General features: G+C 54.0%; 52 protein-coding genes and 3 pseudogenes (1 of these 55 running past the window's edge). 31 read left to right on the forward strand and 24 right to left on the reverse strand.

The window, feature by feature from the left end:
- On the reverse strand, positions 1-584 hold the 5' portion of the coding sequence (locus WH279_RS09000; RefSeq protein ID WP_339455944.1) for a DUF2076 domain-containing protein. The gene continues 103 nt to the left of window position 1, outside the view; 584 of the gene's 687 nt are visible here — the first part of the coding sequence; it begins with the start codon at positions 582-584; its stop codon lies beyond the left edge, outside the window.
- A 307-nt stretch (positions 585-891) separates the two neighbouring features.
- On the opposite strand from WH279_RS09000, the gene aroL reads away from it, so the two are divergent.
- From aroL to ppnP, 5 genes and pseudogenes are all read left to right on the forward strand, one after another.
- Complete coding sequence (gene aroL / locus WH279_RS09005) at positions 892-1416, forward strand: shikimate kinase AroL (RefSeq protein ID WP_339455947.1); 525 nt, start codon at positions 892-894, stop codon at positions 1414-1416.
- Between the two features lie 141 nt (positions 1417-1557).
- A complete protein-coding gene (locus WH279_RS09010) occupies positions 1558-1749 on the forward strand; it encodes a YaiA family protein (RefSeq protein ID WP_133846264.1) in 192 nt (63 codons plus the stop codon).
- Positions 1750-2063: 314 nt separating this feature from the next.
- Positions 2064-2858: pseudogene (locus WH279_RS09015) on the forward strand (IclR family transcriptional regulator); the annotation flags it as partial.
- A 372-nt stretch (positions 2859-3230) separates the two neighbouring features.
- Positions 3231-3908 (forward strand): AroM family protein, encoded by a 678-nt coding sequence (locus WH279_RS09020; RefSeq protein WP_339455950.1) that lies wholly within the window; start codon positions 3231-3233, stop codon positions 3906-3908.
- A gap of 100 nt (positions 3909-4008) precedes the next feature.
- Complete coding sequence (ppnP, locus tag WH279_RS09025) at positions 4009-4299, forward strand: pyrimidine/purine nucleoside phosphorylase (protein ID WP_133846267.1); 291 nt, start codon at positions 4009-4011, stop codon at positions 4297-4299.
- A gap of 67 nt (positions 4300-4366) precedes the next feature.
- Here the strand turns inward: ppnP and rdgC are convergent, their stop codons facing one another.
- Positions 4367-5278 carry a recombination-associated protein RdgC gene (gene rdgC, locus WH279_RS09030; protein ID WP_133846268.1) on the reverse strand — a complete coding sequence of 304 codons (912 nt, stop codon included), beginning with the start codon at positions 5276-5278 and terminating at the stop codon, positions 4367-4369.
- Between the two features lie 145 nt (positions 5279-5423).
- Here rdgC and mak point away from each other — a divergent pair, with 145 nt between their 5' ends.
- The gene (gene mak / locus WH279_RS09035) at positions 5424-6329 is read left to right on the forward strand and encodes a fructokinase (protein WP_133846269.1); all 906 of its coding nucleotides are present in this window, start codon (positions 5424-5426) and stop codon (positions 6327-6329) included.
- A gap of 63 nt (positions 6330-6392) precedes the next feature.
- Here mak and eat read toward each other — a convergent pair whose 3' ends face one another.
- On the reverse strand, positions 6393-7757 hold the full coding sequence (eat, locus tag WH279_RS09040; protein WP_339455953.1) for an ethanolamine permease: 1365 nt from the start codon (positions 7755-7757) through the stop codon (positions 6393-6395).
- Between the two features lie 284 nt (positions 7758-8041).
- Between eat and WH279_RS09045 the strand changes: the two genes are divergently transcribed.
- The 5 genes from WH279_RS09045 to WH279_RS09065 all read left to right on the forward strand — a co-directional run bounded on the left by WH279_RS09045 (position 8042) and on the right by WH279_RS09065 (position 12270).
- Entirely contained in the window at positions 8042-9046 is a 1005-nt protein-coding gene (locus WH279_RS09045) for a phosphotransferase enzyme family protein (protein WP_339455955.1), read from the forward strand.
- A 164-nt stretch (positions 9047-9210) separates the two neighbouring features.
- A complete protein-coding gene (qhpR, locus tag WH279_RS09050; RefSeq protein ID WP_339455957.1) occupies positions 9211-10278 on the forward strand; it encodes an AraC-like transcriptional regulator QhpR in 1068 nt (355 codons plus the stop codon).
- 301 nt (positions 10279-10579) lie between these two features.
- Positions 10580-11254 carry a CsgG/HfaB family protein gene (locus tag WH279_RS09055; protein ID WP_339455959.1) on the forward strand — a complete coding sequence of 225 codons (675 nt, stop codon included), beginning with the start codon at positions 10580-10582 and terminating at the stop codon, positions 11252-11254.
- Between the two features lie 63 nt (positions 11255-11317).
- Complete coding sequence (locus tag WH279_RS09060) at positions 11318-11623, forward strand: DUF4810 domain-containing protein (protein ID WP_234472240.1); 306 nt, start codon at positions 11318-11320, stop codon at positions 11621-11623.
- Entirely contained in the window at positions 11623-12270 is a 648-nt protein-coding gene (locus WH279_RS09065) for a DUF799 domain-containing protein (protein ID WP_339455961.1), read from the forward strand. Before WH279_RS09060 ends, WH279_RS09065 begins: the two co-directional genes overlap by 1 nt.
- Before the next feature lie 47 nt (positions 12271-12317).
- Here the strand turns inward: WH279_RS09065 and WH279_RS09070 are convergent, their stop codons facing one another.
- Together WH279_RS09070 and sbcD are read right to left on the reverse strand one after the other, a co-directional pair.
- Positions 12318-15677, reverse strand: a complete 3360-nt coding sequence (locus WH279_RS09070) for an AAA family ATPase (RefSeq protein WP_339455963.1) — start codon at positions 15675-15677, stop codon at positions 12318-12320.
- A complete protein-coding gene (gene sbcD / locus WH279_RS09075) occupies positions 15674-16897 on the reverse strand; it encodes an exonuclease subunit SbcD (RefSeq protein WP_339455965.1) in 1224 nt (407 codons plus the stop codon). Before sbcD ends, WH279_RS09070 begins: the two co-directional genes overlap by 4 nt.
- A gap of 212 nt (positions 16898-17109) precedes the next feature.
- On the opposite strand from sbcD, the gene phoB reads away from it, so the two are divergent.
- The 6 genes from phoB to proY all read left to right on the forward strand — a co-directional run bounded on the left by phoB (position 17110) and on the right by proY (position 24663).
- Positions 17110-17799, forward strand: coding sequence for a phosphate response regulator transcription factor PhoB (gene phoB / locus WH279_RS09080; protein WP_133846278.1), 690 nt, complete (start codon positions 17110-17112; stop codon positions 17797-17799).
- A gap of 23 nt (positions 17800-17822) precedes the next feature.
- Positions 17823-19136: a phosphate regulon sensor histidine kinase PhoR gene (phoR, locus tag WH279_RS09085; protein ID WP_339455967.1), complete on the forward strand. Its 1314-nt coding sequence runs from the start codon at positions 17823-17825 to the stop codon at positions 19134-19136.
- 19 nt (positions 19137-19155) lie between these two features.
- On the forward strand, positions 19156-20079 hold the full coding sequence (locus tag WH279_RS09090; protein WP_339455969.1) for a PstS family phosphate ABC transporter substrate-binding protein: 924 nt from the start codon (positions 19156-19158) through the stop codon (positions 20077-20079).
- A gap of 337 nt (positions 20080-20416) precedes the next feature.
- On the forward strand, positions 20417-21517 hold the full coding sequence (locus tag WH279_RS09095; protein WP_339455971.1) for a cobalamin-independent methionine synthase II family protein: 1101 nt from the start codon (positions 20417-20419) through the stop codon (positions 21515-21517).
- Positions 21518-21933: 416 nt separating this feature from the next.
- Positions 21934-23256: a branched-chain amino acid transporter carrier protein BrnQ gene (gene brnQ / locus WH279_RS09100; protein ID WP_339455973.1), complete on the forward strand. Its 1323-nt coding sequence runs from the start codon at positions 21934-21936 to the stop codon at positions 23254-23256.
- A gap of 54 nt (positions 23257-23310) precedes the next feature.
- Complete coding sequence (gene proY / locus WH279_RS09105; protein ID WP_200641343.1) at positions 23311-24663, forward strand: proline-specific permease ProY; 1353 nt, start codon at positions 23311-23313, stop codon at positions 24661-24663.
- A 48-nt stretch (positions 24664-24711) separates the two neighbouring features.
- Here proY and WH279_RS09110 read toward each other — a convergent pair whose 3' ends face one another.
- Positions 24712-26112, reverse strand: coding sequence for an MFS transporter (locus WH279_RS09110; protein ID WP_339455975.1), 1401 nt, complete (start codon positions 26110-26112; stop codon positions 24712-24714).
- 114 nt (positions 26113-26226) lie between these two features.
- Between WH279_RS09110 and WH279_RS09115 the strand changes: the two genes are divergently transcribed.
- Positions 26227-26883, forward strand: a complete 657-nt coding sequence (locus WH279_RS09115) for a helix-turn-helix transcriptional regulator (RefSeq protein WP_339455977.1) — start codon at positions 26227-26229, stop codon at positions 26881-26883.
- Positions 26884-26992: 109 nt separating this feature from the next.
- On the opposite strand, the gene WH279_RS09120 is transcribed toward WH279_RS09115, so the two are convergent.
- From WH279_RS09120 to WH279_RS09140, 5 genes are all read right to left on the reverse strand, one after another.
- Positions 26993-28273 (reverse strand): histidine-type phosphatase, encoded by a 1281-nt coding sequence (locus tag WH279_RS09120; RefSeq protein ID WP_339455979.1) that lies wholly within the window; start codon positions 28271-28273, stop codon positions 26993-26995.
- Between the two features lie 127 nt (positions 28274-28400).
- Positions 28401-29384, reverse strand: a complete 984-nt coding sequence (locus WH279_RS09125) for a LacI family DNA-binding transcriptional regulator (protein ID WP_339455981.1) — start codon at positions 29382-29384, stop codon at positions 28401-28403.
- Positions 29385-29447: 63 nt separating this feature from the next.
- Positions 29448-30746 carry a histidine-type phosphatase gene (locus tag WH279_RS09130; protein WP_445235240.1) on the reverse strand — a complete coding sequence of 433 codons (1299 nt, stop codon included), beginning with the start codon at positions 30744-30746 and terminating at the stop codon, positions 29448-29450.
- A gap of 135 nt (positions 30747-30881) precedes the next feature.
- Positions 30882-31484, reverse strand: a complete 603-nt coding sequence (locus WH279_RS09135; RefSeq protein ID WP_133846288.1) for a peroxiredoxin C — start codon at positions 31482-31484, stop codon at positions 30882-30884.
- Positions 31485-31680: 196 nt separating this feature from the next.
- The gene (locus tag WH279_RS09140; protein WP_339455985.1) at positions 31681-32262 is read right to left on the reverse strand and encodes an ACP phosphodiesterase; all 582 of its coding nucleotides are present in this window, start codon (positions 32260-32262) and stop codon (positions 31681-31683) included.
- A gap of 103 nt (positions 32263-32365) precedes the next feature.
- Between WH279_RS09140 and queA the strand changes: the two genes are divergently transcribed.
- From queA to secF, 5 genes are all read left to right on the forward strand, one after another.
- A complete protein-coding gene (queA, locus tag WH279_RS09145) occupies positions 32366-33436 on the forward strand; it encodes a tRNA preQ1(34) S-adenosylmethionine ribosyltransferase-isomerase QueA (RefSeq protein WP_339456268.1) in 1071 nt (356 codons plus the stop codon).
- Positions 33437-33510: 74 nt separating this feature from the next.
- Positions 33511-34641 (forward strand): tRNA guanosine(34) transglycosylase Tgt, encoded by a 1131-nt coding sequence (gene tgt / locus WH279_RS09150; protein WP_133846290.1) that lies wholly within the window; start codon positions 33511-33513, stop codon positions 34639-34641.
- A gap of 17 nt (positions 34642-34658) precedes the next feature.
- Entirely contained in the window at positions 34659-34988 is a 330-nt protein-coding gene (gene yajC, locus WH279_RS09155) for a preprotein translocase subunit YajC (protein WP_062747803.1), read from the forward strand.
- A 26-nt stretch (positions 34989-35014) separates the two neighbouring features.
- Positions 35015-36862, forward strand: coding sequence for a protein translocase subunit SecD (secD, locus tag WH279_RS09160; RefSeq protein WP_200641349.1), 1848 nt, complete (start codon positions 35015-35017; stop codon positions 36860-36862).
- 67 nt (positions 36863-36929) lie between these two features.
- Complete coding sequence (secF, locus tag WH279_RS09165) at positions 36930-37841, forward strand: protein translocase subunit SecF (protein ID WP_234472242.1); 912 nt, start codon at positions 36930-36932, stop codon at positions 37839-37841.
- A gap of 72 nt (positions 37842-37913) precedes the next feature.
- Here secF and WH279_RS09170 read toward each other — a convergent pair whose 3' ends face one another.
- Positions 37914-38480: a DUF3251 domain-containing protein gene (locus WH279_RS09170; RefSeq protein WP_339455988.1), complete on the reverse strand. Its 567-nt coding sequence runs from the start codon at positions 38478-38480 to the stop codon at positions 37914-37916.
- Between the two features lie 190 nt (positions 38481-38670).
- Here WH279_RS09170 and nrdR point away from each other — a divergent pair, with 190 nt between their 5' ends.
- The 6 genes and pseudogenes from nrdR (at position 38671) to pgpA (ending at position 42734) form a co-directional block, all read left to right on the forward strand.
- Positions 38671-39120, forward strand: a complete 450-nt coding sequence (gene nrdR, locus WH279_RS09175) for a transcriptional regulator NrdR (RefSeq protein ID WP_133846294.1) — start codon at positions 38671-38673, stop codon at positions 39118-39120.
- Between the two features lie 4 nt (positions 39121-39124).
- Positions 39125-40228 carry a bifunctional diaminohydroxyphosphoribosylaminopyrimidine deaminase/5-amino-6-(5-phosphoribosylamino)uracil reductase RibD gene (gene ribD / locus WH279_RS09180; protein ID WP_339455990.1) on the forward strand — a complete coding sequence of 368 codons (1104 nt, stop codon included), beginning with the start codon at positions 39125-39127 and terminating at the stop codon, positions 40226-40228.
- An 87-nt stretch (positions 40229-40315) separates the two neighbouring features.
- A pseudogene (gene ribH / locus WH279_RS09185) lies at positions 40316-40786 on the forward strand (6,7-dimethyl-8-ribityllumazine synthase).
- 16 nt (positions 40787-40802) lie between these two features.
- Positions 40803-41222, forward strand: a complete 420-nt coding sequence (gene nusB, locus WH279_RS09190) for a transcription antitermination factor NusB (protein WP_133846297.1) — start codon at positions 40803-40805, stop codon at positions 41220-41222.
- Between the two features lie 50 nt (positions 41223-41272).
- A complete protein-coding gene (gene thiL, locus WH279_RS09195) occupies positions 41273-42250 on the forward strand; it encodes a thiamine-phosphate kinase (RefSeq protein ID WP_200641352.1) in 978 nt (325 codons plus the stop codon).
- Complete coding sequence (gene pgpA / locus WH279_RS09200) at positions 42228-42734, forward strand: phosphatidylglycerophosphatase A (RefSeq protein ID WP_200641353.1); 507 nt, start codon at positions 42228-42230, stop codon at positions 42732-42734. The genes thiL and pgpA overlap by 23 nt, the downstream gene beginning before the upstream one ends.
- 84 nt (positions 42735-42818) lie before the next feature.
- Here the strand turns inward: pgpA and WH279_RS09205 are convergent, their stop codons facing one another.
- The 4 genes from WH279_RS09205 to xseB form a co-directional block, all read right to left on the reverse strand.
- Positions 42819-43793, reverse strand: coding sequence for an aldo/keto reductase (locus tag WH279_RS09205; protein ID WP_133846300.1), 975 nt, complete (start codon positions 43791-43793; stop codon positions 42819-42821).
- Between the two features lie 89 nt (positions 43794-43882).
- Positions 43883-45748: a 1-deoxy-D-xylulose-5-phosphate synthase gene (dxs, locus tag WH279_RS09210; RefSeq protein ID WP_339455994.1), complete on the reverse strand. Its 1866-nt coding sequence runs from the start codon at positions 45746-45748 to the stop codon at positions 43883-43885.
- Between the two features lie 17 nt (positions 45749-45765).
- Positions 45766-46665 (reverse strand): (2E,6E)-farnesyl diphosphate synthase, encoded by a 900-nt coding sequence (gene ispA, locus WH279_RS09215; protein WP_339455996.1) that lies wholly within the window; start codon positions 46663-46665, stop codon positions 45766-45768.
- On the reverse strand, positions 46665-46907 hold the full coding sequence (gene xseB / locus WH279_RS09220; RefSeq protein ID WP_133846303.1) for an exodeoxyribonuclease VII small subunit: 243 nt from the start codon (positions 46905-46907) through the stop codon (positions 46665-46667). Before xseB ends, ispA begins: the two co-directional genes overlap by 1 nt.
- 255 nt (positions 46908-47162) lie before the next feature.
- Here xseB and thiI point away from each other — a divergent pair.
- A pseudogene (gene thiI, locus WH279_RS09225) lies at positions 47163-48611 on the forward strand (tRNA uracil 4-sulfurtransferase ThiI).
- A 153-nt stretch (positions 48612-48764) separates the two neighbouring features.
- On the opposite strand, the gene yajL reads toward thiI, so the two are convergent.
- Both yajL and panE read right to left on the reverse strand, forming a co-directional pair.
- A complete protein-coding gene (gene yajL, locus WH279_RS09230; RefSeq protein ID WP_133846306.1) occupies positions 48765-49361 on the reverse strand; it encodes a protein deglycase YajL in 597 nt (198 codons plus the stop codon).
- Complete coding sequence (panE, locus tag WH279_RS09235) at positions 49315-50235, reverse strand: 2-dehydropantoate 2-reductase (protein WP_339455998.1); 921 nt, start codon at positions 50233-50235, stop codon at positions 49315-49317. Before panE ends, yajL begins: the two co-directional genes overlap by 47 nt.
- A gap of 127 nt (positions 50236-50362) precedes the next feature.
- Here panE and WH279_RS09240 point away from each other — a divergent pair, with 127 nt between their 5' ends.
- Positions 50363-50854, forward strand: coding sequence for a YajQ family cyclic di-GMP-binding protein (locus tag WH279_RS09240; protein WP_133846308.1), 492 nt, complete (start codon positions 50363-50365; stop codon positions 50852-50854).
- A gap of 134 nt (positions 50855-50988) precedes the next feature.
- Here the strand turns inward: WH279_RS09240 and WH279_RS09245 are convergent, their stop codons facing one another.
- From WH279_RS09245 to cyoA, 6 genes are all read right to left on the reverse strand, one after another.
- Positions 50989-52356: an MFS transporter gene (locus WH279_RS09245; protein WP_200641360.1), complete on the reverse strand. Its 1368-nt coding sequence runs from the start codon at positions 52354-52356 to the stop codon at positions 50989-50991.
- Positions 52357-52485: 129 nt separating this feature from the next.
- Positions 52486-53373, reverse strand: coding sequence for a heme o synthase (gene cyoE, locus WH279_RS09250; protein WP_133846310.1), 888 nt, complete (start codon positions 53371-53373; stop codon positions 52486-52488).
- A 13-nt stretch (positions 53374-53386) separates the two neighbouring features.
- The gene (locus tag WH279_RS09255) at positions 53387-53716 is read right to left on the reverse strand and encodes a cytochrome o ubiquinol oxidase subunit IV (RefSeq protein ID WP_133846311.1); all 330 of its coding nucleotides are present in this window, start codon (positions 53714-53716) and stop codon (positions 53387-53389) included.
- Positions 53716-54336 carry a cytochrome o ubiquinol oxidase subunit III gene (locus WH279_RS09260; RefSeq protein ID WP_133846312.1) on the reverse strand — a complete coding sequence of 207 codons (621 nt, stop codon included), beginning with the start codon at positions 54334-54336 and terminating at the stop codon, positions 53716-53718. The genes WH279_RS09255 and WH279_RS09260 overlap by 1 nt, the downstream gene beginning before the upstream one ends.
- Complete coding sequence (gene cyoB, locus WH279_RS09265; protein ID WP_200641361.1) at positions 54326-56317, reverse strand: cytochrome o ubiquinol oxidase subunit I; 1992 nt, start codon at positions 56315-56317, stop codon at positions 54326-54328. Before cyoB ends, WH279_RS09260 begins: the two co-directional genes overlap by 11 nt.
- A gap of 4 nt (positions 56318-56321) precedes the next feature.
- Positions 56322-57260, reverse strand: a complete 939-nt coding sequence (cyoA, locus tag WH279_RS09270) for a cytochrome o ubiquinol oxidase subunit II (protein WP_339456003.1) — start codon at positions 57258-57260, stop codon at positions 56322-56324.
- Positions 57261-57671 lie beyond the last annotated feature (411 nt).

Raw genomic sequence — 57671 nt, forward strand, 5'->3', positions numbered from 1 at the left:
GAGGTGTTGTCGCTGCCGTTATTAAACGTGTCGAGATTATTGCTGAGATCAGGGTCTGGTAGCGCCGGTTCGTTAATAATATTGACGATCTCTTCCGGCTGCTGGTGGTGGAACATACTGGTCAGCATCTCGGCCATGACGACGCCCCCGGCGACGCCAACAGCGGTCTGTAATGCACCGCCGAGGAAACCACGACCTGCAGCAGGCGCTGCGGCATAAGCCGGTTGCTGTGGCTGGGCTGGCGCATTATTCCAGGGCTGTGTGGCCGCGGGGGGCTGCTGTAGGGGTTGCGCACGGTTCCCCCCGCCAAACAGCCCGGAGAGGAAGCCTCCGCTGCTCTGCTGCGGTTGTTGCCGGGCCTGCGTCAGCTCGCTTTCCAGCTGAGTAACGCGTGCGTTTAGCTGCTTCATTGCCGCCTCCTGAATCAGAAGGGCTTGCGCCATGTAGTAAGGCGCTCCGGGTTGTTGCTGCACCTGCTGTTGGATCAGTTTCTCTGCCGCACTGTCACGGGGGCCGGACTGTGACTCCGCCTGTTTCAATCGGGTAAACAGGCTGTCAATTAACTGCTGTTCTTCGTTCTGCATAATGATTCTCCGGAAACGGGCGACAGCGTTTATAGTGGCAAGACCGTAGGGAAAGTAAATCATGCTGGCGTAAGGAAATGTTGCGGCAATAAAGGCGTGCATTTACTATGTGTAAATAAATAATTACACCTATAAGTTTTTATTAAACAATATCTTGATGGGTTATCGTGCATGCTGCGCTGTAAATAAAACGTTACTACTGGCCCGCTGGGAAAATGTCGGGTATTATGCGCTGCAACGTTAATCATTGGTTGGCCTGCTGCGTGCAATTAACGGCGTCGGCTGTTTGCTAAAGGAAGTGCCTGTTATGTCATTACCCATCTATCTGGTCGGCGCACGCGGCTGCGGAAAAACAACCGTTGGTCATGCCCTGGCGCTGGCATTAGGGTACGCCTTCTGTGACACCGACCATGCATTGCAGCAGTTTAGCGGGCAAACCGTTGCGGATATTGTGGCTGGTGAAGGATGGCCGGGCTTCCGTCTGCGTGAAACCGCATCGTTGAAAACCGTCACTGCACCTTCAACGGTGATCGCCACGGGTGGCGGCATGGTTTTATCCGAAGAAAATCGCCAGTTTATGCGTGAACATGGCCAGGTCATCTACCTGAATGCCGATGCCGCTGTGCTGGCAGACCGTCTTGAAGCCTATCCTGAAGCCGAACAGCGTCCGACATTGACCGGGCGGCCGATTGCGGAAGAGATGGTTGAAGTGCTGGCGGCGCGTGATGCGTTATATCGCCAGACTTCACACCATATTATTAACGCTATGCAGTCCCCTGACGGCGTCGTCAGCCAGATCCTCAGCGTGCTTTCTCTCGCCCGCGCCAGCTAAATTCTCTGTTGGTGCAGCGTTGCCTGCACCCCTCTTGCCTGCTTTCTCCCTTGTCCCGCAGATAAACCGTTTCGATTGTCTATACTCAGGTAAGGTCATCATACTGGCCGCGCACGTTTACTGACATCAAAAGGGGGCACTATGCCAGGCAGACCACCATATCCACGAGAAGCGAACATCATACCGGTCGAGAAAGGCGCGCCCGGCAAATCGGTGATCTGGTATGAACTCCGTGCCGACCATCCGAAACCTGATTCTTTGATCAGCGAGCATAAAACCGAGCAGGAAGCGCTGGATGCTAAAAAACGCTATGAAGACCAGTCGAAAGAATAAAGAATAGTGTGTACAGGCAAGGATGCCGACACCCGTTATTCCCCCGCAAGATTGTCGCAACTTCTTACGAATAATCTTACTTTTAATCTCTCCTCGTCACAGTATAATTGGCTATGGCTCGGCTATATATCGCCATAAATACCCGCAATTTCACCCTCTCTGGCATATTTAAGTATCGCCTTCTGTCCTGACAAAATGATCACATCGGTGACCTTCCTCCTGCACCCAAATTAATGCTTGACCCTGATTCCGCCCCGCCGTAGGTTTATCAAAACGGGAAAACAGGAACAGAAGTTCCTGATAGTGGAACAAAAGGTATGACCACCTTAGAGAATGCGACGGCGGTACTGAAACTTTTTAATCGAAGTGGAGTGAGCCAGGGCCAGCCAGGCCTGACGTTTACCGATATTGCCCAGGCGCTGGGGCTGCCGAAAAGCACCGTTTCGCGGCTGCTCTCTACCATGGAAAACCAGGGATTGCTGGAGCGCGATCCCGATACCCGCTGCTTTCATGTCGGCCATATGCTGCTGACGCTGGCCAGTAACTATCTCTCCACGCCGCTGGTGGATGGCGCGTCATCAATGATGGCGAGGCTGGCTGCGGAATCCAGCTGTACGGGCTATATCTCCGTGCTGGAAGGGCGTGAGATTATGGTGATGCGCATGTTTCAGGGCCGAATGTTCATTCAGGTTGTTACTCCGCCAGGGAGCCGTCTGCCAGCGGCAGAAACGTCGGTTGGTCGGGCGATCCTCTCCCGTTATAGCGATGATTATGTCCGAAAACTCTATGCCGGAAGCTGGCAGGTGAACTCCCCGAATTCTCCGCAGACGCTGGATGAATTGCTCACTGAACTGGCCAGTATTCGTCAACAAGGATGGGCGCTGGCACGCAATGAAACCTTACAGGGGATCAGTGCGGTATCCACCACGATTACCAATAAACATCGGGGGGAAACGGTCGCACTTTGCCTGTCGTTTCCGTCTGAGCATCATGCGTCACCTTATTCTTCCTCCGCACTGGACGCATTACAGATTGTGACGCGTGAGCTGGCGGGGAAATACGGTGACCGCGCAGGGCAGGGAGGCAATATGACCTCTGCCCTGCAGTAATTACCTCATCTCCTTTCGGATATGAAGTACGCCTCCACCAGGGCACCTGCAGTACCACGTAGTGACATGATTATCTGAAACAGCCCGTCAGAGGCAGGATGATCATCCCCAGAAGGGGTCCCCTGATACCTCAGGGGATCTCTCTTTTTTGCCTGAAACTGACGTTGTTCAATGTGATCTAACCCCTGTTTCTGTGTGGGGTCGCACATTGATGAGATCAGGTTCAAGGATAATCAAAGGGCGTCGGGGGGTTACTGCTATTATTCAGTAGAGAATACCAAAGGCCATTGCGCCCTCGCCCCAGGGGGAGAGGTTAAGCAGCCGCCAAAGATTAAGCAGGATGATAGCCTGTTGTCAGTGGAACTATGCACTATGAAGCCATCTCTGGTTACTCTCTCTTGTGGGCAGTCTCCACGCACCGACATTCTGCCGCTGCTGCTGGAGCATCTTCCTGAAGAGCAAATCGTTCATGTCGGGCTGCTTGATGACCTGACGCATGCGCAAATTGAGCGGCAATATGCGCCCGACAAAGGGGGCAAAATGCAGGTTATCCGGCTGAATGACGGTAGCCAGGTCTGCGTGTCGGCTGAGAAAATCACAACGGAATTGCAGCAGCGCATTCTGATGTTAGAAGAGTGCGGGTACGACACTATCCTGCTGTTGTGTTCGGGTGACTGCGGCCCCCTTTACGCCAGTACCGCGGTGCTGCTGGAGCCTGACCGTCTGGTCCCTCCGCTGGTGAAGGCCATTGTTGGCGGGCATCAGGTCGGGATCGTGGTATCGGTTGCCGGGCAAATTCATGCTCAGAAGAATAAATGGAAAAACCTGAAGCATCCCCCCTGTTTTGCCGTTGCCAGCCCGTATCATGCCAATGATGAGCCGCTTATTGAGGCCGCATTATCATTACAGGAGCAAGGTGCCGATGTGGTGGTGCTGGACTGCATGGGCTATCACCCGCGTCATCGCGATTTTTTACAGGCACTTCTCGGTATTCCGGTACTGTTGTCTAACATGCTGATTGCCCGTTTGGCGGCAGAACTGTTGGTATAAGTCACGATTGCAGTGCGTGGTACGCAATAGTGCGTGACAGCCTGTTAATTATCGCTCTACACTGCAAACTTACCTTTGTCTCTGATTTTAAGGAAATTATATGCTCAATGTTAGTGAGTATTTCGACGGTAAAGTGAAGTCGATTGGTTATGAGAGCGCCAGCACAGGTCGTGCCAGTGTGGGTGTGATGGCTGAAGGCGAGTACACTTTTGGTACGGCTCAGGCAGAAGAGATGACCGTGGTCAGTGGTTCCCTGAAAGTGTTACTTCCAGGGGAAGTTGAGTGGAAACTCTATCAGCCAGGCCAGATCTTTAACGTGCCGGGCCACAGTGAGTTCCATTTGCAGGTGGCTGAGCCTTCTGCGTATCTGTGCCGTTATCTGAAAGATTGATTTAAGCAGGGTCGGGCATGCCCGACCCCTACGTGTAGGGGCGACGCATGCGTCGCCCGCAACAGCATTAACGCTCTGCTTCGCCACCTAACGCTTCCACAGTATTGCTGATTAACGCAGCCAGCTCGCCCGTCATCAGAATAAAGTCAGCATCAAAACGTCCTGTCACATCTTCCCGATCAATATCGTCGTTCTGTTCGCGCAGGATGTCTGAGAATTTGAGGCGCTTGATCGAACCATCATCAGACAAGATCATCTGAATGCGTTCCTGCCAGTCGAGAGCCAGTTTCGTCACCAGTTTTCCGGCTTCGATATGGTTGGCGATCTCGTCGCACACCAGATCCTGTTTCTTGCAGCGGATCACGCCGCCATCTTCCAGAATCGCTTTCAGTTCAGCCTCATCCATCAGCGCAAATCCTGCCGGCAGTTCACCGGAACGCACCCATTCTGTCATCGTCAGTTCAATCGGGCTTTCCAGCGTCAGCGGCACCACCGGCAGTGAGCCGAGGCTTTTACGCAGCAGGGCGAGCGTATCTTCCGCTTTTTTCGCGCTGGCGCAGTCGACCATAATCAGGTTGTTAACGGTGTCTATCCACACATAGGTCTGGCTGTAACGGCTGAAGGCGCGTGGCAACAGGCTGTGCAGCACTTCATCTTTCAGAGAGTCTTTTTCTGTTTTTTTCAGCTTGCGCGATTGCTCAGCTTCCAGTTTACTGATTTTCGCTTCCAGTGCTTGCTTGATCACCGGCGATGGCAGCATTTTCTCTTCTTTGCGCGCACAAATCAGAATCTGACCGTTGGTGACGTGCGTCAGGTCGTCGCTACGTGGACCAATGGGAGAAACCCAACCGGTCTTGGCCATATCCTGGCTACCGCAGGGGGTGAAAGAGAAGGCATCGAGCTGTTTTTCCATCTCGTCTGCTACCAGCGGAATGTCGCGATTAAGACGATAAACCATCAAATTTTTAAACCACAGCATGCTGCATTCCCTCTCCGGACGCGCAAAAGGCGCGCGAGTTCAAAGTCAGCGCGCATGATAGCGAATCGGCGGCGGGGTTTCATTGCCTTTCCGCACCGCTCCTTCTAAGGTAATAATCTCACCGTCAAATCATGAGGAATAACAAGTGCGTATCGGTATCGATTTAGGTGGCACGAAAACAGAAGTGATTGCCTTATCCGACCAGGGGGAGGAACTGTTCCGCTATCGCGTCCCCACGCCGCGTGACGACTATGAAAAAACCCTGGAAAACATTATCGGGTTAGTACGCCGCGCAGAAGAAGTGACGGGCCAGCAGGGCACAGTGGGGCTGGGGATCCCCGGTACGCTATCGCCTTATACCCGGCGAGTAAAAAATGCTAACTCCACCTGGCTCAACGGTCAGCCGCTGGATAAAGATTTACAGCAGCGACTGGGCCGTGAGGTTCGTATCGCCAATGATGCCAACTGCCTGGCGGTGTCTGAAGCCGTGGACGGTGCGGCCGCAGGCAAACAAACGGTGTTCGCGGTGATTATTGGCACCGGGTGCGGTGCGGGAGTCGCGCTGAATGGCCAGGCACACAGTGGTGGCAACGGCAATGCGGGGGAGTGGGGCCATAACCCGCTGCCGTGGATGGATGAAGATGAGCTGCGCTACCGGGAAGAGGTTCCCTGCTACTGCGGTAAGGCAGGCTGCATTGAAACCTTTATCTCCGGGACCGGGTTTGCCACGGATTACCAGCGCCTGAGCGGCGTGTCATTAAAAGGCGCGGAGATTATGCAGCGGGTGGCACAACAGGACCCGGTGGCCGAATTGGCGATGAGCCGCTATGAACTGCGTCTGGCGAAGTCGCTGGCCCACGTGGTGAATATTCTTGATCCGGACATGATTGTGCTGGGTGGGGGAATGAGTAACGTCGAGCGGTTGTATCAGACGGTGCCGCTGCTGGTGAAAAACTGGGTGTTTGGCGGAGAGTTTGAAACGCCCATACGTCAGGCAGTTCACGGTGATTCCAGCGGCGTGCGCGGTGCGGCCTGGTTGTGGCCGTTGTAATGCGTAAAACAAGGGCCGATCGGAAAATGATCGGCCCCAACGGCGAGTTAATGCAATCTGACCTTATTCGCCATGCAGCATCGCATCATGTGGTGCGTTGTCACGCTGGCTTTTGGTCATCAGGAACCACAGGTAACCTGCCAGCATCAGCGCCACAAACAGCACACCGATAAGGGCGTTAAACCACAGCATCGCAATTAGACACACCAAAGCCAGTACCAGCGCAATCGCGGGAACGATCGGGTAACCTGGTGCGCGGAAGGTGCGATCCAGCTCCGGGGCAGTGCGGCGCAGACGGAACAGGCTCAGCATACTCATGATGTACATCACGATGGCACCAAATACCGCCATGGTGATCATCGCTGCGGTCAGTGACATGCCCTGCAGGTTGATCCAGCTGTCGCTAAAAATAGCGGCGATACCGATCACGCCACCCGCAATAATGGCACGGTGAGGGGTCTGGAAACGTGACAGTTTCGCCAGGCCCGCAGGCAGATAGCCAGCGCGAGACAGAGCAAAGAACTGGCGTGAGTAGCCGAGGATAATACCGTGGAAACTGGCAATCAGACCGAACAGACCGATCCACACCAGCATGTGCATCCAGTTGGAGTGCTCACCCACGATCATTTTCATTGCCTGCGGTAGCGGATCGTTAATGTTAGACAGTACGCGCCAGTCTCCGGCACCCCCGGCCATCAACATCACCCCGAGGGCCAGCACCACCAGCGTCAGGATCCCGGCAATATAGGCTCGCGGGATCGTACGTTTCGGATCTTTCGCTTCTTCTGCTGCCATCGCTGCGCCTTCAATGGCGAGGAAGAACCAGATAGCAAACGGGATCGCGGCAAAAATACCAGACAGTGCCGGCATGCCGAAGTGTTCACCGCCTGCCCAGCCGTTAGCGGCAAAGTTGGCAATACTGAAGCCCGGTGCGACCACGCCCATAAACACCAGCAGTTCGAACACCGCCAGTACGGTGACCACTAACTCAAACATCGCCGCGAGTTTCACCCCCAGAATATTCAACGTCATAAAGACAATATAGGCACCCACCGCCGCGTACTTCGGGTTGAGTTCCGGGTACTGAACGTTGAGATAGGCACCAATGGCCATCGCAATTGCCGGCGGAGCAAAGACGAATTCAATCAGCGTGGCCATACCGGCAATCAGGCCACCGGTCTCACCAAATGCACGACGGCTGTAGGCAAACGGGCCACCCGCATGTGGAATCGCGGTGGTCAGCTCGGTAAAGCTGAAGATAAAACAGGTATACATGGTGGCGATCATTAGCGTTGTCAGCAAAAAGCCGAGTGTTCCCGCCACGCCCCAGCCATAGCTCCAGCCAAAATATTCCCCTGAAATGACCAAACCGACTGCAATACCCCACAAATGAATGGTGCCCAGCGTGGGCTTTAATTTCGTTGTCATGTTGTTATCCCCGTGAGTGTGTTTCCTCTTCATCACCTACGCTGCAGATGTCTGTGGCGTAAAGGTGGCTGGAGAGCGTGACTCGATAATGCCGTTGCCCGTTGGGGGAAACTTGACGCGGGCATGATGATTTTTGTGCTCTCAGGTCAACTCACTCGCAAAAAAAGTGCCAGGTGTACGCTGTAGTCAAAACAGGGTCGTCTGCGGTCAAGCCGGAAGAGGGCAAGCGATAGGATGCTGTCAGGCAAAGAAGCACTGCCTGAAACTGACTCCGGAGCCAGACTATGACCGCAAAACAATATGACACCCTGAACAATGCAGCATTGCTGCGCCTCGCCGAAATGACCTTGTTGCGCTATCCGGCGGCGTTACAGGGCAAACTTAGCCTGCTGTGCCGTTCAGAAAACGCGACCTTTCTACTTGAAGCCGCTGGCAAACGGTATGCCTTGCGGCTGCACCGGGCGGATTACCACCAGCGTGCCGATATTGAAAGTGAGTTGCAGTGGCTGGATGCCCTGCGTGAAACCGGTATCGATGTGCCGCAGGCGGTCGTCGATCGCGAAGGGCAACGCGTACAAACCTTGATGCTGGAGGAGGGTTCGGTACGTCATGCCGTGCTGTTCCACTGGATCGAGGGGGAGATGCCGGGGACTGATGTTGATCCACGTGCCTTTCAGCAGTTGGGTAATATTACCGCTCGCCTGCATCAGCATAGCCGCAGTTGGCAGCGTCCTGCGAATTTCCAACGTATCACCTGGGATCATCACACCATGGTCAGCCCGCAAAGCCATTGGGGCGACTGGCGCGATGCGCCGAATTTGCACGTCCAGGATCACGGCATTGTGGAGGAGACGATCGCGCGAGTGGGATCGACGCTGGCTGAGTTCGGCAAGGAACCCCGCAACTACGGGCTGATCCACGCCGATCTGCGACTGACGAATCTGCTGCTGTATAAAGGGGAAACCCGGGTGATCGATTTTGATGACTGCGGTTTCGGCTGGTATCTGCACGATCTGGCGGCGGCGATCAGTTTTGTTGAGCATCATCCGCGTGCTGCAGAATGGGTTGATCACTGGATCCGGGGCTACGAGCAGGTCGCACATATCACCGATGCTGAGATGGAAAGGATACCCGCGCTACTGATCCAGCGCCGGATCCAACTGCTGGCCTGGGCGGGATCGCATGCGGAAACGGAGATGGCGCAAAGTCTCGGCCCACAGTGGGCGGATCATTCTGTGCGTTTGTGCCACCGTTACCTGGAGACGCGCGATCTGCCTGTTGGCGCATAATTATCACGTTACTGCACCGTGGACGGGCAACGCTGCGCCGCCACAGTGCTTATTCGCACGGGTCTGTAGGCTAACACGCTGATTTTGTCCGATGTTGCGGTTGGTACGCAATTTGCTGTGTAAAGAGGAGTAAAGAGCCCACACCGCAGCAGGAGGCAGTCATCATGTTATCAAACCCATTGGCCCGTTCAGAAACCAGCCATGTTCTGCACAGTGCCAGCGCCTGCAATCGTGGGGTCCTGGCTGCTGCTGCCAGTGGACTGAGCGAGTTTATCTGCCACAGCGGCGGTGACGTTGATCGTATTTTTGGCGTCAGCGGTATCGACCCGGAGCTGCTGGCACAACCCACGCTCAGTCTGGGCTTAATCAATTATTGCCGGGTGATGGAAGAAGCGGCACGGTATTCAGGTTGTGATAACTTCGGTTTACATTACGGCAGGCAGTTTAAACCGCAGTCATTAGGTCTGATTGGCTATATCGGTCTGTGCAGCGCCACGCTGGAACAGGCACTGCACAATGTGGCGAACGCGTTTCCCTGGCACCAGCACGATACGCTGACGCGGCTGGTGGATAAGGGGGACTGCTGGCGGCTGGACTATCAGGTACGCCACGGCGCTATCCTCTGCCGTCGTCAGGATGCAGAACTGACGCTGGGCATGTTCCTTAACCTGATCCGCCATGTCGCTGGAAAAAACTGGGCGCCGCGTGAGGTGCATTTCGAACACCCACGTCCTTCACAATGGCATGAGCACTGTAAAGTGTTCGATGCCCCTGTCTATTTCGATCAACCTTTTAACTCCTTACTGATCCCGAAACGCGATTTGCTCCGTGCGATGCCGGACAGTGATCCCTTATTACTGAGCGTGATGCAGGATGCTATCCAGCGTCTGAATAGCAGTACGCCGCAGCAGAATATCGTCGATCAGGCGCGGGCGCAGGTTCAACGGGTGATCCTGCAAGGTGAACCTGTACTGGATGATGTGGCGGAAAAAATGGGGCTGTCGAGCTGGTCATTACAGCGACGCCTGCGCGAGGAAGGGCTGAGTTTTACCACGCTGGTGGATAACGTACGCTGCGAAATGGCGAAACACTATTTGCAGCAGCGTCAGCTGCCGATTTCCGAAATGGCCCTGTTGTTGGGATATTCTGAGGTCAGTGCGTTCTCCCGTGCCTTTCGTCGCTGGTTTGGCATCAGCCCGCGTCAGTGGCGACAGGATGAGTTGGCAGGATAAGCCACCGTATGAGGTCGCGAGTAAGGTATCACTGAAGGCTCGGATAACCCTTGTCTTTGCATCAAGGAGAAGTGGCTTATTTTACTTAAATGACTATGATTCACATCCCCCATGTGATTTGTGACCGTGATAAATTAAAATAATTAAACATTTCAGTTTATTTTTATAATTTCTCTGTGGTAGTCTTCCGTGCCAAAGGCGTCCTGCCTTTATTTTATAATAACCCGTGCTGATTATATTCTGGATATTCATTCCGGATCAGGGTTTTTATTTGAGTTATGAATTCATTCAGGGATATGAAATGAAATCCAAATGCCTTGTTGTTTTATCCTTATTAAGCGCATCGGTACTCACCGGTTGCGCGACGGAATCCTCACGTTCTATTGAAGCTCCTCAGGTTGCAGCAGCGACTCAGCCACACTATCAGGGCATAAAAAGTCCGATTGCTGTCGGTAAGTTTGATAACCGCTCCGCGTATATGAATGGCGTATTCTCTGACGGCGTCGATCGGTTAGGTAACCAGTCGAAAACCATCCTGATTACCCATTTGCAGCAGACTGGCCGTTTTAATGTGCTGGACCGCGCTAACCTTGATGAACTGAAAGCCGAAGCGCAGTACAAAGGCAGCCAGCAGTCCATTAAAGGTGCCAACTATGTTATCACCGGCGATATTACCGAGTTTGGTCGTAAAGAAGTGGGCGACCAGCAGCTGTGGGGCATTCTTGGCCGCGGCAAGTCTCAGGTAGCCTATGCCAAAGTGAACCTGAATGTGGTGGATGTCACCACCTCAGAAGTGGTGTATTCCGTTCAGGGCGCCGGTGAATACACTCTGTCTAATCGCGAAGTGATTGGCTTTGGTGGTACCGCCAGCTATGACTCCACGCTGAATGGTAAGGTGATGGATTTAGCGGTACGCGAAGCAGTTAATCATCTGGTGAATGGAATCGAATCTGGCGCATGGCGTCCGGTTAAATAAAACAACAAGGAATTAACAGTGAAGATAATTAACGTTGTCTGCGTGGCTACCGCCGCGCTGCTAATGACGGCCTGTGCCCAAAAAAAAGAAACGGTTTATTACTGGGGGGATTATCAATCCTCACTTTATAGCTATTACAAACGTGATAAATCACCTGAACAACAGATTGAATCGCTGAACGCGGTGGTTGAGCAGGCGAAAGCAAAAAATAAACCCGTACCTCCTGGCCTGCATGCCCAGATAGGATTGCTATATGTGGAAACCAGCCGTCCGGACCTGGCTTTTCAGCAGTTCAATGCCGAAAAATCACAGTTCCCGGAATCAGCCGCTTATATGGATTTTCTGATGCGCAATAAGGATAAGAAATAATGAAATTACGGATCTTTATTGCCGCGGCTGTGGCGCTGGTGTTGAGCGGTTGCGCTAAACAGACGCCTTATGACTACACGGCTTTTCGTGCCAGCAAACCCACCTCGATTGTGGTGTTGCCTGCGAAGAACAGCAGCCCGGATATTCAGGCTGCCCACAGTCTGGTATCGGTGCTGACCGCGCCGCTGGCCGAGTCCGGTTATTATGTGTTCCCGGTGGCGGTGGTAGATAAAACCTTTGAGCAGAACGGCCTGGCCAGTGCCGATGATGCTCAGGGTGTCAGCACCGCTAAACTGCACGAGATTTTCCATGCTGATGCGGCGCTGTATGTTGAAGTGATCAGCTACGGCACCCAATACAGGGTGGTGGACAGCGCGACTCAGGTCAGCGCAGTAGCACGTCTGGTTGACCTGCGTACCGGTAAACAGATCTGGGCGGGTAAAGGCTTTGCGTCCGATGCTCAGGACAACAGTAACAATGGCCTGGTGGGCATGTTGATAACGGCAGCGGTGAAGCAAATCTCAAATAATATCAACGACAAAAGTCATGATATAGCGATTATTGCCGGGAGCACGATGCTCTCTGCTGATGGCCGCAACGGCAGTATCCTGCCAGGGCCGCGCGCTAAAGTGAAAACGGCGTTATAACGCTGATGCAAACAGGGGCGATCGCAGAGGGTCGCCCCTGTTTGCTGCTATTGCCCCGGTGTTTCCAGTCTGCTGTAACCCAGCCCGTTAATTTTCTTCACCTTTATCTGCACCGGAATACGTTCCTTCATTGCCTCAACGTGGCTGATCACCCCAATCGTTTTGCCACTGGCATTGAGTGCATCCAGCGCATCAAGCGCACTGTCGAGTGTCTCCGCATCCAGCGTGCCAAAGCCTTCATCGAGGAACAGCGACTCAATACGGGTTTTATGGCTGACCAGATCGGAAAGGGCCAGCGCCAGCGCCAGACTGACAAGGAAGCTTTCGCCGCCGGACAGCGTGCGGGTATCACGCTGTGCGTCAGCCTGCCAGGTATCAACAACCTGAAGCTCTAACGCTTCCTGCGATTTGCGCTGCAACAGATAACGGCCGTGCAGACGGTTAAGCTGATTGTTGGCCAGCCACACCAGATGATCTAACGTCAGCCCCTGAGCAAAGCGGCGGAATTTATCCCCTTCTTTGGAACCGATAAGCTGATTGAGGTAGCTCCAGTCTTCCAGCTGCTGTTCGTTAGCGGCGATCTCAACCAGCAATGCCTGCTGTTGGGTGCGCCGTTCGCTGTCATCTCGCAGCTGCTGACGTAGCTGACCCTGCTGGCTGGCCAGCTCGCGCAGTTGCTGATTGAACTGACTCAGCTGGCTTTCCAGTAGCATCCGTTGTGCAGGCAGGTCATCAACATGGCCTGATTGGTTCACCATTTCATCTAATTGCGATTGTAGATTAATCAACTGCTCATTTAGTGATTTATGCTGTCCGGTCAGGGTATTTATCCTGTCCTGCTGCTGTTGCCACGCAGTCTGTGCCTGGCGAACGGCCTGCACATGCTGTTCCGTCTCTGCCCGCAGCTGCTGCTGTGCAGTCGTAACATCGCGATCGCCAAACAATGTCTGGCGCTGCTGCTGACACTGTTTCAGCGTTTCCTGCTGTTGTTGCAAGCGCTGGTCGAGCTGCGCCAGGCGTGCCTGTTGTTGTTGTAACTCTTCTTCCAGCGCCTGTTGGCGGCTGGAGAGTGTCGCCAGTTCAGGGGCCAGTGCTGCCAGCGCCTCACTGTTGCTGCGCCACTGTTGCCACTGCGTTTCGCGCAGCTGCAGCCAGCGCTGATAATCACCATCCTGCGGCAGTGTCAGACCCAGCGGTGCAACCCCTTCTGCCAGCTTGATGCGCAGCTGCTGTGCGCGCTGTTCATCCTGAGTGAGCTGTTGCTGCTGTTCGCTCAGTGTCTGCGTAGCGGCGGTTAACTGCTGCTGCTGAAGCTGAATTTGCTGTTGCAGGGCCTGCCAGGCCTGCTGATGCTGATACAGCGCCTCTTTTTGCTGCTGGCAGTGGCGCAACGCTTGCTCCAGCTGCTGTAACTGCTGCAGCTGTGTCGCTTCCTGCTCATCCTGCTGTGCCAGCCATTCGCTGGTCTGCTGATGCTGCTGCGGGCTGAGTGACAGTGCCAGGGCTGTGGTGGCGGACTGCCATTGTTGCTCCACTTGCTGCATCTGCTGGTTCAGCTCAGCCTCTTCCTGCAACAGGCGCTCATCCTGCTGTTGCGCCTGTTTAAGCTGTGCCGCGCAGGCACTGCCCTGATCTTTCAGCTGTTCAACATCTCGCTTTAATGCGTCCAGCCGCTGCTGATTTTCTGACAGCTGCAACGCCTGATACTGCTGCACGGCCGGATGGGTTTCCGAACCGCACAGCGGGCAGGGCTGGCCCGGTTCCAACTGTGCCCGGTGCTGTTCCAGATCGGCAATACGTCGCTCCAGCTCACAGCGCTTTTCCAGGTCCTGCTGATGCTGATATTTCTCTTTCCAGCTGGCCCGCAGGGTAAGTAACTGCTCACTGTTTTGCTGGATCTGTTGCGTTAGCGTCTGGCGCTCCTGCTGTAAGCGCGTGAAGCGTATCTTCAACTGTTGCCACTGTGGGAGCAGGGTGGCCAGTAATAGCCGCTGTGGACGCTGGCGTGCAAACTGTTCCAGGGTGGCGCGCAGCGTCTCCTCCGGGTGCTGCTGTTGCAGCGGAGCCAGCTGTTGCTGCGCCTGATCGAGGTGGGTCTGCGCGGCGGCCAGCTGCTGCTGTAACGGGGCCTGCTGCTGCTGGAGCTGCTGGCTGGACTGCTCATATTCCTGCATCTGCTGCTGCTGGGCCTGGAATCGCAAGCGTTGTGCGGTCAGTGACTGCTCACTCTCCTGCTGCTGGCTAAAACGTTCACGCCACAGCGGCAGATGCTCACCATAGTGCGCATACGACGAATGTGCCTCACGCCAGGTGCTCAACTGCTGCTGTAGCGCCTGTTTCTCCTGTTGAGTCTGCTGGTTTTTAGCGCTTTCCTGCTGGCGCGTGGTGAGCGCAAGTTGGTGTTCACTTCGCTCACGCTCCAGCTGCTGTTGCTGTTCGCGCAATGAGGCCAGCTGCAAATCAAGCGGCAGGACCTGTTCGGCGATCAGGGTTTCCTGTTGCAAACGCAGCGTCTGGTGTTGCGCCTGCGCCTGCACGATCTGCTCTTGCTGCTGCGTGGCCAGAACCAGCGCCTGCTGTGACTGCTCACGTTCTTGATCCAGCTGCTGCGCGCTGACGGTCAGCTGTTGCTGCTCCCGCTGCAGGCGTTCAATCTGTTGCAGTTCCTGACTTTTTTTCAGTTGGATCTGTTGTTGCGAAGTAAGTGCCTGCTCCTGCGCCACACTTTGTTCCAGCTGGTTGTTAAGGAGGGCTTGCTGCTCGTCGGTGAGCAAACTCATACCGCTGGACTGGGCGCGCAGGGTATCCAGCGTCACCTTCGCCTGCTTATGGCGATCAAACACCGCCGCCGACAGTCGACCGTATATTTCGGTGCCGGTCAGCTCTTCCAGCAGCTCGGCACGTTTATTGGCATCGGCATTGAGGAACGCGGCAAACTGCCCTTGTGACAGCATCATCGATTTGGTGAAGCGTTCGAAGTCCAACCCGGTCAGACTGGCTACCCTCTCCAGCTTATCTTTGACCTTGTCGGCCACGATGTGATTATCGCTACAGCGTGCCAGCTCAACCCGCGGTGCCTGCAGGTTGCCATCGGCAGCACCGCGTGCGCGGCTCTGGCTCCAGAAGGCGCGCCAGGCAATGCCTTTCACCTCAAATTCGACTTCTGCCAGGCACTCGGCGGTATCACGGGTCATCAGGTCATTTTGCGACTGAGTGATGCCTTTCAGGCGCGGTGTTTCGTGATACAACGCGAGGCAGATGGCATCCAGCAGGGTGGTTTTACCTGCGCCCGTCGGGCCGGTAATGGCGAACAGGCCGTTGCTGGCAAAAGGTTCTGCGGTGAAGTCGATTTTCCACTCACCCTTCAGCGAGTTGAGGTTTTTAAAGCGCAGCGTCAGAATTTTCATGATGGCTGCTCCTCATGGCGAACGGCTTCCAGCGTTTGAGCAAACAGCACTCTGGCGCGTTCCAGCCGTTCAGGTTCCTCGGCCTCCAGCGCCAGACGGCGGGAAAACACCTCTTCAACACTCAATTCATTCAGCGTTTCATTGTTCTGTCGGGCGATGACCTGTTCGCGCTGTTCACGGCTGCGACGCAGCAGCACCACTTCTACGGGCAGGGATTCGGTCAGATCCTGGATACGGCGCTGTAACTCACTGAGGTAAGCATCGGTGACGATTTCAATGTCCAGCCAGATAGTGCCACCCTGTGGATCGGCCGTGAGAGCCGCCAACTGCTGCTCAATCTGTTCCAGAGAGCCTTTGATCATTTGCATTGGCTGGAATAACGGGATCGGTAAGGCTTCGACCGCGCTGAGTTTGCCGTTGCTGAAGTCGACCCGAAACACGCTTTTGGCTTTACCCAGCTCATCAAAACTGAGCGGGATCGGCGAGCCGCTGTAGCGAATATGATCGCTATCGGCAATGCGCTGAGCGCGATGGATATGCCCCAGGGCGATATAGTCCGCAGGGGGAAAACAATCGGCGGGGAAGGCATCCAGCGTGCCGATATAGATATCACGCACCGCATCGCTTTTGGTCACACCCATTGTTGTCAAATGGCCGGTGGCAATAATGGGTAGCGGCAGGCCCAGTGCATCACGCTGTTTCAGCGCTTCCTGCCAGCACTGCTGATAGTGTTCAGTTATGGCTTCCAGCAGGCTTTGCTGCTTTTCGCGCCCTGACTGCCCGCTCTGGCTGCGCAGAATATCGCGCGGGCGCAAAAAAGGAATGGCGCACAGCAGTGCACCGGGCTGGCCATCGCGGCGATTCAGAACCAGAACCTGTTGACGAACATCGTCGCAGGCGGCGGCGATCACCCGGGTGTTCAGGCAGGCCAGCAGCTCGCGGGATTCATTCAGCATGGCGACTGAATCGTGATTGCCGCCCAGTACCACCAGTTGACAGCCGGTCTGCTGCAGATTGACCACGAAGCGGTTATACAGCTCACGTGCGTAGCTCGGCGGAGAGCCGGTATCAAAGATATCGCCCGCCACAATAATCGCATCCGCCTGCTGTGCTTCTGCTTTCACCAGCAGCCAGTCAAGAAATGCCTGGTGTTCGGCTGCCCGGCTTTTGGTGTAGAAAAACTGGCCAAGATGCCAGTCGGCAGTATGAATGATGCGCATGGGGGTCCTTTCATGGCAGAAAGCGTGGGGAGTATTATACCTGTCCTGCATCCCGAATTATTCAGAGCAGATAAACATATTGATGAGGTGGGGATTTTATTTAATTCCATCAATGCTTTTAGGGGGTGCTTTTTTCATAAAAGTGTCATAAAACTGACGCATAATGGCGCCGCATATCCCCGTGACAACCTGTCACTGTAGCAGGAGCAATAATGGCCAAGCGCATTCTGGTGGTTGAAGATGAAGCCCCAATCCGTGAGATGTTGTGTTTCGTTCTGGAACAAAATGACTATCAACCGATCGAAGCCGAGGACTATGACAGCGCAGTAAGTATGCTCATTGAGCCGTGGCCGGATTTAATCCTGCTGGACTGGATGCTCCCGGGTGGTTCCGGCATTCAGTTTATTAAGCATCTGAAGCGTGAAGCCATGACCCGGGATATTCCGGTTATGATGCTGACCGCGCGTGGCGAAGAAGAAGATCGCGTCCGTGGCCTGGAAGTGGGTGCCGACGATTACATTACGAAACCCTTCTCACCCAAAGAGCTGGTGGCCCGTATTAAAGCGGTGATGCGCCGTATTTCACCGATGGCGGTGGAAGAGGTGATTGAAATGCAGGGGCTGAGTCTCGATCCGTCATCGCATCGCGTGATGTCTGACACGCAGCCGCTGGAAATGGGGCCGACCGAATATAAATTGCTGCACTTCTTTATGACGCATCCTGAGCGTGTTTACAGCCGTGAGCAGTTGCTAAACCATGTCTGGGGAACTAACGTTTACGTCGAAGATCGTACCGTTGATGTGCACATTCGTCGCTTACGTAAGGCGCTGGAACTGACCGGGCACGATCGTATGGTGCAGACGGTTCGCGGAACAGGTTATCGTTTCTCTGCACGCTATTGATTGTTCGCGCTGGAGTCTGAACCGTGTTGGAACGCCTCTCCTGGAAGAGATTATTGTTTGAGCTGCTGCTTGCCGGTTTGCCCGCGTTACTCCTCGGGCTGCTGGTGGGTTGGCTCCCCTGGCTGCTGTTAATCTCAGTACTCTGTGTGCTGGGCTTTCATTTCAACAATTTACTTCGACTCTCTCACTGGCTGTGGGTTGACCGCAGCATGACACCTCCCAGCGGCCGTGGCAGCTGGGAACCGCTGTTTTATGGCCTGTATCAAATGCAGGCGCGTAACCGCCGCCGCCGCCGTGAACTCGGTCATCTGATCAAACGTTTTCGTAGCGGTGCAGAATCTCTGCCTGATGCGGTGGTACTGACCACCGAAGAGGGGACGATTTTTTGGTGCAACGGCCTGGCACAACAGATGCTGGGGCTGCGCTGGCCGGAAGATAACGGGCAGAATATCCTCAATCTCCTGCGTTACCCGGAGTTTACCCGCTATCTGCGTCAGCGTGATTTTTCTCGCCCGCTTACGCTGGTGCTGAACAGCCATCGCCATCTTGAATTTCGTGTGATGCCTTACAGTGAAGGGCTATGGTTGCTGGTGGCGCGTGATGTCACCCAGATGCATCAGCTGGAAGGGGCCCGGCGTAACTTCTTTGCCAATGTCAGCCATGAACTGCGTACGCCGCTCACGGTATTGCAGGGGTATCTGGAGATGATGAACGATTCCGTGCTGGAGGGCAGTCTGCGCGATAAGGCGCTGCACACCATGCAGGAACAGACTAAACGCATGGACAGCTTGGTGAAACAGCTGCTGACCTTGTCACGCATTGAAGCTGCCCCGGCGATCGATTTGCAGGAAACCGTGGATGTGCCGATAATGCTTCGGGTGTTGCAGCGTGAAGCGGAAACGCTCAGTAACGGGCGCCATGATATTTATTTCCATACCGACCCGCATTTGCGCGTGTTTGGCAACGACGAGCAGCTGCGCAGTGCGATCTCCAATCTGGTGTATAACGCGGTTAACCATACGCCGGATGGCACACGTATTGATATCAGTTGGCTGCGCAGCCCGCAGGGTGCACAGTTTAAGGTTAAAGATAATGGACCCGGGATTGCACCGGAACACCTGCCTCGTCTGACCGAGCGTTTCTATCGCGTTGATAAAGCGCGTTCCCGACAGACGGGCGGTAGCGGATTAGGGCTGGCTATCGTGAAGCATGCGCTCAGCCACCACAATACGCGCCTGGATATCAGCAGCACGCCCGGTGCTGAAACCTGTTTCAGCTTTCAATTGCCACCAAGGTTGATTGTCAGTGCCGAACTGGTCGAGAATGCGTTGCATTAAGTCTCACGGAACCCATGCAATGAAAATGTTAATCGCGCTGGCGCTGCTGCTGGTCAGTTCGCAGGTGCCGGCGAAGCAGGGCATGTTGGCGGGGAATCTCACCAGCGTTGGCTCGGATACGCTGGGTAACCTGATGGCGCTGTGGGGTGAGAGTTTTAATCGTCAGTATCCCGGTGTGAATGTGCAGATCCAGGCAGCCGGTTCGTCGACTGCGCCGACCGCGCTTGCCGCGGGGGCTGCTCAGCTTGGTGCGATGAGCCGCCCGATGCAGGCGGTAGAACGCCAGTTATTTGAAGACAGCTACGGTTATCAGCCGCTGGCTGTACCGGTGGCGATGGATGCGCTGGTGGTGGTGGTCAATCAGGACAACCCGTTAACCGGGCTGAATGCACAGCAACTGGATGCCATTTTCTCGGCGACGCGTCGCTGTGGCGGATTATCCGAGCCCAAAACCTGGGGGGATTTACAGTTAACTCAGCCCGGCTGGGCGACGCGCGGATTACAGCGCTTTGGCCGTAACTCGGCCTCCGGGACCTGGGGATTCTTCAAACAGCAGGCGCTGTGTAACGGTGACTTCCGTAATGATGTTGGGGAATATCCCGGCTCTGCCGCTGTGGTACAGGCCGTTGCGGGAACGTTGAATGGCATTGGTTACGCCAGTGCCGGGTTTCATATCAGCGGCGTCAAAACCGTGCCGGTGGCGCGTGATGGCAATGACTGGATCGCGCCAAGCGCCGAGAATATTCGCAGCGGCCGCTATCCTTATGCCCGTCCTCTTTATATCTATGTCAATAAAGCGCCCGATAAACCACTGGAGCCGCTGACGGCTGCTTTTTTGCGTTTAGCGCTATCTCCACAGGGCCAGGCGCTGGTCAGCCAGGCGGGGTATCTGCCCCTGTCTGAGCAGCAGATGCAGCGCGCCCGTGCAATGCTGGCCGAGTAACAGTGCCTTCGGGCGAGGCATGCCTCGCCCCTACAATATATTGCTCCTCATCTCGTAGGGGTCAGGCACGCCTGACCCTGTCACTGTGCCTTCGGGCGAGGTGTGCCTCGCCCCTACAAAGTATTGCTCCCATCTTGTAGGGGTCAGGCATGCCTGACCCTCACTCAGCCATCATGAAAATTATTCATCTGCCGTGAAATTTCTTCGTTTGCCGCTGAAGGTTTCTCATGAGACTCTTGGTTCAACAGACATGTAGACATCCAGACGTCTAAATATAACCTGATGTAATTATTACGTCACTAAATTATGCGCCGCGTGCAGGCCAGGAGTTTTCATCATGACAACATTTACCCCCTATCGTGCCGAAGTGGTTGGCAGCTACCTGCGCCCGGCTGAGATTAAACAGGCTCGTAAGCAGTTCGAGGCAGGTGAGATAGACGCTGCTGCACTGCGCGCGGTGGAAGATGAGGCGATCCGTAAGGTGGTGGCCCATCAGCGTGAAAACGGTTTGCAGGTGGTGACTGATGGCGAATTCCGCCGCGCCTGGTGGCATTTCGACTTCTTCGATGGTCTGGATGGTGTGGAGCGCTATGAAGCCGAGCAGGGCATTCAGTTTAACGGTGTGCAGACAAAAGCACGGGGCGTGAAAGTGACCGGCAAGCTGGGCTTTAGCCATCATCCGATGCTGGAAGATTTCCGTTTCCTGCAAAGCATCAGCGGCGATGCCGTGGCTAAGATGACCATTCCAAGCCCAAGCGTGCTGCACTTCCGTGGTGGACGTAAAGTGATTGATGCTGACGTTTACCCGGACCTGGATATCTATTTTGATGACCTGGCACAGACGTATCGTGACGCGATTAAAGCCTTTTATGATGCTGGCTGCCGTTATCTGCAACTGGATGATACTGTCTGGGCTTATCTGTGTTCTGACGATCAAAAACAGCAGATCCGCGAACGTGGCGATAACCCGGAAGCGCTGGCCCGCACCTATGCCCGTGTACTGAATAAAGCCATCGAAGGGAAGCCGGATGACCTGGTCATTGGTCTGCATGTTTGTCGTGGCAACTTCCGTTCCACCTGGATCTCTGAAGGTGGCTATGAGCCGGTAGCCGAAATCTTGTTTGGCGGCGTCAACATTGATGCTTTTTTCCTGGAATACGATAACGAGCGCTCAGGTGGATTTGAGCCATTACGCTTTATTAAACCGGGCAAACAGCAGGTAGTTCTGGGCCTGATTACCACGAAAACAGGTGAACTGGAAGCCGCTGAAACGGTGGAAAAACGCATTCGCGAGGCGTCACAGTTTGTCAGCCTGGATCAAATTTGCCTGAGCCCTCAGTGCGGCTTTGCTTCAACGGAAGAGGGCAACAGCCTGACGGAAGAGCAACAGTGGGCTAAGCTGCGCTTGGTGGTGGATGTCGCCAGCCGCATCTGGTAATGACTGCATCATTTTGTGTACAGGGCGCGGGTTTCCGCGCCTTTTGTGCATATGAAGGGGGTTTATTGCAGAAATTAACGTTGTGTCGCACGAAAAAGATACAAATCATGTAAGGCATTTTTCATCAGATCTAAATATATGCACTGGTTATGCAGTCTTTTGCACTATATCGTCCTGCTTTTCCGATCCCGTATTGCCTTTCTTCGCTATAAACGTTCTACTTACCCCCGTTTTTTCGTCATCCCCCTGTATACAGAAAATAATCAGCTCACATTCGCTGTCAACCCGGTATTACAAAGTGCATTCCACTGTATTGGTTTGATTCGGCGGCGTTTTTAGAGCGAGCAGGGGGACAGGTTTTCACTTTAAGCCTGACATCACGACTTTTCACACCATCACGGGCAACACAATTTCTTATGACACATCGTTTAACTTCGAAAGATATCCTGGCGCTGGGCTTTATGACATTTGCCCTGTTCGTCGGTGCGGGAAACATCATTTTCCCCCCTATGGTGGGGATCCAGTCCGGCGAACATGTCTGGATGGCTGCTATCGGTTTTCTGATCACGGCGGTGGGTCTGCCGGTGATTACGGTGATTGCGCTGGCGCGCGTGGGCGGTGGCATTGATGCCCTCAGCTCACCGATCGGCAAAGCCGCTGGCATCGTGCTGGCCACCGTCTGTTATCTGGCCGTTGGCCCGTTGTTTGCCACACCGCGTACGGCGACCGTTTCGTTTGAAGTGGGGATTGCTCCACTCACCGGTGATGGTGCGTTGCCGCTGATGATCTACAGCGTCGTCTACTTCGCCCTGGTGATTGGCATTTCCCTCTATCCTGGCAAACTGCTGGATACCGTGGGCCACGTACTGGCACCACTGAAAATTTTCGCCCTGGCCGTCCTGGGCCTGGCCGCGCTGCTGTGGCCTGCGGGCGGACTTACACCGGCAACGGCTGATTATCAGCGTGCGGCGTTCTCCAGCGGTTTTGTGAACGGTTATCTGACCATGGATACCCTCGGTGCGCTGGTGTTCGGTATTGTTATCGTCAATGCAGCACGCTCACGTGGCATCACCGAAGCGAAGTTACTCACGCGTTACACCGTGATAGCCGGGTTGATTGCGGGTGTGGGTCTGACGTTGGTGTACCTGGCGCTGTTTAAACTGGGTTCCGACAGTGCATCCATTGTTGACCAGAACGCTAACGGCGCGGCCATTCTGCATGCCTACGTACAGCATACCTTTGGCGGTATGGGCAGCTTCTTCCTGGCGGCACTGATTTTTGTGGCCTGCATGGTGACCGCTGTCGGCCTGACCTGTGCCTGCGCGGAATTCTTTGAGCACTACCTGCCTCTTAGCTACCGTCAGCTGGTGTTTATTCTTGGCCTGTTCTCGATGGTGGTGTCTAACCTGGGTCTCAGTCATCTGATTCAAATTTCAATTCCAGTGTTAACTGCGATTTACCCACCTTGTATCGTACTGGTACTGTTGAGCTTCACTTTAAAATGGTGGAAAAAAAGCTCGAGGATTATTGCGCCAACGATGCTGGTTAGCCTGGTTTTCGGCATTGTTGATGCAATCAAAAGTACGAGCTTAAAGGCACTCCTGCCAGCAGTAACCCAGAATCTGCCACTGGCAGATCAAGGTTTGGCATGGTTGCCACCTTCACTGGTGATGCTGGTATTGGTAGCCGTGTACGATCGCGTTACAGGCCGCCAGTCGGTTACTGCGCATCAGCAATAGCGTTGTAGAACTCCCCCTTACCTCCTTGCCGGTAAGGGGCCGACAGGTGTAAATATGACAAGTACAACACTCAAAAAGGGACTGAGTACCCGCCATATCCGGTTTATGGCTCTGGGTTCTGCCATTGGCACCGGGCTGTTTTATGGCTCGGCTGATGCCATCAGAATGGCCGGCCCTGGCGTTTTGATTGCCTATATGGTGGGCGGGCTCGCTGCCTATATTATTATGCGCGCCCTGGGCGAAATGTCCGTTAATAATCCACAGGCCAGCTCTTTCTCCCGCTATGCACGTGATTACCTCGGCCCGCTCGCTGGCTATATCACTGGCTGGACCTACTGTTTTGAAATCCTGATTGTTGCCATTGCCGATGTCACCGCTTTCGGCATTTATATGGGGGTGTGGTTCCCGCACGTTCAGCACTGGATATGGGTATTGAGCGTGGTGCTGATTATCGGCGCGCTGAATCTCGCCACGGTGAAGGTGTTTGGTGAAGTCGAGTTCTGGCTGTCACTGTTTAAAGTGGCCACCATTATCGTGATGATCCTCGCTGGCTTTGGCATTATTTTCTGGGGCATCGGCAACGGTGGCCAGGCGACGGGGATCAGTAATCTGTGGACTCACGGCGGCTTTGTCCCCAATGGCTGGATAGGTGTGGTGCTGTCATTGCAGGTAGTGATGTTTGCCTTTGGCGGTATTGAAATTATCGGTATCACCGCCGGTGAAGCGAAAGATCCGCAGGTGTCGATTCCCCTGGCGATTAACACGGTACCGCTGCGTATTCTGGTGTTCTATGTCGGTACACTGTTTGTGATTATGTCCATTTACCCCTGGAACCAGGTGGGGACGAACGGTAGCCCATTTGTACTGACTTTCCAGAATTTGGGCATAGCCGCCGCCGCAACAATTCTTAATTTTGTGGTGATTACCGCCTCGCTGTCGGCGATTAACAGCGATGTATTTGGCGTGGGGCGTATGCTGCACGGCATGGCAGAGCAGGGACATGCACCGAAAGTGTTTGCTTCCGTATCACGCAGAGGCGTGCCGTGGGTCACGGTGCTGGCGATGATGATGGCGATGCTGGTGGCGGTATACCTCAACTACCTGATGCCAGAGAAAGTGTTCCTGGTGATCGCCTCACTGGCGACGTTCGCTACCGTCTGGGTGTGGATTATGATCCTCTTCTCGCAGATCGGCTTTCGTCGTACATTGACGCCTGAGCAACAGAAAGCGCTGAAGTTCTCGCTGCCGGGTGGCACGGCCACTGCCGTTGTGGGGATTCTGTTCCTGATGTTCGTGATTGGACTAATTGGTTATTTCCCGGATACCCGTATTTCACTTTACGTCGGTATGGCTTGGATCCTGTTGCTACTGCTGAGCTGGCAATGGGTGAAACGGAAGAATCGCTAACCGTGGCATGAATGCTGGCCAGGTCAACTGGCCAGCATTACCCCCCTTCTATTTAGACGCTGCTGCCCGTCTGGCACTGAAGAACGCCAGCAGAGGCGCAATCGCCAGCACGCTGAACAGCATCCGTGCCGCACTGCTGGCACCTTCCACGCCGCCAGGCGAATTCAACCCTCCCAGATTGGCCAGCATCCCGGCCAGCGCCGCACCCAGCGCGGTAGCAAACAGTTGCACCGTGGAGATCGAGGTGGCCGCTGCATCCTGATCTTCTTCAGGGGTGACATCCAGAACGCGCGTCAACAGATGCGGCCAGCCCAGTCCAATACCAAAGCCAACCAGCAGCAGCCCCAGTGAAATCATCACCACCAGCGTACGCGTAGAACCGCTTTGTACCGGAACGGAGAAAGCCAGCACCGCCATCCCGGCCAGCACCAGCAGCGGCCCGGCCACGATGGCCATCGATACTCTTTTTTCCCGCCAGCCGGAGCTCCAGATTTCAGCCAGCGTCCAGCCTGCCGCCATCAGTGCGGCCAGATAGCCGGACATCAGTGGCGTCTGCCCGTGCAGATTCTGCAGGAAATAGGGTACGAAAGTTTCGCTGGTCATGCCGACAACCAGCAGGCCGATGGTCAGATAAAGGCTTAGCAGGGGAGAGCGCAGGCGTAGCGCGTGACGGGGCAGCAGGCAGGTGTCGCTAACAAACTCCTGGCGGATTAACAGCGCCACCATCAGCACCGCCAGTGCCACGCCCATCAGGTTGTAACTCAGCTGTGATTCAGTGCTGCCAATACTGATTGCCAGTACAGCAGCGGTGAGCAGCAGCAGTTGGAGCAAAGGCAGGCGTGCGGCAGGTTTGCGCTTACGGTTATCTGCGGGTAAAGCTCGCCACACCACCCATGCGTAGAGCATTGTCACCGGCAGCAGAAAAGCAAAAGCCAGCCTCCAGGCATCGATATCTGCAAAGATCCCGCCAATCGCCGGGCCGACCAGCGTCGCAACGCCCCACATGCCGGAGATCAGCGCAAAGGCGCGCGGCCACAGCGCCCGTTCAAACACTTCGTAAATCATGCTGTAGCCGAGCGCAAACAGGAAACCACCGCCCAGGCCCTGAATGGTGCGGCCCAGTAACATCGCCAGCATATTCGGGGCCAGGGCACACAGCAGGGAACCCGCAAGGAACAGCAGGATAGCGATAGCGTAGGTCCCGCGCGACCCGGCGCGACTCAACGTTCGGCTGGTGAGTGCCGAACCGAGGATGGAAGCGACCACAAACAGTGTGGTGTTCCAGGCGTAGAGATTCAGTCCACCAATTTCTTTAACGACCGAAGGCAGCACGGTAGTGGCGATATAAATATTGATAGCGTGCAGTGCAACCCCACCAGAAAGTGCGATGGAGCGGGCGGCATTCTTACCGGAGAGAAGATCTCCCCAGTTTCCTTCATGTGATGACATAATGGCTCCTTGAAACCACGATTGTGAGTCACCCTGGGGTTGTCGGCCGCGCATCCCTGAGGTAAATTAATAAAACAAGAAAACACTTGGAATATTAGCGGGGTCAGAAAAATTTTGTCAATAAATCACTTGCCTTCGGGGCCTGAAGAGCACTTATCGACATCACAGCGGCTGCTTCATCTGCTGAAAACCCGCGGACCGCAGCAGGCTTCAGAGGCGGGAAAGGTGCTGGGAATGACGGCCGAAGCAGCACGTCAGCAGTTCACAAAGCTGGCGGCGGATGGGCTGGTGAGCGCTTTTTCCCGATCGCGCGGCGTTGGGCGCCCTTCACAGTTCTGGCAACTCACGCCTGAAGGCGAGAAACGATTTCCTGATACGCACCCTGAACTGACCGTGCAGTTGCTGGACGTGGTGCGTGAATCCTTTGGCGAACAGGCGATTGAGATGCTGATTGCTAAACGCGAACAGAAAACCCGGGAGTTATACCAGCGAGAGCTATCGGCCCTCGCCGGGTTGACGGCACGCGTGGCGCGGCTGGCAGAAATACGTTCTGCTGAGGGTTATATGGCGGAATACGAGACGCTGGAAGATGGCAGCCTGCTGCTGATTGAAAACCACTGCCCGATATGTGCGGCCGCGGCGACCTGCCAGGGATTTTGCCGTGCCGAGCAGGCGATCTTTAGTGAGGTGCTACAGGCGGAGGTGGTTCGGGTGGAGCATATTCTCAGCCATGCACGTCGCTGTGCCTATCGGGTGCAGCCTTATCAGTAGTCTGGCACCCGGAGTGCCTCTTCTCCCGGAATGTCGGGGGAAATGGCACCGGGTGCCTTCAACACATCCTTATGTCATCAGCATCATCACCTCGCAGGCTGTTGATACTTTACTGCGCATAGCTCACCGGCGTTTGCAGCTCAGGATCGATATGCTGCCTGATCCGTTTCAGCATTGGCTGATAAGGGCACAGCGTACCGACGGGGGTTATTTTACAGCCGTTGAACGTCAGCTCAGTGATCAGCGGTGGCCGGCTGGCATTCAGCGGGGTGAGCTTGCGGATCTGATCGAGACTCTGTGCCTGGAAATAGACGCGAATAAAGCGTTTGCCGCTGTGCACCTCACGCCAGCGTTCAAACACCAGACTGCCCGCCGGGGGGATGTTGCCGCGCGGATAGTCTGCCTGCTGCCAGCTAAAATTGAGCATGGTGCGCAGCCAGGAAATGTTAGTGTCGTGTGCCACATACAGTAACCAGCGCACGTCCGGTGGGCCGCCCTGCACCTGCTGAGGAGCCAGCGCTTTGGCGATCTGATCCATCAGTATCGATCCGCCACGCTGCGCAATGTAGGGCACGTCGTTGATGTAATCGTATTTGGTGGTCAGCAGCGGCATCAGTTTCGCCACATCGGCCGCCGAGTGCACATGGCCAAAGGCGACGCTGGATGACGGCTGATTTTCGCTCCATGCCAGGCGGAACGTTTCTGCCATATTCGCCAGCGTCGCGAGTCCCTCTACCTCAAAACGGCCGTCCTTGCTACGCTTGATACTCCATGGGTGATCGAAGACAGGGCAGGGATGATCCGCCTGACAGACGGCTGCTTTCAAACGGGCGATCTCCGGGGCGGCACGCTGCTCTGCCTGCTGTACGCTACCGCCCATTGCCTGTTCAATCCCTGCCCGGGCCTGTGCTTCGTCCAGCGGAGCCAGCCCCATCTTATCGCTCTGGAACAAGGGATCGCTGTCACCGCTGACGCTGTGCACCGTCACATCACACCCCGGGAATGCGCCATCGGTTAATGCTTTCGCCGTCGCTTTTGTGCGCTGTAGCGGGCTTGCCCAGACATACAGTGTCTTGCTGTCAGGGCATCCCGACGTCAGCAACCCGGCCTGACGCCAGCCGTTTGCCTCATACCCGCCTTTCAATACCGCAGCGGCATAACCGTGCCCGGTCAGTTCGCCATCGGCGGTCAGCCACTGTGGCCAGGAGCGATCTGTCCCCGCCTCCATCGCTTTGGTGTTATCCGGCGTGGGCGGACGGACCCCGTGGCGACTAATCTCCACGACCTTCTCCAGGTGAAACGCTTCCGCCTGCGCTATCTGACTGCTGAATACTGGCACCATGGCCAGGATAAACACCAGGCGTAGCAATGCTGTTTGTATCGTTAACATAATCATCCTCTGTGCACACGTGTGCAATTACAAGTGTAAAAAGGCGTGTTACAACGTTGTGACAGAATAATGACCAGAATGAAAAAATGATTCCGTGATCGTTATAACATAAAACAAATTGTTCAAATCAGGCGGAGTAACGGCGGATAAGTGTGACAGGAACAGATTTTTGCTGCGAAGGCTGGGCGAAGTTTTTCAGTCTTTCCAGTAGAGAATGAACGGCAAGTTGCGCCAGTTTGTCGGTATCTTGCTGGATCGTCGTGAGTTGATACGCCGCGAATGCGGCCTGTGGGATGTCATCAAATCCAGCAACTTTAATCGCAGAGAAAGCAGGATGCTGACGTAAGTAATCCAGTGTGCCCATCGCCAGCATATCGGTGGCACAAAAGATCCCCTGCAAATCGGGATGATCAGCAAGCAGTTTTGCTGCGGCGTCCCAGCCAGCCTGATAACCGCCTCGCGGGCAGAAAAGGGCAATGGTCTGCGGTGCCTGTTCACGAAAGGCCTGCCAGCGCTGCCAGGTGCTGAAGTTTTCCGCCTCTTCCCCGATAAAGGCCAGTCGTTGCAGATCCTGTTCGCTGAATACAGCGGCTATCAGCTTTGCACCCTGCGCATTATCACTGCATATGCGATCGGCACCAGGCAGGTCGGCGTGACGATTGATCAGCATTACGGGGATCTTTTTTGCCAGATACTCTTTGGCCAGCGACAGCGGAGGCGCGCCGGAGGTGATGATTACCCCCGTCACATGGTAGCTGAGCAGCTGTCGAAGTGAGGGTTCTAACTGTTGGGGATCGTCGGCATTCATCAGCAGGGGAATAAACCCCTGTAATGCCAGATGATGCACCAGCGGTGCCAGCAGTTTACTGCGAAAAGGATTATCGAAACCGGCAGTGATGATACCGACAAAATTACTGTTACCGGTGATCATGGTGCGCGCAATGATATTCACCTGGTAGCCCAGCTCACTGGCGGCGGCCATCACCTTCTGGCGCGTCGGATCAGAAACGGAAGCGCCAGGGGTGAAGGTACGCGAGACGGCAGAACGTGATACACCGGCAAGGCGTGCAACATCGGCCGCAGTAACCCAACTTTTGTTTTCAGACGCCATCGGCACTCCCTCTGTGTGTGCCGCTGAATTTTACCGCAATACTGCGGAAAGTCATGGCGTTTCTCAGAGGGATGCGGAGTGATCCTGATAGCTTACCGGGCGAATCAGTGACCGGTCGATATTCTGGTTAAGGCGTTGCAGTACGCTGTCGTAAGGGCACAGAGTACCTGCTTCGGTTTTCTCACAGCCGGCAAATTTTAACTCGGTGATCAGTAGCGGGTGGTGGCTGTCGATGGGCGTCAGTTGACGAATCTGATCAAGACTCTGCCCCTGGAACAGAATGCGGATAAAACGTTTCCCGCTTTGTGTCTCTTTCCAGCGTTCAAATACCAGGCTTCCTGCTGGCTGGACAGTGCCACGAGGATAGTCACCCTGTTGCCAGCTGAAATCCAGCAACGTACGCAGATAGGCGATATTGACGTCATGAGCGACGTACAGCAGCCAGCGAGCCTCCGGCGGTGCATCCTGTTGCGGCGTCACGCCCTGTTGCAATGCTTTGGCAATCTGCTCCATCAATAAGGAACCGCCACGCCGGGCGACATAGGGTTGATCGTTGGTGGCATCGTATTTCGGTGCCAGTAATGCCATGAGCTTGCCGATCTGTGCGGCACTGTCGGCGTGACCAAACGCCACCTGACTCAGCGGTTTATTATCGCTCCACTCCAGACGAAGGGTTTCTGCCATAGCCGCCAGGGTATCCAGACCGGTGATCATAATACGGCCATCGGAGGCGAATTTTATTTCCCACATTTTATCAAAGATTGGGCAGGGCTTATCTGGCTGGCAGACGGCCTTTTTCAGCAGGGAGATCTCTGGTTGCAGCCGTTTTTGTGCATCGGCTGGCGTGCCGCCCAGGGCGGTCAGTGCCCCCTGACGCTGTTGCTCCTGGTCGAGGGTGGCATATCCCGGACCCTGGTTTTGAAACAGCGGATCGTTTTTTTCCAGGGAGTGATGAATAGTGATGCCACAGCCGGGGAATGCCCCGTCAGTCAGGGCTTCAGCAGTGGCACGGGTGCGCTGTAACGGGCTGGCCCAGACAAAAATATCTTTCTCTATCGGGCAGCCTGCGCCGAGCAGACCAAGCTGGCGATACTGATTCCCTTCGTACTGACCTTTAAGCCATGCCGCGCTGTAGCCGTGACCGGTCAGCTGGCCGTCGGCGGTTAACCAGCTTACCCAGGGGCGCCCACTGCCGGCCTCCATCTCTTTACGGTTATCTGCCGTTGGAGGGCGAACGCCGTGACGACTGACTTCTACTACTTTTTCCAGCACATAATGAGGCGCGGCCTGGGCCATCAGGCTCAGTGAACTGAACAGGGTGGCGAGGGAAAAACGCAGAGCACTCTTTTTCATCGGGATCATCCTTGCGATGGGGGAAAGGTCAGTGGGCATCATGACAAAATTTCGTCTAAAGGTGTGACGAAAGATGGGGAAGCGGAAAATTGAGGTGAAAAAAAAGCCCGCCGAAGCGAGCTTTCCTGGAAAACGCAGAAGCAATTACAGCTTAGAGGCGTTTTCAGTCAGGTACTTAGCAACACCTTCTGGAGATGCGCCCATACCTTCTTTTCCTTTTTCCCACTGAGCCGGGCACACTTCGCCGTGCTCTTCGTGGAATTGCAGCGCGTCAACCATGCGCAGCATTTCATCAACGTTACGGCCCAGTGGCAGATCGTTAACCACCTGGTGGCGAACCACACCGGCTTTGTCGATCAGGAAAGAACCACGCAGAGCCACGCCCGCATCCGGGTGCTCGATGCCGTAGGCTTTCTGAATTTCACGTTTGATATCAGCAACCATTGCGTACTGAACTTCGCCGATGCCGCCTTTATCAACCGGAGTTTTACGCCATGCGTTGTGCACGAACTCTGAATCGAAGGAAACACCAACCACTTCCACGCCGCGTTTCTGGAATTCTGCATAGCGCTTGTCGAAAGCGATCAGCTCAGAAGGGCATACGAAGGTGAAGTCCATTGGCCAAAAGAACACAACGGTGGCTTTACCAGCGGTGTGTTTTTTAAAGTTGAAGTTTTCTACGATCTCACCGTTGCCCAGTACGGCTGCGGCGGTAAAATCAGGGGCTGGACGAGTTACCAGGACCATGTTCACTCCTGTAAAAGTAAGTTGAAATAAAGTGACAATACGCGGGCAGTATACGGGGCGTGCCCCGTCAGGGACCAGCGTGCTGTACCGATTATTCAGATAGGCTATACCTATCAAAATCGTACTAATTATCAAGCAGTTTCATACAATAACCTTTTTTAAAAAAAGGGCAAGGTGTAAAACTGGGCAAGATGTTTCACAACTTTCGCTGAACAGCTTGCGCCATCATACGCGGGTAAAGCTGCCAGAATAACACTTCAAGCTGTTGATAATTATCAATGAAGTCTTGATAACTGTCCTCCAGTGCCGCCAGTCTCGGGCGGCGGCTTGCCATTCCGCGCAGCACCTCTTGCAGAAAAGGAGCATCGGCATAACGCTCCATCCAGCGTCCGGTCCATAAGTAGTGATTAAGATTCTGGAATCGCTCCGGGGTTGTCCCAAGTTGCGGTTCGATCACACTTTTCACCTGTGACAAAAAAGCTGGCAAAGAAATTTCCGGCACCAGCTTATCCCAGTGAGATGACAGAAAATGATCCCAGATGACGTCAAGCGTAATCGGTGCCACCCGGCGGGTATTGATGCGAAAAAGCTGGCGGGCGCTGCGCACTTCCGGTAAGGAATCGGTCAGTGCATCAATCCGGCGGTGAAGTGCAATACCGTCAGCGATAGCTTCAGGCCATTGCTGATGCGGGTTGCCGCGCACATAGTCGGCCATCATATTGCCCAGCAGTGAGCTGTTGGCAAGAGTGGCCAGGTGGAGGTGAGCAAGATAGTTCATGGCGCGATTCTAGCGTAGTTTTTGGCGATATTAAGCAGATTGTTTAGCTATGAGCAGTTTTCAGCTAGAATGTGCGCCCTGATTTCCCAGACTGTGAATGACCATGCGCGTTGCCGATTTTACTTTTGAGTTGCCCGAATCTTTGATTGCCCACTATCCGCAAGCCCAGCGCAGCGGGTGCCGCCTGTTATCGCTGAATGGCCCGGATGGCGAACTGACGCATGGGGTATTCACCGATTTGCTGGATAAGCTCAATCCCGGCGATCTGCTGGTGTTTAATAATACCCGGGTGATCCCGGCACGTATCTTTGGCCGTAAGGCCAGCGGTGGAAAAATCGAGGTGCTGATTGAGCGCATGCTCGACGATAAACGCGTGCTGGCACATGTGCGTTCTTCGAAAGCTCCTAAGCCAGGCACTGAATTGCTGCTGGGTGATGATGAAAACGTGCAGGCCACAATGGTGGCACGTCATGATGCGTTGTTTGAAATTGAGTTTCATGATGAGCGCCCGGTTCTGGATATTCTGAACGTCATCGGCCATATGCCGCTGCCGCCGTATATTGATCGCCCGGATGAAGATGCCGATCGCGAACTTTATCAGACGGTGTACAGCCAGAAACCAGGGGCGGTAGCTGCCCCAACAGCGGGCCTGCATTTTGATGAGCCTTTGCTGGCTGCGCTGCGTGAGAAAGGCATTGAGACAGCGTTTGTCACCCTGCATGTTGGCGCAGGGACCTTCCAGCCGGTGCGCGTTGACACCATCGAAGATCATATTATGCACGCGGAATATGCCGAAGTGCCGCAGGATGTGGTGGATGCGGTGCTCGCCTGTAAAGCACGCGGCAACCGGGTGGTCGCGGTCGGTACCACCTCGGTGCGTTCGCTGGAAAGCGCCGCGCAGGCCGCGCAGGATGCGCTGATTGCCCCATTCTTCGGCGACACGAAAATCTTTATCTATCCTGGATATCACTACCAAGTCATTGATGTGCTGGTGACCAATTTCCACCTGCCAGAATCGACGCTGATTATGCTGGTGTCGGCGTTTGCCGGATATCAACACACGATGCAGGCTTACCAGCAGGCCGTGGCTGAAAAATATCGTTTCTTCAGTTATGGTGATGCGATGTTTATTACCCGTAATCCTGAGGCGTACGCCGAGATCCCGGGCCAGTAACTTTCCCGCAGGGGGCAGGCATGCCTGACCCTCTTTTAACTATTACATCAGACTGTTTCTCTGATGGAGGCAATGTGAAGTTTGAATTAGACACTACTGATGGTCGCGCACGCCGTGGCCGTCTGGTTTTTGAGCGCGGCGTGGTAGAAACCCCGGCATTTATGCCAGTGGGAACCTACGGCACGGTAAAAGGCATGACCCCGGAAGAAGTGATCGATACCGGTGCACAGATCATCCTCGGCAATACCTTCCATTTATGGTTGCGTCCGGGCCAGGAGATCATGAAATTGCACGGCGATCTGCATGACTTTATGCAGTGGAAAGGCCCGATCCTGACTGACTCCGGCGGTTTCCAGGTGTTCAGCCTGGGTGACATCCGTAAGATCACCGAGAAGGGCGTCCATTTCCGTAACCCAATCAACGGTGATGCGATCTTCCTTGATCCCGAAAAATCGATGGAGATTCAGTACGATCTCGGCTCTGATATCGTGATGATCTTTGATGAATGTACACCGTATCCGGCTGACTGGGATTACGCTAAGCGTTCAATGGAGATGTCTCTACGCTGGGCACAACGTAGCCGCGATCGCTTTGATTCTCTGGGAAATAAGAACGCATTGTTCGGTATTATCCAGGGCGGGGTTTACGAAGATTTACGTGATGTCTCCGTTAAAGGACTGGTAGATATTGGCTTTGATGGGTACGCTGTGGGCGGCCTGGCGGTCGGTGAGCCTAAAGAAGATATGCATCGTATTCTGGAGCATGTTTGCCCGCAGTTACCTGAGGATAAACCGCGCTACCTGATGGGCGTCGGTAAGCCGCAGGATCTGGTGGAAGGCGTGCGCCGTGGTATTGATATGTTTGACTGTGTGATGCCCACCCGCAACGCGCGTAACGGACATCTGTTCGTGACCGACGGCGTGGTAAAAATCCGCAATGCGAAGTATAAAGATGACACGTCTCCGCTCGATGCTGAATGCGACTGCTACACGTGCCGCAACTACAGCCGTGCTTACCTGTATCATCTTGATCGCTGTAACGAAATTTTGGGTGCGCGTCTGAACACCATCCACAATCTGCGTTACTATCAGCGCCTGATGGCTGGTTTACGCCAGGCAATCGAAGAGGGTAAATTAGCGCTCTTCGTGACCGAATTCTACCAACGGACAGGATTGGCGGTTCCGCCTTTACCGTCTGATAATTAAACAATGAGGGAAATTTAATGAGCTTTTTCACTTCTGATGCCGTAGCAGCCGCAGCACCATCTCAGGGAAGTCCTTACTCTCTGGTGATTATGTTGGTTGTGTTTGGTCTGATTTTCTACTTTATGATCCTGCGCCCTCAGCAGAAACGTGCGAAAGAGCACAAGAAACTGATGGACTCAATTTCTAAAGGTGATGAAGTGCTGACCACCGGTGGCCTGGTGGGCCGTGTGACTAAAGTTGCTGAAACCGGCTATGTTGCTATCGCACTGAACGAAACCACTGAAGTTGTGGTCAAACGTGACTTCGTCGCTGCCGTTCTGCCGAAAGGTACAATGAAAGCGCTTTAATTTTCGATTTCCCTAAGGGAACTGCCGTGTTAAACCGTTATCCTTTGTGGAAGTACATCATGCTGATCGTCGTGTTACTCGTCGGTCTGCTGTATGCACTTCCTAACCTGTATGGTGAGGATCCGGCCGTTCAGATCACTGGTGCGCGCGGTAGCGCCGCCAGTGAGCAAACGCTGGTTCAGATCCAGACCGCATTAAAACAAGATAATATCCAGAGCAAATCACTTGCGCTGGAAAATGGCGCTATTATGGCGCGTTTCGCCAACACGGACGTGCAGATGCGCGCGCGCGAAGCGATTACTAAAACGCTGGGCGATAATTACGTCGTAGCGCTTAACCTCGCTCCTGCAACACCGTCGTGGTTAGCCATGCTCAATGCGGAACCGATGAAACTCGGTCTCGATCTGCGCGGTGGCGTTCACTTCCTGATGGAAGTCGATATGGATACTGCTCTGGGTAAACTCCAGGAGCAGAACATCGATAACCTGCGCAGTGACCTTCGTGATAAAAGCATCCCTTACGTTAACGTTCGCAAAATCAATAATTACGGTCTGGAAATTCGTTTCCGTGATGCCGCCGCACGTGATCAAGCCGTCAGCTATCTGGCAGGCCGTCACCGCGATATGGTCATCAACAGCAGTGGCAGCAATGCCCTGTCGGCAGTAATGTCTGATGAGCGACTGCGTGAAGCCCGTGAATACGCGGTACAGCAGAACATCAATATCCTGCGTAACCGTGTGAATCAGCTGGGTGTTGCAGAGCCACTGGTACAGCGTCAGGGTTCTGACCGTATCGTCGTGGAATTGCCAGGTATTCAGGATACTGCACGCGCGAAAGAGATCCTCGGCGCCACCGCAACGCTTGAATTCCGTCTGGTAAATACCTCTGTGGATGCCACTGCCGCTGCGAACGGCCGCGTTCCGGGCGACTCTGAAGTGAAAGACACCCGTGATGGCCAGCCTGTTGTGCTGTACAAGCGCGTGATCCTCACTGGCGACCACATCACCGACTCCACCTCAAGCACCGATGAATACAACCAGCCTCAGGTTAATATCTCCCTGGACAGCGCTGGCGGTAACATCATGTCCAACTTCACCAAGGACAGCGTCGGTAAAGCGATGGCAACCCTGTTTGTTGAGTACAAAGACAGCGGGAAGAAAGACGCCAATGGTCGCTCAATCCTTGAGAAGCAGGAAGAAGTGATTAACGTGGCGAATATCCAGTCTCGTCTGGGTAACAGCTTCCGTATCACCGGCATCAACAACCCGAACGAAGCACGCCAGTTGTCTCTGCTGCTGCGTGCCGGGGCGCTGATTGCACCGATCCAGATTGTTGAAGAGCGTACTATTGGCCCGACAATGGGTCAGCAGAACATCACTCAGGGTCTGGAAGCCTGCCTGTGGGGCCTTATCGCCTCCATCATCTTTATGGTGGTGTGGTACAAGAAATTTGGTCTGATTGCGACCAGTGCGCTGCTGGCTAACCTGGTGCTGATTGTGGGTATCATGTCACTGCTGCCTGGTGCCACGCTGACCATGCCGGGGATTGCCGGTATTGTGCTGACGCTGGCGGTTGCGGTGGATGCAAACGTACTGATTAACGAACGTATCAAGGAAGAGCTGCGCAACGGACGTTCCGTTCAGCAGGCGATCCATGAAGGCTATAAAGGCGCGTTCTCCAGTATCGTTGATGCTAACGTCACGACGCTGATTAAAGTGTTGATCCTGTACGCAGTCGGTACTGGCTCAATCAAAGGCTTTGCGATCACCACGGGAATCGGTATTGCGACCTCGATGTTTACCGCAATTATTGGTACTCGCGCCATTGCCAATCTGTTGTACGGCGGCAAACGCATCAACAAGCTGTCTATCTGAGGAGTGCGTTGTGTCACAGGAACATAGTGTTGAACAATTGAACCACGGCCGTAAAGTCTATGACTTTATGCGCTGGGACACGCTGGCGTTTGCCATCTCGGTACTGCTGCTGATTGCATCCGTTGCCATTATGGGCGTGCGTGGGTTTAACTGGGGTCTTGATTTCACCGGTGGTACGGTGATTGAAATTAACCTCGAGCAACCCGTAGAACTGGATATGCTGCGCACCAGCCTGGAAAAATCAGGTTTTGATGAGCCGCAGGTACAGAACTTTGGCAGCAGCCGTGACGTTATCGTCCGTATGTCACCGCGTGAAGGGAATGCCGGTCAGGAGCTTGGCGCGAAAGTGCTGGCAACGATCAACGAGGCAACCCAGCAGCAGGCAACGGTAAAACGTATTGAGTTTGTCGGCCCAAGCGTGGGTAGCGACCTGGCTCAGGCTGGCGGTATGGCGCTGTTATCTGCGCTGATTGCCATCCTGATCTACATTGGTTTCCGTTTTGAGTGGCGTCTGGCACTGGGTACTGTGTTGGCACTGGCCCATGACGTGATCATTACCGCCGGCATTTTGGCGCTGTTCCAGGTTGAAATTGACCTGACGATCATCGCCTCGCTGATGTCGGTTATCGGTTACTCGCTGAACGATAAAATCGTGGTCTCGGACCGTATTCGTGAGAACTTCCGCAAGATCCGTCGCGGTTCGTCTTACGATATCACCAACGTCTCACTGACGCAGACGCTGAGCCGTACCATTATCACCTCGGTAACCACCCTGGCGATGGTCGCGATTCTGTTTGTGTTCGGTGGCGCGTTGCTGAAAGGCTTCTCGTTGACCATGCTGATCGGTATCACTATCGGTACCATCTCGTCGATTTATGTCTCTTCTGCGCTGGCGCTGAAGCTGGGCATGAAACGCGAGCATATGCTGCAGCAGAAAGTGGAAAAAGAGGGCGCAGATCAGCCTTCGATTCTGCCTTAATCACGGGCGGACCGAAACAGGTCTCCACTCCTGGAGCCGATTGGAAGGGCCACGCATTGCGTGGCCCTTTTTTTATGGCGTGCTGGCTGCTGGCGGCTCAGTGCTGAGCACCACATCATGTATCCGCACATATCCCAATTGTTCCGGCGGCAGATTGCTTAAGCGTAATGGTACCGTAGCTTCACTTTTCGCCAGCAGCGCACGGGTGACCTCAATGCGTTGCACCTGACTGTTTACCGTCAGTGGCTTGCTGGTCGCGCTATCCAGCTCACCCCATTCGACCTGAGCGGTAAACGCGGGTAGCGGTGCATCGCCTGTGGCGCGTATATGTAGAATGGCGCGCGTGCCGTTGGCTTCCGCCTGAACGTGACTCAATGACAGCTTCAGTTCTCCCGCCTGGCTTTTCAGTATCACCCCGGTATTCGCCGCTGGCAGTAACCATGCACCCTGTGCCGACCCGCTGTTAAGATTCCCCTGTTGTTCCAGGGCCGCGGCCTGATTCGTGAGTTGACGCATTTCCTGAGTCAGTTTCCCGACTTCGTTATGCAACTGATTGAGTTTCGGTTGGGGAGTCGTACTGGCACAGCCCGCCAGCAGTAACAGTGAGCCCAGTGACAATTTGAGATAAGCGCTTGTCATTGTTCATTTCCTTTTGATTAACGCGAATGACTTTATCTTAGAGCAAATGGGTCTTGATCGCCTGCAAAGAAATACGGCATTTTGTTGCATAAGCCCTATAAAATCAGGACAGTTTTTCCGACGCACCTTTGGCACATCGCCGGGTTCGCGGTACACTAGCTGACACTATTAAGGATAATCAGGACGCGTCATGTATTGCCCATTCTGTTCTGCCGTGGATACGAAAGTGATCGACTCCCGCCTGGTCGGGGAGGGCACCTCGGTACGCCGTCGCCGTCAGTGTCTGATGTGCCATGAACGTTTTACCACGTTTGAGGTCGCGGAACTGGTGATGCCGCGCGTAGTGAAAAGCAATGACGTGCGTGAACCTTTTAATGAAGACAAACTGCGTAGCGGTCTGATGAAAGCACTGGAGAAACGCCCGGTGAATTCAGATGCGGTGGAAACGGCCCTCAGCCATATCAAAAGCCAGTTACGTGCCACGGGCGAGCGTGAAGTGGCCAGTAAACTGATCGGTAGTCTGGTGATGGATGAGCTGAAAAAACTGGATAAAGTGGCCTACATCCGCTTTGCTTCGGTCTACCGCAGCTTTGAAGATATCCGCGAATTTGGCGAAGAAATCGCCCGTTTACAGGACTGACGCGATGCGTGATGAAGTGTTTATGTCGCGTGCGCTATCCCTTGCGAGCCGTGGTCGTTTTACGACGACCCCCAACCCGAATGTTGGCTGCGTCATTGTGCGCGACGGCGAGATTGTGGGTGAAGGCTATCATCTTCGTGCCGGTGAACCCCATGCGGAAGTGCATGCGCTACGTATGGCGGGTGATAAAGCGCAGGGGGCGACCGCGTATGTCACGCTGGAACCGTGCAGCCATCACGGGCGCACGCCGCCCTGCTGCGATGCGTTGATCGGCGCCGGTGTGACGCGGGTCGTGGCGGCAATGCAGGATCCGAACCCGGAAGTGGCGGGCCGCGGTCTGTACCGCTTACAGCAGGCAGGTATTGACGTCAGCCACGGCCTGATGATGCAGGAAGCGGAAGCGCTTAATCGCGGTTTCCTGAAGCGTATGCGTACCGGATTCCCCTGGGTACAGCTGAAGCTGGGCGCATCGCTGGATGGCCGCACCGCAATGGCCAGTGGTGAAAGCCAGTGGATCACGTCGCCACAGGCACGACGCGATGTTCAGCGTCTGCGTGCACAAAGTTCTGCCATTCTCAGTACCAGCGCAACGGTGCTGGCCGATAACCCGTCGCTGACGGTGCGATATCACGAGCTGGATAGCGCAACGCAGGCCGATTATCCCGCTGACCTGTTGCGTCAGCCAGTAAGAATTATTGTCGACAGCCAGAATCGCGTCACACCGCAGCATCAACTTATTGCACAATCCGGTGAAACCTGGCTGGCGCGTACTGCCTGTGATGAGCAGACGTGGCCTGACAATGTCACTCAATTGAGGGTGCCCCGTCATAACGGGCGGCTTGATCTGGTGGCAATGATGATGCTGCTGGGAAGAAAACAAATTAACAGCGTTTGGGTGGAAGCCGGAGCGCAGTTTGCAGGTGCATTATTGCAGGCTGGCGTGGTGGATGAGCTGATTGTGTATCTCGCCCCCAAACTTCTGGGTGATAACGGGCGTGGCCTGTGTCAGTTGCCGGGCCTTGAGCATCTTACCGATGCGCCTGCCTTTGCCTTTAGTGATGTTCGTCAGGTTGGGCCGGACTTACGTCTGACGCTGACCCCGTTATAGCGGTTTGCGCAAAAACAAGCAGACCGGTAAAGAGTGTGATAGAATCCGCCCCCCTGCGGGGCCAAACAGAACCCTGAAAGGAAGATTATGAACGTTATTGAAGCTGCTGTTGCTACCCCTGATGCGCGCGTTGCTCTGGTTATTGCGCGTTTCAACAACTTTATCAACGACAGCCTGCTGAGCGGTGCAATCGATGCCCTGAAGCGTATTGGTCAGGTCAAAGATGAAAACATCACCGTTGTCTGGGTTCCAGGTGCCTATGAGCTGCCAATGACCGCACGTGCGCTAGCTAACGCTGGCAAACATGATGCTATTGTTGCACTTGGCACCGTGATCCGTGGTGGTACAGCCCATTTCGAATATGTGGCAGGTGAGGCCAGCTCTGGCCTGGCCAGCGTTGCCATGAACAGCGATATCCCGGTTGCTTTTGGCGTACTGACCACCTAAAACATCGAGCAGGCCATTGAACGCGCCGGTACCAAAGCGGGTAATAAAGGTGCTGAAGCAGCCCTGACCGCTCTGGAAATGATTAACGTATTGAAAGCCATCAAAGCCTGATTTTAAGGGGAATTTCGTGAAACCTGCTGCTCGTCGCCGCGCCCGTGAATGTGCTGTTCAGGCACTTTACTCTTGGCAAATCTCCAAAAACGACATCGCTGATGTCGAATACCAGTTTCTGGCGGAACAGGACGTTAAAGACGTCGATATTACTTACTTCCGTGAGCTGGTCGGCGGCGTTGCAACTAACAGTGCATACCTCGACGGCCTGATGCAACCTTACCTGTCACGTCAGCTGGAAGAGCTGGGACAGGTTGAGAAGGCTATCCTGCGTATCTCTCTGTTTGAGCTCAGCAAGCGTTCAGACGTTCCCTACAAAGTTGCGATTAATGAAGGGATTGAACTGGCTAAAGTGTTCGGCGCTGAAGACAGCCATAAGTTTGTCAACGGCGTGCTGGATAAAGCTGGCCCGTTCATCCGCCCAAACCGCAAATAATTCTCTAAGGCCGCTAATCACGGCCTGTTTTTTTACTCCCGGAATGCATTATGGCCTGTGGCGAATTTGAACTGATCGCGCGTTATTTTGACCGTGTGACCAGTTCCCGTCGTGATGTTGAAAAAGGCATCGGTGACGACTGCGCATTACTCAGCGTACCGGAAAAACAGACGCTGGCTATTAGCACTGACACACTGGTAGAAGGTGTGCATTTTCTGCGTGATATTCATCCCGCCGACCTCGGATACAAAGCGCTTGCAGTCAACCTGAGTGACCTGGCTGCCATGGGCGCCGATCCTGCATGGCTGACGCTGGCTTTGACGCTACCAGACATTAATGAAGACTGGCTGAAAGACTTTAGCGACAGCCTGTTTGAACTGCTCGATTACTACGATATGCAATTGATTGGCGGTGATACCACGCGCGGTCCCCTCAGTATGACGCTGGGCATTCACGGTCTGGTGCCGCAGGGCAGGGCATTGAAACGCAGTGGTGCACGCGTCGGTGACTGGATCTATGTGACCGGTACGCTGGGCGACAGCGCTGCGGGTCTTGAGCTGTTGCAGCATCATGTCAAGATCAACGATCCGGCCGCTCATGAAGTGTTGATCAAACGCCATCTGCGGCCGATGCCACGCATCCTTCAGGGACAGGCCCTGCGCGATCTGGCGAGTTCCGCGATCGATCTCTCCGATGGGTTGATCTCCGATCTGGGCCATATTCTCAAAGCCAGCGACTGTGGTGCGCGTCTGAATCTTGATGCGCTGCCACTGTCGACCGTGCTGAAACAGCATTTTGAACCTCAGCAGGCGCTGCGTTGGGCGCTGAGCGGCGGGGAAGATTACGAGCTGTGCTTTACCGTTCCTGAGATTAACCGCGGCGCGCTGGATGTGGCGCTGGGCTATCTTGGCGTGCCGTTTACCTGCATCGGACAGATTGCTCCGCAATCGGAAGGATTAACGTTGTTGCAGGGTGATAAGCCGGTAGAGATGAACCTGAAAGGATTTGACCATTTTGGCTCGCGCTAAAGATGTGGCGAAAAGTCGCCTGAAGATGAGTAATCCGTGGCATCTGCTGGCGACCGGTTTTGGTAGCGGCCTGAGCCCGTGGATGCCGGGAACTGCGGGTTCGCTGGCGGCCATTCCCTTCTGGTATCTGCTCGATTTACTGCCGCAGGATCTCTATTCTCTGGTGCTGTTGCTGGGTATCAGCATTGGTGTCTACCTTTGCCATCGTACGGCGAAGGATATGGGCGTACATGACCACGGCAGCATCGTCTGGGATGAGTTTATCGGGATGTGGATCACGCTGATGGCGATCCCGGTGAACAGCTGGCAGTGGGTACTGGCGGGCTTCCTGGTGTTTCGAGTGCTGGATATCTGGAAACCCTGGCCTATCCGCTGGTTTGACCGCAACGTCCACGGCGGCATGGGGATAATGGTCGACGATATTATCGCCGGAGTTATCTCCGCCGGAATTTTGTTTGCCGCCGCGCACTACTGGCTGATGTGAATGTATCGGGTCGGGCATGCTCCCGGGGGGGGGGGGGCCCCCCCCCCCCACCCCTACGAGATACGGGTTGAACGCCGTTATCCGTTATTCGAATCCCACCACCGGGTGCGGCTTATAAACACTTTCCAGTTCAATAATCTCTTCCTGACTTAACTCCACCTCTACCGCTTTCACCAGATCCTCCAGTTGTTCGCTGCGCGATGCGCCAATAATTGGTGCAGTGACCGCCGGTTTGCTCAGCAACCAGGCCAGAGCAACTTGCGCACGACTCACCCCTTTATCTTTGGCAATGTTCTCCACGCGCTGGGCGATCTCTCCGTCATTTTCCTCGCTCTGGCTGTACAGCGTCTGACCGTATTCATCGGAGACGGAGCGGGCGGTGGTCTCGCCCCACGGGCGCGTCAGGCGGCCACGAGCCAGTGGGCTCCACGGCAGGACAGCAATGTTTTCTTTCAGGCACAGGGGATGCATTTCCCGCTCTTCCTCACGCTGGATCAGGTTGTACTGATCCTGCATGCTGACAAAGCGAGTCCAGCCGTGGCGATCGGCCGTACTCAGCGCCGTAGCAAACTGGCTGGCATGCATGGACGAGGCCCCGATGTAACGCGCTTTACCGGCCTTCACCACGTCGTGCAGGGCTTCCAGCGTCTCTTCCAGCGGCGTGTCGTAATCCCAGCGATGGATTTGCAGCAGGTCGACGTACTCCATGCCCAGTCGTTGCAGGCTGTCATCGATGGATTGCAGTATATTGGCGCGCGACAGACCACCTGACAGGTTGCTCATTGGGAAATAGACCTTTGTGGCCACCACCACTTCGTCACGGCGGGCAAAATCTCGCAGCGCACGGCCGACGATCTCTTCGCTGCTGCCGTCAGAGTAGCTGTTGGCGGTGTCGAAAAAGTTGATTCCCGCATCCAGGGCCTGCTTAATCAGCGGGCGGCTGCTCTCTTCGGGTAGTGTCCAGGCGTGCTTGCCCCGATCGGGTTCACCATAGGTCATGCAGCCCAGGCAAAGGCGGGAAACGGTCAAATCCGTATTGGCTAACTGTAGGGTTTTCATATTGGCTCCTGCTATTTGTCCTGTGGTAATCATAGCAGGCAAAAAAAAAGCTCCCGGCAAAAGGAGCATTTTGTCTCACTGGGAGCGACTTACTGTGCCAGCCAGGCGTCGATTTGCTGACGGATCCCGGCAGCGTCCAACTGGTAATCCGTGCGGACCTCGTCCTGAGTACCCTGCGGAATAAATTCATCCGGCAGGCCAATATTCAGCACCGGCACCAGCGTACGTTTTGCCATCAGCAGTTCGTTGACGCCGCTACCGGCACCGCCTTTGATCGCGCCTTCTTCAAGGGTAATCAGCGCGTCATGGCTGGCTGCCAGTTCGAGGATTAACGCGTCATCCAGCGGTTTAACAAAGCGCATATCCACCAGCGTGGCATCCAGGGCTTCCGCCGCCGCCGCTGCTTCAGGCAGTAACGTACCGAAGTTGAGGATAGCCAGTGAGCTACCCTGACGCAGCTTACGACCTTTGCCCAGTGGCAGAGCCGTCAGGGGTTCAATGGTAGCCCCCGTGCCGTTACCACGCGGGTAACGCACTGCGCTTGGACCACCGCTGTGGTGATAGCCGGTGTAAAGCATCTGGCGACATTCGTTCTCGTCGCTTGGGGTCATGATGACCATATTGGGAATGCAGCGCAGGAAGGCGATATCAAATGCCCCCTGGTGGGTCTGACCATCGGCACCGACAATGCCACCACGGTCGATAGCAAACAGCACGGGCAGCTTCTGGATGGCGACATCATGAATCAGCTGATCGTAGGCACGCTGCAGGAAGGTGGAATAGATCGCCACCACGGGCTTGTAACCACCAATCGCCAGCCCGGCGGCAAAGGTCACCGCGTGCTGTTCGGCAATCGCCACATCAAAATACTGCTTTGGATACTCACGCGAGAAGCTGACCATACCGGAACCTTCACGCATGGCAGGCGTTACCGCCATCAGTTTGCTGTCTTCAGCGGCGGTTTCACTCAGCCACTGGCCAAAAATTTTCGAATAACTTGGCAGGCCTTCGGCACTTTTTGGCAGCAGGCCACTGGCCGGGTCGAATTTTGGTACGGCATGCCAGCTGATGGGATCTTTCTCTGCCGGGGCGTAGCCTTTGCCTTTTTTGGTCATCACATGCAGGAACTGCGGGCCTTTCAGGGCACGCATATTACGCAGAGTATGCACCAGCGCCAGCACGTCGTGACCATCGACCGGGCCAATATAATTGAAGCCCAGCTCCTCAAATAACGTGCCTGGCACCACCATCCCTTTCAGGTGTTCTTCCGTGCGCTTGACCAGCTCTTTGATGGGCGGCAGACCGCCCAGCACCTTTTTGCCCCCTTCACGCAGGCGTGAATAGGTTTTCCCGGAGAGGATCTGCGCCAGGCGATTGTTTAACGCGCCGACGTTTTCTGAGATCGACATTTCGTTGTCGTTCAGTACCACCAGCAAATCAGCTTTGATATCGCCCGCATGGTTCATGGCTTCGAAAGCCATACCTGCGGTGATGGCACCGTCGCCGATTACACAGGCGGTACGGCGATCTTTGCCTTCTTTACCTGCTGCAACGGCCATTCCCAGCCCGGCACTGATCGAGGTGGATGAGTGACCCACATTGAGAACGTCGAACTCACTTTCATCGCGCCATGGGAACGGGTGCAGGCCATTTTTCTGACGAATAGTACCGATACGGTCGCGGCGCCCGGTCAGGATCTTATGCGGGTAGGCCTGATGGCCCACATCCCACACCAGATGATCGAACGGCGTGTTATAGACATAGTGCAGTGCCACGGTGAGTTCCACCACGCCAAGACCAGACGCAAAATGACCGCTGGAGCGGCTGACGCTGTCGAGCAGATACTGGCGCAGCTCGTCACAGAGTTTTGGCAGGCTCTCTTTCGGTAGCAAACGTAATTCTTGCACCGTGCTTGCCAGAGCAAGCGTCGGGTATTTTGCAGGTTCAAAACTCATCAGTGACTCATTTGAAGTTATTTATCGCGTTCAATTATAAAGCCTGCCAACGCCCGCAGTGGGGCCGTGTTGTAAGACTGTGCGGCAAGTGTTTCTAATGCGCTGAGGGACTCCTGATAGAGGTCCCATGCTTTTGCCCGCGCACTGTCAAGCCCCATCAGTGCCGGGTAGGTGCTCTTACCTAATTGCTGATCGGCTCCCTGCCGTTTGCCGAGTACGGCGGTATCGCCAATAACATCGAGAATATCATCCTGCACCTGGAAGGCGAGGCCGATCGCATTAGCATAACGATCAAGCGCGGGCAGTGCTGCACGCCCGGGTTCGCCAGCAGTCAGTGCACCCAGGCGCACGGCCGAGCGAATCAGCGCGCCCGTCTTATGGCGATGAATCTGCTCCAGCTCCTGTAAATTGACCTGTTTGCCTTCGGCGGCGAGATCCAGCGCCTGGCCCCCGCACATGCCTGCCACACCACTGGCCTGAGCCAGTTCAGACAGCATAGCAATGCGCGCTTCAGCCGTCACACCAGGCATCGGTGTATCGGCAAGGATAGAAAAGGCCAGAGTCTGTAACGCATCCCCTGCAAGAATGGCAGAATCTTCGCCAAACTTAATATGGCAGGTGGGCTGGCCACGACGCAGGCTGTCATCATCCATTGCTGGCAGATCGTCGTGAATCAGGGAATACGCGTGAATACATTCAACGGCAGCGGCTGGCGCATCGAGCGCAGCATCGTCAGCATGCAGCATTTCACCCGTGGCATACACCAGGAAAGGGCGTAGCCGCTTACCCCCTAATAATGCACCATATTCCATGGCATTCACCAGAGGACTACTCTGAAAGGGAAGTTGTGCAATAAATTGTTGCAGTGCGGCATTCACCCGCTGGTAATGCGCGGTGAGTAACACGTTGAAATCCATCAGTCATTTTCCGGCGTGAAAGGCGTCAGGTCGGCGTTCTTATCATCGCTCAGTAAAATCTGTACGCGCTGTTCAGCCTGTTGCAGCGTTTGCTGCCCGGTGCGGGCCAACTGTACGCCACGCTCAAATTCATTCAGCGCATCTTCCAGCGGCAGGTTACCGCTTTCGAGGCGGGTGACGATCTGCTCAAGCTGTTGCAGTGAGGTTTCGAAACTGACGGGCTGTTCGGCTTTTTTCGGCATTTTGGGTCCTGACTTATCATTTTCATCAGTGAGCGCTCATGGTAGCTGACTCTAAATGATTAGCAAAATATCCCTGCATTTTTCGTGTTGCCGGGAAGGGTAATCAGGGCCGCAGATGAAGAAGCAGCCACTGTACAAAGATGATATACTACTGCGCCTGGATGCAAAGGGCGTAAGCCAATTTGCAAGACTCTGATTTTATCAGTTAAGTGCCTTCCTTTTCAGCACTTAATTACCTGACGAATACATGCCGCCATGAAGTTTATCATTAAGTTATTCCCTGAAATTACAATCAAAAGTCAGTCTGTACGTCTGCGCTTTATCAAAATCCTCACCGGTAACATCCGCAACGTTCTCAAACATTACGATGAAACCCTCGCCGTGGTTCGCCACTGGGACAACATTGAAGTCCGTGCCAAAGATGAAAACCAGCGAGCGGCAATCGTCGCTGAACTGACGCGCATCCCCGGCATTCATCATGTTCTGGCAGTGGAAGATCGATCTTACACCGATGTGCATCATATTTTTGAGCAGGTTCTGGAAATGAACCGCGAGCGCATCGAAGGCAAGACGTTTAGCGTGCGTGTGAAACGCCGTGGAAAGCATGAGTTCAGCTCGCAAGATGTGGAACGCTACGTCGGCGGTGGTCTGAATCAGCATGTTGCGACGGCTCAGGTGCAGCTCAACCGGCCTGAAGTCACAGTAAATCTGTAAATCGAAGACGACCGCCTGATTCTGGTGACCGCGCGTTATGAAGGGATCGGTGGTTATCCTATTGGAACGCAAGAAGATGTATTATCGCTGATTTCCGGCGGGTTTGACTCCGGTGTCTCCAGCTATATGCTGATGCGTCGCGGTTGTCGCGTGCATTACTGCTTCTTTAACCTCGGTGGCGCTGCACATGAAATTGGTGTTCGCCAGGTGGCACACTACCTGTGGAAGCGTTACGGCAGCTCGCACCGCGTGCGTTTTGTCGCGATTAACTTCGAGCCGGTGGTAGGCGAGATCCTCGAAAAAGTCGATGATGGTCAGATGGGCGTGGTGCTGAAACGTATGATGGTTCGTGCGGCATCGAAAGTTGCAGAGCGCTACGGCGTTCAGGCACTGGTGACGGGGGAGGCCTTAGGTCAGGTATCCAGTCAGACGCTGACCAATCTGCGTCTGATCGATAACGCCAGCGATACGCTGATCCTGCGTCCGCTGATCTCGCATGACAAAGAGCATATCATCAAGATTGCTCGTGAGATCGGAACGGAAGATTTCGCCCGGACGATGCCGGAATATTGCGGTGTGATCTCTAAAAGCCCGACAGTGAAAGCCGTTAAAGCGAAGATCGAAGCTGAAGAGCAGAATTTTGACTTCAGTATTTTGGATCGCATGGTGGATGAAGCGACCAACGTCGATATTCGCCAGATCGCGGAGAAGACAGAAGAAGAAGTGGTTGAAGTGGAAACCGTGGCTTCTTTCTCTGACAACGATGTGATTCTGGATATCCGCTCTAACGACGAGCAGGATGCACGACCGCTGGCGCTGGATGGCGTGGAAGTGAAACCGTTGCCGTTCTATAAACTGGGGACGCAGTTTGGCGACCTCGATCAGAGTAAAACCTGGCTGCTGTACTGTGAACGTGGTGTGATGAGCCGCTTGCAGGCACTCTACCTGCATGAGCAGGGCTTCACTAACGTTAAAGTGTATCGTCCTTAAGTCTGTTCCATCCTGGCTTACTTGCCATTTCGTGTCCGGGCAGTGCTCGCCATCCTCACGTACTCATGTACGGTGCGGTGGCTGTGCGCTGGCCGGACACGAACTGGCTGCGCCGCCGACGTCTGGTGTGTCCGGTCGCACACTTACAAAATATTAATCGCGGTAATCGTAAATCCCGGCAGCCAGCACCATCTGCTCTGCCACTTCCCGCGCTTTCTCTTTTCCTGCCACTAAATCGATCAGCTTCAGTGCAAAATCAATCGCGGTGCCTGGCCCCTGGCTGGTCAGCAGATTAACGCGCCTGTCCCACACCACGCGACGATCCATCCATTTCTCTTCCGGAATGGTCTCTTTCAGACCCGGATACCCCGTCATATTGCCGACGGGAAACAGATCGTGCGGTATCAGAACGGTACCTGCGGCGGCGCAGATCGCGGCCACAATTCTTCCCGCCTGATTAAAATGACGCACGGTTTCCACCAGCAGTGGGCTATCGCGGAAGCATTCCGCGCCTTTCAGGCCACCGGGCAGCACAATGGCGGCATAATCATCATCGGCCACTTCCACCAGCGGTGCGTCGGCCAGCAGTCTGACGCCGCGCGAACAGACTATTTCGCAATTGCCATCGTCAGCGACGCTGGCTGTGACCACCTTGATCCCGGCACGCACCAGTAAATCGATGGTGGTGACGGCTTCGGTTTCTTCACTCCCAGGTGCCAGGCAAACCAGAACCGATGGATTCGCGGTCATAATCTTGTTCCTTTCGCTTAATAAATTCGTAAAGACGACTGTTTTCCGGGGTGGTGATCCCCTGCGCGCGCGCGCGACGGATAACATAGCCATTGATGTAATCAATTTCGGTACGGCGTTGTGCGCGAATATCCTGCAACATTGACGATGTGTTATCCGCCGTACTGCGAATTACTTCCAGTACATAGTCGATCAACCATTCGCGTGAGGTGTGCTGGCCTTCGCGTTCCATGACGGCGGCGACCTCATTGCTTAAGGCTTCGATCTCCGGGCGATGTTCAGCCAGTTCACCATTCGTGCAGTCGTAGAACACAGTCAGTGGGTTGATCACACAGTTAACCGCCAGTTTCTGCCACGCGGCGGAGGCAACGTTATTGTGCCAGGCCACGTCAGGCAATGCGCGGTGTAGCACTTCTGCCAGTTCGCTCATGTCAGATCCCGCAGGCGTGACCGGACCAATATGGGTAATGCCGGAAGCAACATGCACGATGACGGTACCATCGCGTCTGGCGGCATGGGTGGTGACACCTCGTAAAAGCGGTTGAGGCAGGCCTTTCAACTCGTCCAGCGTACCCATTCCATTATGCAACAGCAGCACCGGACAGTTCGCGGGCAGGACAGACTGCATATTCTTTACCGATTCTGAAACCTGCCAGGCCTTTAGCGTGACGATCAGCAATTCGCTGTCAGCCAGAAAGGTGGGATCGTTAGCAATGAATGTTTTATTCGCTGTCTCGCCATTGAGGCCGACCACATTAACAGAGCAATAAGGCTGCGGAACCCGCAACCAGCCCTGAACGTCATGTCCCTGTTGTTCAAGTGCAGCCAGCCAGATCTGCCCTAAAGCTCCGCATCCAAGTACGGTAATTTTCATTGTTCCTCCCCGCGTGCGGGTTGAGTTAACCGTCCTGCTCATTATTATAGCTTTCAGCGCCAGCGGTTTTATTTACCTGCTGCAAGCAGGTATTATGCCTGTCACTTTAGTATCAGGAGAATAGATCATGCCATCTTTCGATATCGTTTCTGAAATTGATATGCAGGAAGTGCGTAACGCAGTAGATACTGCTAACCGTGAAATCGCTACCCGCTTCGATTTTCGTGGTGTAGAAGCCAGCTTTGAGCTGATTGAGAAGAACGAATCCATCAAAGTATTAAGTGAGTCTGACTTCCAGGTGAAGCAGCTGGTGGATATTCTGCGTGAAAAGCTGTTGAAGCGCGGGATTGAAGGGGCTGCACTGGACGTTCCTGAGCAGATTGTACACAGCGGTAAGAGCTGGAGCGTCGAAGCCAAAATGAAAAAAGGCATCGAAAGCGACATCGCTAAAAAACTGGTTAAGCAGATTAAAGACAGCAAAATCAAAGTACAAACGCAGATTCAGGGTGATGAATTGCGCGTAACCGGTAAATCTCGTGACGATTTGCAGGGCGCGATGGCATTAGTGCGTAAAGCAGATTTGGGGCAGCCGTTCCAGTTCAAAAACTTCCGCGACTAGTGATCTGACCGATCGGGAAAAACGATAATCCAGAGAGGTCGACCGGAAAAAAGGGTCGACCACACGGGTCTTTTTTACCTGATCATTGTCGATATAAGGGGCGGGCCTTCTCTTTCGGTCCGCCCGTTTGAGCATTATGCCGCTGTGGCAATCAGCTTTTCGATTTCGGCGCGGTTCGTCACTTTACTGTCAATTTTCACGTAGGCACTGCGCTCTTCCGGCACGATAAATACCGCTGCCACGCCCGGCTGAGCTTTCAAACGTTGTTCCAGAACCTCTTTGTCTTCATAACTCCCTTCCAGCGTAATGCGCAGGCTGCTGACGTAAGGCGGCTCCTGCATACTCAGGCTGACCAGCAACCAGACGACAGCTATCAATGCGCCAATCAGGAACACGCTTTGTGCGTCAATGTGACCATAAACCCAGCCGCCCATGCTGCCACCAATCGCCACACCGAGGAACTGGCTGGTGGAGTAAAGCCCCATCGCTGTTCCTCTGTAACCAGGAGGGGACTCTTTGCTTACCAGAGAGGGCAGAATCGCTTCCATCAGGTTAAAGCCGATAAAGAACAGCTGTACGCCAATCACTAACGTCCAGAAATGATGACCGGCTCCCCACAGCACTACCTCTGCTATCAGCATCAATACCACGCAGCCGACAAAGACGCGCTTCATGCGGCGTTTGACTTCAGCATAGATAATGAACGGTAGCACACTGGCAAAGGCGATCAGCATGGTGACCAGATACACTTTCCAGTGCTCGGCAGGAGGAAGCCCTGCTTGCTCAAATTGCCCGGGTAGGGCAACGAAGCTCGACATCAGCAGAACATGCAGGCAGAGAATACCGATATTCAGCTTCACCAGGCGGCTGTTGGTCAATACATCACGGATGCTGCCCTTGACGATGCCGGACTCACGATTAAGCATGTGGTTTGACGTCGATGGCACCACCAGAAGGGTGATAATGATTCCAGCGCTAGCCAGCAATGCAATCATCCAGAACAATGCGTGCAGGCCGAAAGCGTGAGTAATCACCGGGCCGAGTACCATCGCAATGGCAAAAGTGACGCCGAAGCTGATACCGATAAATGCCATCGCTTTGGTGCGGTTCTGTTCACGCGTCAGGTCCGACAGCAGAGCCATTACCGCAGCAGCTATAGCGCCGGAGCCCTGTAAGGCACGCCCGAGGATAACCCCCCAGATTGACGTAGTCATGGCCGCGATCACGCTACCCAAAACAAAAATCAATAACCCACCTACAATCAGCGGTTTACGGCCGATGCGGTCAGAAAGAAGTCCAAAAGGAATTTGAAATACGGCCTGCGCTAAACCGTAGATGCCAATGGCGAATCCAATTAATGCCTCACTGGCTCCCTGTAATGCCATGCCATAAGTGGTAAGAACGGGTAATACCATAAACATTCCCAGCATCCGCAAGGAAAAAACCGTCCCCAAACCCCAGGTCGCGCGCAGCTCGACCGGAGTCATTTTATTATCGTTCATTACTACCTCAGTCTGTCGTATGCACATAGTTTATGTGTGAGGGGAGGGCGGGTAAAACATTACTTTTTATTCAGTGGTAACAAAAAGAAAGGGCGCGAAATCGCGCCCTTAGTAGTGATGTGCTTAATGTTACCTGATGTACGTCAGCAGGTCTTTGGATGCCGGGGTCATGAAGTCGACAGACATCATCACGCTTAACGCGGTGATGGCAACAATCGAGAACACAAACAACTTACGCGCCCAGACACGATCGTTCTGAGTTTTGTAACCTGACAGTGCCATACCCAGCCACCAGACGCTGACAGCAGCAGCAACAACCAGGTATTTATACCCGGCATAGCCCACCAGGGTCAGCATCAGTGTGGCAACCATAAACGCGATGATATACAGCGTGATATGGTTCTTCGCCACAGAGATACCTTTCACCACCGGCAGAACCGGGATATTGGCCGCCTGGTAATCTTTAAAGCGGAAGATAGCAATCGCATAAGAATGCGGCATCTGCCACAGGCTAAAGATAGCCAGCAGGATCAATGCACCAGCATCAAACTGGTTGGTGACGGCACAGTAGCCAATCACTGGAGGCGCAGCTCCGGAAAGACTGCCAATCAGAGTGCCGTATACGGAGTTGCGCTTCATGTACAGGCTGTAAACGCCGACATAAACCACAAAACCCATCACCGCCAGCCACATGGCCAGCGGATTTGCTCCGAAATACAGCATTGCGAAGCCAGCAATACCCAAAACGGTTGCATAAACCAGGCTTAATTTCGGAGAGATAAGGCCTTTAACCAGCACCCGATTCTTGGTTCTCTCCATTTTTTTGTCGATATCACGGTCGATAAAGTTGTTATAAACACAACCTGATGCAACCACCAGCGAGACGCCGACTAAGGTGAAGAGAAACAGGGAATAGTCAATGCTGCCTTTAGAAGCCAGCAGAAACCCCCCGATGACAGAAATTAAATTTCCGAAAATAATTCCTGGTTTTGTTACTTGCAGGTATTGCTTAATCATCACAGTAGCTCTGTTAGTGGCTCATCATGTTGTAGTTGAGGTTCCACATAATCCATAGCGAGCCAACAACAACAATCAGGATGATAAGTGCTGCAAACACGATAGCAATCAGGTTCCAGCCGCCCTCAGACTTGCTGTCCAGGTGGAGGAAATAGACCAGATGCACCAGCACCTGGACTACCGCACACACCAGAACAACGGCGAGGATGGTCGCTTTAGAAGCGCCGCCGTCCATGACCATCCAGAATGGGATACCTGTCAGAATGATCGACAGGATAAAACCGATCATATAAGACTTCACGCTACCATGAGAAGCGCCATGTTCAGTTGCTGAATGGCTCATTACATAACCCCCATCAGGTAAACAATGGTGAATACGCAGATCCACACCACATCCAGGAAGTGCCAGAACAGGCTCAGGCACATAATACGGGTGCGGTTGCTATCAGTCAGACCACGCTTAGCAATCTGATACATCAACACCAGCATCCAGATCAGGCCTGAAGTCACGTGCAGACCGTGGGTGCCTACCAGCGTAAAGAACGCAGAGAGGAAGCCACTACGGTCCGGACCGAAGCCTTCTTTAATCAGGTGATGGAATTCATAGATTTCCATACCGATGAAGCCCAGACCAAACAGGAAGGTCATCGCCAGCCAGCCGATAACTGCACCTTTCTGCTTGTTGTTCATGTTGATAACAGCCATACCATAGGTAATGGAGCTCAACAGAAGCAGGGCGGTTTCCACCAGGACGAAGGGCAGTTCAAAGATGTCTTTGCCTGCCGGACCGCCCGCAGTGTTATTAACCATCACACCATACGTCGCAAACAGCGTTGCGAAGATGATGCAGTCACTCATCAGGTAGATCCAGAAGCCGAAGACTTTGTTGGCGCCTGTATCGTGGTGATGATGCCCATGCTCCGCATGGGCGTCGTGGTGTTTAGTCACAGTTTCAGTCGACATTTTTCAGACCTGCTTTGCTAATTTCGTCAAAGTGCTGATTTTCGATTTTCTGAACTTCAGCAACAGGAACGTAGTAATCCACGTCTTCGTCAAAGCTCTTGACGATCCAGGACACGATCATGCCCAGGAATGACAGGCCTACCAGCCACCAGATGTGCCAGATTGCTGCAAAACCAAAGACCGCACAGAAGAAACCAATGACGACACCAGCACCGCTGTTTTTCGGCATATGAATTTCTTCATAGTGAGTCGGCTGCTTATAGGCTTCGCCTTTTTCCTTCATTTCCCAGAACGCATCGCGCTCGTGAATTTCAGGAACAACAGCAAAGTTATAGAACGGTGGTGGTGAAGAGGTTGCCCACTCCAGAGTACGTCCGCCCCACGGGTCACCTGTCACATCACGCAGTTGCTCACGGTCACGGACCGAAACATAGAACTGAGTGATCTGGCAAATAACACCACAAGCAATCAGACCAGCACCACATGCGGCAATAACCAGCATTGAGTGGAACTGAGGATCGATGTCCTGGCTAATACGACGGGTCATGCCCATGAAGCCCAGCACGTACAGCGGCATAAAGGCAACGAAGAAGCCAATAATCCAGAACCAGAACGCGCGGATACCCCAGGTTTCATTCAGTTTGAAGCCGAATGCTTTCGGGAACCAGTAAGTCACACCAGCAAAGCAACCGAACACCACACCACCGATAATCACGTTATGGAAGTGGGCAATCAGGAACAGACTGTTGTGCAGCACGAAGTCTGCACCTGGCACGGCCAGCAGTACCCCGGTCATACCACCAACAGAGAAGGTGACCAGGAAGCCAATGGTCCACAGCATACAGGAGTGCATTTCAATGCGGCCCTGGTACATCGTGAACAGCCAGTTGAAGATTTTAACACCGGTCGGAATGGCGATGATCATCGTCATAATACCGAAGAAGGCGTTAACGTTGGCACCTGCACCCATGGTGAAGAAGTGGTGCAGCCACACGATAAAGGACAGGATGGTAATAACCACCGTAGCCCAAACCAGTGAAGTATAGCCAAACAGACGTTTTTTCGAGAAGGTAGCAACAACTTCCGAGAACACACCGAAGACCGGCAGAACAAGGATGTAAACTTCCGGATGACCCCAAACCCAAATCAGGTTGACGTACATCATCATGTTGCCGCCCATATCATTGGTAAAGAAATGGAAACCAAGATAACGGTCAAGGGTCAGCAGAGCCAGGGTCACGGTCAGAACCGGGAACGCGGCGATGATCAGCACGTTGGTGCACAGGGAAGCCCAGGTGAACACCGGCATTTTAAACATGGTCATGCCAGGTGCACGCATCTTCATGATGGTCACGAAGAAGTTGATACCTGTCAGGGTCGTACCGATACCGGAAAGCTGTAGACTCCATATCCAGTAGTCAACACCGACCCCCGGACTGTATTCCGCCCCCGAAAGTGGTGGGTATGCCAGCCAGCCGGTCTGTGCGAATTCGCCGACACCCAGTGACAGGTTAACCAGAACCACACCAACCATAGTGAACCAGAAGCTCAGGTTGTTAAGGAACGGGAAGGCCACATCGCGTGCGCCGATCTGCAATGGAACAGCAATGTTCATCAGACCAACAACAAACGGCATCGCTACGAAGAAGATCATGATCACGCCGTGGGCGGTGAAAATCTGATCGTAGTGGTGCGGTGGCAAAATGCCGGCTTCACCCGCGGAGGCAAGCACCTGCTGGGTACGCATCATTACCGCATCGGCAAAGCCACGTAGCAACATGACAAATGCCAGAATGATGTACATGATACCGAGTTTTTTGTGGTCAACTGAGGTCAGCCACTCGGTCCAAAGATATTTCCACTTACCGAAGTAAGTCAGTGCGGCGACCAGCGCCAGACCGCCAAGAATAATGGCGGCAACCGTAACCATGATAATCGGTTCATGATACGGCACTGCATCCAGTGTTAATTTTCCAAGCATCGTATTATTCCTCGGCTCCCGCGTGAGCGGCATTGCTCATATCCATGCCTTCATGGCCTTCGCCGTGGGACATGTCCATGCTTCCACCGTGGTTCATCTTGAACTGACCGATAATGTCTTTAAACAGTCCAGGTTTCACACTTGAGAAGAATTCAACCGGGTGATTTTCGCTAGGCGCAGCCAGCTTATTAAAATCATCCATTGTCATGAGGGTGTCTGGTGACTGTTTTGCTTTAGCAACCCACTGCTCGAAAGACGCTTCGTCAGGAGTAGCAATCGCTTTAAACTTCATACCAGAGAAACCACGACCACTGAAGTTCGAGGAAATACCGTCAAAGGTGCCGGCTTCATTAGCAATCAAGTTCAATCTTGTCTGCATGCCCGCCATAGCGTAAATCTGGCTACCGAGGGTAGGGATGAAGAAGGAGTTCATGACGGTGTTCGAGGTAATCTTGAAGCTCACAGGGCGGTTAGCCGGGAAAGCAATCTGATTAACGGTGGCAATACCCTGTTCCGGGTAAATGAACATCCATTTCCAGTCAAGAGAGACAACTTCGATCACGACAGGTTTCGCGTCAGATGCCAGTGGCTTACTTGGTTCCAGTGCGTGGGTTGATTTCCACGTCAGAATGCCAAGGAAGACAATGATCAAGATCGGCACAGTCCATACTACGGCTTCCACTTTGTTGGAGTGGGACCAGTTTGGGCTGTATTTTGCATTGGTGTTAGATGCCCGATATTTCCAGGCAAACACCACGGCCATCAAGACTGCGGGGATCACGACGATCATCATCAGGCCGAAGGCCGTCAAAATCAGCGAACGTTGCTCCATTGCAATCTGTCCTTTGGGATTTAATAACGCACTATCACAACCACTTAACAAAATCATGCTTGCGATTAATGACAAAATCCCCAAACTTTTATTGTATTTCGTGAGTCTCATTTAACGACCTCAATGACAAGGGCTCTATTGTCGTTTAAGTGTGGCGGCATTTTACGGGAAGGTTTCAGTACTGTAAACCTGCAACAGGTTGTGTCAGTGGGGTGTTGACACCTTTTGCAAAGACTGTCACATATGTTGCCGTGAGTGACAAAATATGAATGCTGGCAAAGGGTTGGCATCAATATAACAAAATCCAATAGAAAAAACCGTACAAAAATTGTATCTGCTATAACCAGGCATTTAATGCACCATTTATTTAACATATCATTATCAATTGTGTGATATTGATTAACTAAATTTAATTACGCACCGGGTTTTAATACCTGAAAATGAGGGGCCAGATTCGTCAGGTTTTTTTTTAAACGACTTAATAAAGGATAAAAATAATATTTCTCGTCAAGCCATCACCTT

This window comes from Erwinia sp. MYb375, from assembly GCF_037479175.1.
GTDB lineage: Bacteria > Pseudomonadota > Gammaproteobacteria > Enterobacterales > Enterobacteriaceae > Erwinia > Erwinia rhapontici.

Bases quoted from the DNA above. Each gene is read 5' to 3' on its own strand.
- aroL (WP_339455947.1), top strand. From the start codon at position 892: ATGTCATTACCCATCTATCTGGTCGGCGCACGCGGCTGCGGAAAAACA.
- WH279_RS09010 (WP_133846264.1), top strand. From the start codon at position 1,558: ATGCCAGGCAGACCACCATATCCACGAGAAGCGAACATCATACCGGTC.
- WH279_RS09020 (WP_339455950.1), top strand. From the start codon at position 3,231: ATGAAGCCATCTCTGGTTACTCTCTCTTGTGGGCAGTCTCCACGCACC.
- ppnP (WP_133846267.1), top strand. From the start codon at position 4,009: ATGCTCAATGTTAGTGAGTATTTCGACGGTAAAGTGAAGTCGATTGGT.
- rdgC (WP_133846268.1), bottom strand. From the start codon at position 5,278: ATGCTGTGGTTTAAAAATTTGATGGTTTATCGTCTTAATCGCGACATT.
- eat (WP_339455953.1), bottom strand. From the start codon at position 7,757: ATGACAACGAAATTAAAGCCCACGCTGGGCACCATTCATTTGTGGGGT.
- WH279_RS09045 (WP_339455955.1), top strand. From the start codon at position 8,042: ATGACCGCAAAACAATATGACACCCTGAACAATGCAGCATTGCTGCGC.
- qhpR (WP_339455957.1), top strand. From the start codon at position 9,211: ATGTTATCAAACCCATTGGCCCGTTCAGAAACCAGCCATGTTCTGCAC.
- WH279_RS09055 (WP_339455959.1), top strand. From the start codon at position 10,580: ATGAAATCCAAATGCCTTGTTGTTTTATCCTTATTAAGCGCATCGGTA.
- WH279_RS09060 (WP_234472240.1), top strand. From the start codon at position 11,318: ATGACGGCCTGTGCCCAAAAAAAAGAAACGGTTTATTACTGGGGGGAT.
- WH279_RS09065 (WP_339455961.1), top strand. From the start codon at position 11,623: ATGAAATTACGGATCTTTATTGCCGCGGCTGTGGCGCTGGTGTTGAGC.
- WH279_RS09070 (WP_339455963.1), bottom strand. From the start codon at position 15,677: ATGAAAATTCTGACGCTGCGCTTTAAAAACCTCAACTCGCTGAAGGGT.
- sbcD (WP_339455965.1), bottom strand. From the start codon at position 16,897: ATGCGCATCATTCATACTGCCGACTGGCATCTTGGCCAGTTTTTCTAC.
- phoB (WP_133846278.1), top strand. From the start codon at position 17,110: ATGGCCAAGCGCATTCTGGTGGTTGAAGATGAAGCCCCAATCCGTGAG.
- WH279_RS09090 (WP_339455969.1), top strand. From the start codon at position 19,156: ATGAAAATGTTAATCGCGCTGGCGCTGCTGCTGGTCAGTTCGCAGGTG.
- WH279_RS09095 (WP_339455971.1), top strand. From the start codon at position 20,417: ATGACAACATTTACCCCCTATCGTGCCGAAGTGGTTGGCAGCTACCTG.
- brnQ (WP_339455973.1), top strand. From the start codon at position 21,934: ATGACACATCGTTTAACTTCGAAAGATATCCTGGCGCTGGGCTTTATG.
- proY (WP_200641343.1), top strand. From the start codon at position 23,311: ATGACAAGTACAACACTCAAAAAGGGACTGAGTACCCGCCATATCCGG.
- WH279_RS09110 (WP_339455975.1), bottom strand. From the start codon at position 26,112: ATGTCATCACATGAAGGAAACTGGGGAGATCTTCTCTCCGGTAAGAAT.
- WH279_RS09120 (WP_339455979.1), bottom strand. From the start codon at position 28,273: ATGTTAACGATACAAACAGCATTGCTACGCCTGGTGTTTATCCTGGCC.
- WH279_RS09125 (WP_339455981.1), bottom strand. From the start codon at position 29,384: ATGGCGTCTGAAAACAAAAGTTGGGTTACTGCGGCCGATGTTGCACGC.
- WH279_RS09130 (WP_445235240.1), bottom strand. From the start codon at position 30,746: ATGATCCCGATGAAAAAGAGTGCTCTGCGTTTTTCCCTCGCCACCCTG.
- WH279_RS09135 (WP_133846288.1), bottom strand. From the start codon at position 31,484: ATGGTCCTGGTAACTCGTCCAGCCCCTGATTTTACCGCCGCAGCCGTA.
- WH279_RS09140 (WP_339455985.1), bottom strand. From the start codon at position 32,262: ATGAACTATCTTGCTCACCTCCACCTGGCCACTCTTGCCAACAGCTCA.
- queA (WP_339456268.1), top strand. From the start codon at position 32,366: ATGCGCGTTGCCGATTTTACTTTTGAGTTGCCCGAATCTTTGATTGCC.
- yajC (WP_062747803.1), top strand. From the start codon at position 34,659: ATGAGCTTTTTCACTTCTGATGCCGTAGCAGCCGCAGCACCATCTCAG.
- secF (WP_234472242.1), top strand. From the start codon at position 36,930: ATGCGCTGGGACACGCTGGCGTTTGCCATCTCGGTACTGCTGCTGATT.
- WH279_RS09170 (WP_339455988.1), bottom strand. From the start codon at position 38,480: ATGACAAGCGCTTATCTCAAATTGTCACTGGGCTCACTGTTACTGCTG.
- nrdR (WP_133846294.1), top strand. From the start codon at position 38,671: ATGTATTGCCCATTCTGTTCTGCCGTGGATACGAAAGTGATCGACTCC.
- ribD (WP_339455990.1), top strand. From the start codon at position 39,125: ATGCGTGATGAAGTGTTTATGTCGCGTGCGCTATCCCTTGCGAGCCGT.
- thiL (WP_200641352.1), top strand. From the start codon at position 41,273: ATGGCCTGTGGCGAATTTGAACTGATCGCGCGTTATTTTGACCGTGTG.
- WH279_RS09205 (WP_133846300.1), bottom strand. From the start codon at position 43,793: ATGAAAACCCTACAGTTAGCCAATACGGATTTGACCGTTTCCCGCCTT.
- dxs (WP_339455994.1), bottom strand. From the start codon at position 45,748: ATGAGTTTTGAACCTGCAAAATACCCGACGCTTGCTCTGGCAAGCACG.
- ispA (WP_339455996.1), bottom strand. From the start codon at position 46,665: ATGGATTTCAACGTGTTACTCACCGCGCATTACCAGCGGGTGAATGCC.
- xseB (WP_133846303.1), bottom strand. From the start codon at position 46,907: ATGCCGAAAAAAGCCGAACAGCCCGTCAGTTTCGAAACCTCACTGCAA.
- yajL (WP_133846306.1), bottom strand. From the start codon at position 49,361: ATGACCGCGAATCCATCGGTTCTGGTTTGCCTGGCACCTGGGAGTGAA.
- panE (WP_339455998.1), bottom strand. From the start codon at position 50,235: ATGAAAATTACCGTACTTGGATGCGGAGCTTTAGGGCAGATCTGGCTG.
- WH279_RS09240 (WP_133846308.1), top strand. From the start codon at position 50,363: ATGCCATCTTTCGATATCGTTTCTGAAATTGATATGCAGGAAGTGCGT.
- WH279_RS09245 (WP_200641360.1), bottom strand. From the start codon at position 52,356: ATGAACGATAATAAAATGACTCCGGTCGAGCTGCGCGCGACCTGGGGT.
- cyoE (WP_133846310.1), bottom strand. From the start codon at position 53,373: ATGATTAAGCAATACCTGCAAGTAACAAAACCAGGAATTATTTTCGGA.
- WH279_RS09255 (WP_133846311.1), bottom strand. From the start codon at position 53,716: ATGAGCCATTCAGCAACTGAACATGGCGCTTCTCATGGTAGCGTGAAG.
- WH279_RS09260 (WP_133846312.1), bottom strand. From the start codon at position 54,336: ATGTCGACTGAAACTGTGACTAAACACCACGACGCCCATGCGGAGCAT.
- cyoB (WP_200641361.1), bottom strand. From the start codon at position 56,317: ATGCTTGGAAAATTAACACTGGATGCAGTGCCGTATCATGAACCGATT.
- cyoA (WP_339456003.1), bottom strand. From the start codon at position 57,260: ATGAGACTCACGAAATACAATAAAAGTTTGGGGATTTTGTCATTAATC.